This is a genomic window from Pantoea sp. Taur (assembly GCF_009830025.1).
Classification (GTDB): domain Bacteria; phylum Pseudomonadota; class Gammaproteobacteria; order Enterobacterales; family Enterobacteriaceae; genus Pantoea; species Pantoea communis.
This window is the reverse complement of record NZ_SZZZ01000004.1, coordinates 1-57,671: the sequence shown is the minus strand read 5'-3', so window position 1 is coordinate 57,671 and position 57,671 is coordinate 1. Positions and strand designations below refer to the sequence as shown.

General features: G+C 55.9%; 51 protein-coding genes and 1 riboswitch (1 of these 52 running past the window's edge). Of the genes, 34 read left to right on the top strand and 17 right to left on the bottom strand.

Features of this window, described 5'->3' with window-relative positions; translation table 11 throughout:
* The 3 genes in view from modA to modC are tightly spaced (each overlapping or abutting the next) and all read left to right on the top strand, a layout consistent with a single transcriptional unit that may run on beyond the window.
* A protein-coding gene (modA, locus tag FD744_RS07010; RefSeq protein ID WP_160867846.1) for a molybdate ABC transporter substrate-binding protein crosses the window boundary here: on the top strand, positions 1–463 show its 3' portion. Its footprint begins 311 nt before the window's first position; only the last 463 of its 774 coding nucleotides appear in the window; its start codon lies beyond the left edge, outside the window; the stop codon is at positions 461–463.
* A complete protein-coding gene (modB, locus tag FD744_RS07005; protein ID WP_097117397.1) occupies positions 460–1,152 on the top strand; it encodes a molybdate ABC transporter permease subunit in 693 nt (230 codons plus the stop codon). Before modA ends, modB begins: the two co-directional genes overlap by 4 nt.
* Complete coding sequence (gene modC, locus FD744_RS07000; protein ID WP_160867845.1) at positions 1,152–2,210, top strand: molybdenum ABC transporter ATP-binding protein ModC; 1,059 nt, start codon at positions 1,152–1,154, stop codon at positions 2,208–2,210. Before modB ends, modC begins: the two co-directional genes overlap by 1 nt.
* A 154-nt stretch (positions 2,211–2,364) precedes the next feature.
* On the opposite strand, the gene FD744_RS06995 is transcribed toward modC, so the two are convergent.
* The gene (locus tag FD744_RS06995; protein ID WP_160867844.1) at positions 2,365–3,183 is read right to left on the bottom strand and encodes a pyridoxal phosphatase; all 819 of its coding nucleotides are present in this window, start codon (positions 3,181–3,183) and stop codon (positions 2,365–2,367) included.
* A gap of 149 nt (positions 3,184–3,332) precedes the next feature.
* On the opposite strand from FD744_RS06995, the gene pgl reads away from it, so the two are divergent.
* A complete protein-coding gene (gene pgl, locus FD744_RS06990; RefSeq protein WP_160832576.1) occupies positions 3,333–4,328 on the top strand; it encodes a 6-phosphogluconolactonase in 996 nt (331 codons plus the stop codon).
* A gap of 34 nt (positions 4,329–4,362) precedes the next feature.
* On the opposite strand, the gene FD744_RS06985 is transcribed toward pgl, so the two are convergent.
* Positions 4,363–4,839, bottom strand: coding sequence for a kinase inhibitor (locus FD744_RS06985; RefSeq protein WP_160867843.1), 477 nt, complete (start codon positions 4,837–4,839; stop codon positions 4,363–4,365).
* Between the two features lie 70 nt (positions 4,840–4,909).
* On the bottom strand, positions 4,910–6,202 hold the full coding sequence (bioA, locus tag FD744_RS06980; RefSeq protein WP_160867842.1) for an adenosylmethionine--8-amino-7-oxononanoate transaminase: 1,293 nt from the start codon (positions 6,200–6,202) through the stop codon (positions 4,910–4,912).
* A gap of 87 nt (positions 6,203–6,289) precedes the next feature.
* Between bioA and bioB the strand changes: the two genes are divergently transcribed.
* From bioB to bioD, 4 genes are read left to right on the top strand one after another with little or no spacing between them, the layout of a single operon-like run.
* Positions 6,290–7,321: a biotin synthase BioB gene (bioB, locus tag FD744_RS06975; RefSeq protein WP_034821141.1), complete on the top strand. Its 1,032-nt coding sequence runs from the start codon at positions 6,290–6,292 to the stop codon at positions 7,319–7,321.
* A complete protein-coding gene (gene bioF / locus FD744_RS06970) occupies positions 7,321–8,472 on the top strand; it encodes an 8-amino-7-oxononanoate synthase (protein WP_160867841.1) in 1,152 nt (383 codons plus the stop codon). The genes bioB and bioF overlap by 1 nt, the downstream gene beginning before the upstream one ends.
* The gene (gene bioC / locus FD744_RS06965; protein ID WP_160867840.1) at positions 8,456–9,211 is read left to right on the top strand and encodes a malonyl-ACP O-methyltransferase BioC; all 756 of its coding nucleotides are present in this window, start codon (positions 8,456–8,458) and stop codon (positions 9,209–9,211) included. The genes bioF and bioC overlap by 17 nt, the downstream gene beginning before the upstream one ends.
* Positions 9,208–9,882, top strand: coding sequence for a dethiobiotin synthase (gene bioD, locus FD744_RS06960; protein WP_160867839.1), 675 nt, complete (start codon positions 9,208–9,210; stop codon positions 9,880–9,882). Before bioC ends, bioD begins: the two co-directional genes overlap by 4 nt.
* A gap of 197 nt (positions 9,883–10,079) precedes the next feature.
* On the opposite strand, the gene FD744_RS06955 is transcribed toward bioD, so the two are convergent.
* The gene (locus FD744_RS06955; RefSeq protein WP_034821129.1) at positions 10,080–10,796 is read right to left on the bottom strand and encodes an ABC transporter ATP-binding protein; all 717 of its coding nucleotides are present in this window, start codon (positions 10,794–10,796) and stop codon (positions 10,080–10,082) included.
* Positions 10,797–11,704: 908 nt separating this feature from the next.
* Between FD744_RS06955 and uvrB the strand changes: the two genes are divergently transcribed.
* Positions 11,705–13,726, top strand: a complete 2,022-nt coding sequence (gene uvrB, locus FD744_RS06950) for an excinuclease ABC subunit UvrB (protein WP_034821123.1) — start codon at positions 11,705–11,707, stop codon at positions 13,724–13,726.
* A 143-nt stretch (positions 13,727–13,869) separates the two neighbouring features.
* On the opposite strand, the gene yvcK is transcribed toward uvrB, so the two are convergent.
* Positions 13,870–14,769, bottom strand: coding sequence for a uridine diphosphate-N-acetylglucosamine-binding protein YvcK (yvcK, locus tag FD744_RS06945; RefSeq protein WP_034821119.1), 900 nt, complete (start codon positions 14,767–14,769; stop codon positions 13,870–13,872).
* 194 nt (positions 14,770–14,963) lie between these two features.
* Positions 14,964–15,098, top strand: a riboswitch (molybdenum cofactor riboswitch).
* Between yvcK and moaA the strand changes: the two genes are divergently transcribed.
* From moaA to FD744_RS06910, 7 genes are all read left to right on the top strand, one after another.
* Positions 15,087–16,073 carry a GTP 3',8-cyclase MoaA gene (moaA, locus tag FD744_RS06940; protein ID WP_160867838.1) on the top strand — a complete coding sequence of 329 codons (987 nt, stop codon included), beginning with the start codon at positions 15,087–15,089 and terminating at the stop codon, positions 16,071–16,073. Its footprint overlaps the riboswitch before it by 12 nt.
* Positions 16,074–16,090: 17 nt before the next feature.
* Positions 16,091–16,606 (top strand): molybdenum cofactor biosynthesis protein B, encoded by a 516-nt coding sequence (moaB, locus tag FD744_RS06935; RefSeq protein WP_034821116.1) that lies wholly within the window; start codon positions 16,091–16,093, stop codon positions 16,604–16,606.
* Between the two features lie 2 nt (positions 16,607–16,608).
* Positions 16,609–17,094 (top strand): cyclic pyranopterin monophosphate synthase MoaC, encoded by a 486-nt coding sequence (gene moaC, locus FD744_RS06930; protein ID WP_038648103.1) that lies wholly within the window; start codon positions 16,609–16,611, stop codon positions 17,092–17,094.
* The gene (gene moaD, locus FD744_RS06925; protein ID WP_058961608.1) at positions 17,087–17,332 is read left to right on the top strand and encodes a molybdopterin synthase sulfur carrier subunit; all 246 of its coding nucleotides are present in this window, start codon (positions 17,087–17,089) and stop codon (positions 17,330–17,332) included. The genes moaC and moaD overlap by 8 nt, the downstream gene beginning before the upstream one ends.
* A gap of 2 nt (positions 17,333–17,334) precedes the next feature.
* A complete protein-coding gene (moaE, locus tag FD744_RS06920) occupies positions 17,335–17,787 on the top strand; it encodes a molybdopterin synthase catalytic subunit MoaE (RefSeq protein WP_160867837.1) in 453 nt (150 codons plus the stop codon).
* Positions 17,788–17,869: 82 nt separating this feature from the next.
* Positions 17,870–18,964 (top strand): DUF1615 domain-containing protein, encoded by a 1,095-nt coding sequence (locus FD744_RS06915; protein ID WP_160867836.1) that lies wholly within the window; start codon positions 17,870–17,872, stop codon positions 18,962–18,964.
* A gap of 57 nt (positions 18,965–19,021) precedes the next feature.
* On the top strand, positions 19,022–19,729 hold the full coding sequence (locus FD744_RS06910; RefSeq protein WP_034821101.1) for a Bax inhibitor-1/YccA family protein: 708 nt from the start codon (positions 19,022–19,024) through the stop codon (positions 19,727–19,729).
* Positions 19,730–19,908: 179 nt separating this feature from the next.
* On the opposite strand, the gene FD744_RS06905 is transcribed toward FD744_RS06910, so the two are convergent.
* Genes FD744_RS06905 through FD744_RS06895 form a run of 3 tightly spaced genes read right to left on the bottom strand, consistent with a single transcriptional unit; the run spans position 19,909 to position 22,885 of the window.
* Positions 19,909–20,883: a lysylphosphatidylglycerol synthase domain-containing protein gene (locus FD744_RS06905; RefSeq protein ID WP_160867835.1), complete on the bottom strand. Its 975-nt coding sequence runs from the start codon at positions 20,881–20,883 to the stop codon at positions 19,909–19,911.
* Positions 20,883–22,127, bottom strand: a complete 1,245-nt coding sequence (clsB, locus tag FD744_RS06900; protein ID WP_160867834.1) for a cardiolipin synthase ClsB — start codon at positions 22,125–22,127, stop codon at positions 20,883–20,885. Before clsB ends, FD744_RS06905 begins: the two co-directional genes overlap by 1 nt.
* The gene (locus FD744_RS06895; protein WP_160867833.1) at positions 22,124–22,885 is read right to left on the bottom strand and encodes an endonuclease/exonuclease/phosphatase family protein; all 762 of its coding nucleotides are present in this window, start codon (positions 22,883–22,885) and stop codon (positions 22,124–22,126) included. The genes clsB and FD744_RS06895 overlap by 4 nt, the downstream gene beginning before the upstream one ends.
* A gap of 176 nt (positions 22,886–23,061) precedes the next feature.
* Here FD744_RS06895 and FD744_RS06890 point away from each other — a divergent pair, with 176 nt between their 5' ends.
* The 3 genes from FD744_RS06890 (at position 23,062) to dusC (ending at position 26,120) form a co-directional block, all read left to right on the top strand.
* Positions 23,062–23,454, top strand: a complete 393-nt coding sequence (locus tag FD744_RS06890; RefSeq protein ID WP_034821088.1) for a YbhQ family protein — start codon at positions 23,062–23,064, stop codon at positions 23,452–23,454.
* Between the two features lie 298 nt (positions 23,455–23,752).
* Positions 23,753–25,159, top strand: coding sequence for an ATP-dependent RNA helicase RhlE (gene rhlE / locus FD744_RS06885; protein ID WP_034821085.1), 1,407 nt, complete (start codon positions 23,753–23,755; stop codon positions 25,157–25,159).
* A 4-nt stretch (positions 25,160–25,163) separates the two neighbouring features.
* Positions 25,164–26,120, top strand: coding sequence for a tRNA dihydrouridine(16) synthase DusC (gene dusC, locus FD744_RS06880; RefSeq protein ID WP_034821082.1), 957 nt, complete (start codon positions 25,164–25,166; stop codon positions 26,118–26,120).
* A gap of 7 nt (positions 26,121–26,127) precedes the next feature.
* Here the strand turns inward: dusC and FD744_RS06875 are convergent, their stop codons facing one another.
* A complete protein-coding gene (locus FD744_RS06875; protein ID WP_160867832.1) occupies positions 26,128–27,306 on the bottom strand; it encodes a glycosyltransferase family 4 protein in 1,179 nt (392 codons plus the stop codon).
* Between the two features lie 493 nt (positions 27,307–27,799).
* Here FD744_RS06875 and FD744_RS06870 point away from each other — a divergent pair, with 493 nt between their 5' ends.
* Positions 27,800–29,005 (top strand): MFS transporter, encoded by a 1,206-nt coding sequence (locus tag FD744_RS06870; RefSeq protein ID WP_160867831.1) that lies wholly within the window; start codon positions 27,800–27,802, stop codon positions 29,003–29,005.
* On the opposite strand, the gene ppk2 is transcribed toward FD744_RS06870, so the two are convergent.
* Both ppk2 and FD744_RS06860 read right to left on the bottom strand, forming a co-directional pair.
* A complete protein-coding gene (gene ppk2, locus FD744_RS06865) occupies positions 29,002–29,922 on the bottom strand; it encodes a polyphosphate kinase 2 (protein WP_034821073.1) in 921 nt (306 codons plus the stop codon). The genes FD744_RS06870 and ppk2 overlap by 4 nt on opposite strands.
* Before the next feature lie 12 nt (positions 29,923–29,934).
* Entirely contained in the window at positions 29,935–31,551 is a 1,617-nt protein-coding gene (locus FD744_RS06860; RefSeq protein ID WP_034821070.1) for an inorganic phosphate transporter, read from the bottom strand.
* 165 nt (positions 31,552–31,716) lie between these two features.
* Between FD744_RS06860 and FD744_RS06855 the strand changes: the two genes are divergently transcribed.
* The gene (locus FD744_RS06855) at positions 31,717–32,742 is read left to right on the top strand and encodes a transporter (RefSeq protein ID WP_034821067.1); all 1,026 of its coding nucleotides are present in this window, start codon (positions 31,717–31,719) and stop codon (positions 32,740–32,742) included.
* Between the two features lie 170 nt (positions 32,743–32,912).
* On the opposite strand, the gene FD744_RS06850 is transcribed toward FD744_RS06855, so the two are convergent.
* Both FD744_RS06850 and FD744_RS06845 read right to left on the bottom strand, forming a co-directional pair.
* The gene (locus FD744_RS06850; protein ID WP_160867830.1) at positions 32,913–33,995 is read right to left on the bottom strand and encodes a L,D-transpeptidase family protein; all 1,083 of its coding nucleotides are present in this window, start codon (positions 33,993–33,995) and stop codon (positions 32,913–32,915) included.
* 198 nt (positions 33,996–34,193) lie between these two features.
* Positions 34,194–36,008 carry a glycoside hydrolase family 15 protein gene (locus FD744_RS06845; RefSeq protein WP_058961596.1) on the bottom strand — a complete coding sequence of 605 codons (1,815 nt, stop codon included), beginning with the start codon at positions 36,006–36,008 and terminating at the stop codon, positions 34,194–34,196.
* Between the two features lie 118 nt (positions 36,009–36,126).
* On the opposite strand from FD744_RS06845, the gene FD744_RS06840 reads away from it, so the two are divergent.
* Positions 36,127–36,906: an SDR family oxidoreductase gene (locus tag FD744_RS06840; protein ID WP_160867829.1), complete on the top strand. Its 780-nt coding sequence runs from the start codon at positions 36,127–36,129 to the stop codon at positions 36,904–36,906.
* On the opposite strand, the gene FD744_RS06835 is transcribed toward FD744_RS06840, so the two are convergent.
* On the bottom strand, positions 36,903–37,478 hold the full coding sequence (locus tag FD744_RS06835) for a DedA family protein (RefSeq protein ID WP_160867828.1): 576 nt from the start codon (positions 37,476–37,478) through the stop codon (positions 36,903–36,905). The genes FD744_RS06840 and FD744_RS06835 overlap by 4 nt on opposite strands.
* Positions 37,479–37,646: 168 nt before the next feature.
* Here FD744_RS06835 and FD744_RS06830 point away from each other — a divergent pair, with 168 nt between their 5' ends.
* The 3 genes from FD744_RS06830 to FD744_RS06820 all read left to right on the top strand — a co-directional run bounded on the left by FD744_RS06830 (position 37,647) and on the right by FD744_RS06820 (position 42,025).
* Positions 37,647–38,234 carry a Yip1 family protein gene (locus tag FD744_RS06830; protein ID WP_034821054.1) on the top strand — a complete coding sequence of 196 codons (588 nt, stop codon included), beginning with the start codon at positions 37,647–37,649 and terminating at the stop codon, positions 38,232–38,234.
* A 190-nt stretch (positions 38,235–38,424) separates the two neighbouring features.
* On the top strand, positions 38,425–39,354 hold the full coding sequence (gene pbpG / locus FD744_RS06825; RefSeq protein WP_034821245.1) for a D-alanyl-D-alanine endopeptidase: 930 nt from the start codon (positions 38,425–38,427) through the stop codon (positions 39,352–39,354).
* A 226-nt stretch (positions 39,355–39,580) separates the two neighbouring features.
* Positions 39,581–42,025: a DUF3772 domain-containing protein gene (locus FD744_RS06820; protein WP_160867827.1), complete on the top strand. Its 2,445-nt coding sequence runs from the start codon at positions 39,581–39,583 to the stop codon at positions 42,023–42,025.
* A gap of 35 nt (positions 42,026–42,060) precedes the next feature.
* On the opposite strand, the gene dld is transcribed toward FD744_RS06820, so the two are convergent.
* Positions 42,061–43,770 (bottom strand): D-lactate dehydrogenase, encoded by a 1,710-nt coding sequence (gene dld, locus FD744_RS06815; protein WP_160867826.1) that lies wholly within the window; start codon positions 43,768–43,770, stop codon positions 42,061–42,063.
* Between the two features lie 155 nt (positions 43,771–43,925).
* On the opposite strand from dld, the gene bglX reads away from it, so the two are divergent.
* Complete coding sequence (gene bglX, locus FD744_RS06810) at positions 43,926–46,223, top strand: beta-glucosidase BglX (RefSeq protein ID WP_160867825.1); 2,298 nt, start codon at positions 43,926–43,928, stop codon at positions 46,221–46,223.
* 220 nt (positions 46,224–46,443) lie between these two features.
* Positions 46,444–47,307 carry an oxygenase MpaB family protein gene (locus tag FD744_RS06805; protein WP_034821042.1) on the top strand — a complete coding sequence of 288 codons (864 nt, stop codon included), beginning with the start codon at positions 46,444–46,446 and terminating at the stop codon, positions 47,305–47,307.
* Positions 47,308–47,309: 2 nt separating this feature from the next.
* Here FD744_RS06805 and FD744_RS06800 read toward each other — a convergent pair whose 3' ends face one another.
* The gene (locus FD744_RS06800) at positions 47,310–47,603 is read right to left on the bottom strand and encodes a hypothetical protein (RefSeq protein ID WP_045833566.1); all 294 of its coding nucleotides are present in this window, start codon (positions 47,601–47,603) and stop codon (positions 47,310–47,312) included.
* A 225-nt stretch (positions 47,604–47,828) separates the two neighbouring features.
* Between FD744_RS06800 and FD744_RS06795 the strand changes: the two genes are divergently transcribed.
* Both FD744_RS06795 and FD744_RS06790 read left to right on the top strand, forming a co-directional pair.
* Positions 47,829–48,938, top strand: coding sequence for a suppressor of fused domain protein (locus FD744_RS06795; protein WP_160867824.1), 1,110 nt, complete (start codon positions 47,829–47,831; stop codon positions 48,936–48,938).
* A gap of 175 nt (positions 48,939–49,113) precedes the next feature.
* A complete protein-coding gene (locus FD744_RS06790; RefSeq protein ID WP_160867823.1) occupies positions 49,114–51,009 on the top strand; it encodes a methyl-accepting chemotaxis protein in 1,896 nt (631 codons plus the stop codon).
* Between the two features lie 385 nt (positions 51,010–51,394).
* Here the strand turns inward: FD744_RS06790 and FD744_RS06785 are convergent, their stop codons facing one another.
* Positions 51,395–52,462, bottom strand: coding sequence for a LacI family DNA-binding transcriptional regulator (locus FD744_RS06785; protein ID WP_034821032.1), 1,068 nt, complete (start codon positions 52,460–52,462; stop codon positions 51,395–51,397).
* Between the two features lie 196 nt (positions 52,463–52,658).
* Here FD744_RS06785 and FD744_RS06780 point away from each other — a divergent pair, with 196 nt between their 5' ends.
* From FD744_RS06780 to FD744_RS25555, 5 genes are all read left to right on the top strand, one after another.
* Positions 52,659–53,828: a Gfo/Idh/MocA family protein gene (locus FD744_RS06780; protein WP_160867822.1), complete on the top strand. Its 1,170-nt coding sequence runs from the start codon at positions 52,659–52,661 to the stop codon at positions 53,826–53,828.
* Between the two features lie 10 nt (positions 53,829–53,838).
* Positions 53,839–54,903, top strand: coding sequence for a Gfo/Idh/MocA family protein (locus FD744_RS06775; protein WP_160867821.1), 1,065 nt, complete (start codon positions 53,839–53,841; stop codon positions 54,901–54,903).
* Between the two features lie 104 nt (positions 54,904–55,007).
* Positions 55,008–56,570 carry an MFS transporter gene (locus FD744_RS06770; protein ID WP_160867820.1) on the top strand — a complete coding sequence of 521 codons (1,563 nt, stop codon included), beginning with the start codon at positions 55,008–55,010 and terminating at the stop codon, positions 56,568–56,570.
* A 345-nt stretch (positions 56,571–56,915) separates the two neighbouring features.
* On the top strand, positions 56,916–57,449 hold the full coding sequence (idi, locus tag FD744_RS06765; RefSeq protein WP_097117336.1) for an isopentenyl-diphosphate Delta-isomerase: 534 nt from the start codon (positions 56,916–56,918) through the stop codon (positions 57,447–57,449).
* 102 nt (positions 57,450–57,551) lie between these two features.
* Positions 57,552–57,671, top strand: a 120-nt coding sequence (locus tag FD744_RS25555) for a hypothetical protein (protein ID WP_237449367.1), incomplete at its 3' end; no start/stop codon positions are given.

The window sequence follows — 57,671 nt, the reverse complement described above, 5'->3', positions numbered from 1 at the left end:
GGGCAATGATTTAGTATTAGTGGCACCGAAAAGCGACAGCGCAAAAGCGGTCACTATCAATGCAAAAACTGACTGGAAAAGTTTGCTGAAAGGCGAACGTCTGGCGGTGGGCGATCCGGATCATGTCCCGGCCGGGATTTATGCCAAAGAAGCGCTGCAAAAGCTGGGCGCGTGGGATACGGTGTCGCCGCAGCTTGCACCGGCTAACAACGTCCGTGCCGCATTGGCGCTGGTCGAACGCAATGAATCACCGTATGGCATCGTGTACGGTTCTGATGCGGTTGCCAGTGACAAAGTGCAGGTAGTAGGACGCTTCCCGGACGATAGCCACAAGCCAGTGGAATATCCGATGGCGGTGGTAAAAGATCATCAGAACGCAACGGTTGAAGCCTTCTATAAATATTTGCAGGGGCCGGACGCCGCTGCTGTGTTTAAACAGTATGGATTTGCGCCGAAGAAATGATACTCAGTGATCCCGAATGGCAGGCCGTTTTTCTCAGCTTAAAAGTCTCCAGCGTAGCGGTGCTGTTTAGCTTGCCGTTTGGCATCATGATGGCCTGGATTCTGGCACGTTGCCGGTTTCCAGGTAAAACCTTACTCGACAGTCTTATCCATTTACCGCTGGTATTGCCACCGGTGGTGGTGGGATATCTGTTGCTGATTGCACTGGGCCGACGTGGATTCATCGGCGAGTGGCTTTACGACTGGTTCGGTTTCACCCTGGCCTTTAGCTGGCGTGGGGCGGTACTGGCTTCGGCCGTGATGGCTTTTCCGCTGATGGTGCGGGCGATTCGTCTGGCACTGGAAGCGGTGGATACCAAACTGGAACAGGCAGCACGCACGCTCGGTGCCGGTCGCTGGCGCGTGTTCTTCACTATCACCTTGCCGCTCACGCTCCCGGGCATCATTGTCGGCACCGTTCTCGCTTTCGCCCGTTCACTGGGTGAGTTTGGCGCCACCATCACCTTCGTTTCCAATATCCCCGGCGAGACGCGCACCATTCCCTCGGCGATGTTCACCCTGATTGAAACCCCCGGCGCAGAAGGCACTGCCGCACGCTTGTGTGCGGTGGCCATTGCGCTGGCGCTGTTATCGCTGGTGGCCTCTGAGCTGTTGGCACGTTGGGGCCGTAAGCGGCTGGGGGCAGCCTGATGCTTAATCTTAATATTTCCCAGTTGCTGGGCGATCACCAACTGGACGTCAACGTGCAGGTTCCCGGCAGCGGCATTACGGCTGTTTTTGGTGTATCCGGTGCGGGCAAAACGTCGCTGATCAACGCGATTGGCGGTTTGACACAGCCACAAAGCGGCCAGATTCAGCTCAACGATCGTCTGCTGTTTGATTCGGCGACGCAGGTCAATCTGCCGCCGGAAAAACGCCGCGTTGGCTATGTGTTCCAGGACGCTCGGCTGTTTCCGCACTATCGGGTGCGCGGCAATTTGCAATATGGCATGGCTGCTGCCATGAAGCCGCAGTTTAACGCGCTGGTGGCATTACTGGGCCTTGAGCCTCTGCTGAGCCGTTTTCCGGCCTCGTTGTCAGGCGGCGAGAAACAACGTGTGGCGATTGGCCGCGCGCTGCTCACCGCGCCAGATATTTTGTTGATGGATGAGCCGCTGGCGTCGCTGGATTTACCACGCAAGCGCGAATTGATGCCGTATTTGCAAAAGCTGGCGATACAGGTCGATATTCCGATTCTCTACGTCTCGCACAGCCTGGATGAAATTCTGCAACTGGCGGACAACGTGCTGGTGCTCGACAACGGCAAAGTCAAAGCCTTTGGCTCGCTGGAGAAGGTGTGGAGCAGTGCAGCCATGCGCCCGTGGCTGCCGATAGCCGATCGCAGCAGCGTGCTCAGAGTGCAGGTTCTGGAACAGCATCCCGATTACCCGATGACGGCACTCTCTTTGGGGGATCAGCATATCTGGGTAAGCCGTGTTAACCAGCCGCTGAAAACGGCACTTCGTATTCGTATCGCGTCCGGTGATGTGTCACTGGCCTTACAGCCGCCACAAAACACCTCGGTGCGCAATATCCTGCCAGCTCAGGTGGTCGAGTTATTGGAGATTGACGATCAGGTGGAAGTGAAGTTGCGCATTGGCATTAGCGAGCTGTGGGCGCGAATTTCCCCCTGGGCGCGCGACGAGTTGGGAATCCGGCCCGATCAATGGCTGTATGCGCAAATTAAGAGTGTGGCGATCACGGCTTGACCTTAGGGTCATCAAGGGCGATCAGACAAAATGTGTGCGATGTGCGGATGAAAGCACCCGGTGTGACCCTCATTATTAACGCTGAGATGCAGCAGCGGCCGCACCTTAAACATTCGCAAGGTGCGCCGTGATGCGCACCGCGAACATCCTGTGTTTACAGGACTTCCTGATAAATCACTTCGGCAATACCTGGCTCCAGATTGGTGCCAATCACCTTTTTGCTGCGCGCTTTAATCGCCTCATCAGCATTGCCCATCGCCACGCCTAAACCGACCTGTTCCAGCATGCTGAGATCGTTGTAGTTATCGCCGAACGCCAGCACATCCTGCATGCTGAAGCCCTGGCTCTCTACCCACTGTGCCAGACGCTTGCCTTTGCTGTTGCCCGCCTGCGCGATATCCACCTGATCGTGCCACGACCATTCACACGCCAGGCCGAGTTCGGCTTCAGTGCGTTCAGCAAACTGCTGCAATGCACGGGTGTCAGGATGGGAAAGAGCGAACTTCCAGATGGATTGCGCATCCAGCGCCGCCTGCGCCAGGCTTGGCACCTGCAGGAACAGAGGACGCTGCGCTTCCGGCAGGGATTGTGCCCAGTTCAGGGTGCGGGTCACATGGCCTGTCGGCTCCTGATACAGCATCGCATCATCGACATACAGCAGGCCGTGAATGTTCTCCTGATCGAGCATCTCAATCACGCGGCTCGCCTGGCTTTTTTCCAGCGGATCGGAAGCCGATACTTTTTTCGCCTGATAATCGTACAAGTAGGTGCCGTTACAGCAGATTGCGGGTGTATCCAGCTGCAGCGCCTGATAAAAAGGATGAATGGCGCAGTGGTGACGACCGGTCACAATCAGCACTTTGACTCCCGCCTGTTGTGCGCGGGCTAAAGCTTCGATCGATTCAGGCAAAATGGTTTTAGTAGGGGTCAGCAGGGTGCCGTCGAGGTCAAGGGCGATTACGCGGTAGCTCATTACACTTTCCGTCCGGGAGTTAGCAAAGCATTGAGTCTACACCCGGCAGCGGCCCTGAGACAAAAAACAGGGCACAAATGAATCCAGCGCGGCAAAATGAAACGCGCTACAGTTATCCCTTTCATCAGGCAGCGAATAAGGAAAAACGCATGAAACAAGTCGTGTATACCGCCAGTCCAGAGAGCCAGCAGATTCACGCATGGCAGTTGCAGGAAGATGGCGCACTGACGTTATTGCAGGTCACGGACGTGGCCGGTCAGGTGCAGCCGATGGTGGTGAGCCCGAAGAAAGATTTCCTCTATGTCGGCGTTCGTCCGAATTTTCGCGTGTTAGCGTACCGCATTGCGGCCGATGGTTCCCTGAGTCTGGCGGGTGAAGCGCCACTGCCGGGCAGCCCAACGCACATTTCGACCGATCGCCAGGGTAAATTCCTGTTCTGCGGTTCTTACAATGATGCATGCGTTAGCATCAGCCCGATCGACAGCGACGGTTTACCGCAAGCCCCAAGCCAGGTGATTGGCGGCATGGATGGCTGCCACTCAGCCAATATCGATCTCAGCAACCAAACGCTGTTTGTACCGGCACTGAAGCAGGATCGTATCTGCCTGTTCCAGCTTAACGCCGATGGCACTCTGGCACCGCGTGAACAAGCACAGGTCACCACGGTTGAAGGTGCAGGCCCGCGTCATATGGCATTCCATCCAAATGGCGCGTACGGCTATGTGGTGAATGAACTTGATAGCACAGTGGATGTGTGGGCACTGAACAACGTGCATGGTCAGGTTGAGCGTGTGCAGAGTCTGGATATGATGCCAAAAGATTTCAGCGACACGCGCTGGGCGGCCGATATCCATATCACGCCAGACGGCCGTTTCCTCTACGCCTGTGATCGCACCAGCAGCACCCTTACTGCATTTAGCATCAGCGAAGATGGCTCAGTGCTGGCGATTGAAGGTTATCAGCCGACCGAAACTCAGCCGCGCGGCTTCAATATCGATAACAGCGGTCAGTATCTGGTGGCGGCAGGGCAGAAGTCGCACCATATCGAAGTCTACAAGATTGCCGATCGTGGTCTGTTGCAACCGCTGGCGCGTTACGCGGTGGGACAAGGCCCGATGTGGGTGGTGATTCACACCCTGGATTGATGATAAAACGGCGCCATTCGGCGCCGTTCTCATTTTAAGAATACAGAACTGTGATCGACGCGCTTGCCAGTGCATGGAAGTGCACATTAAAGCCGACCATGGCGCCGCTCGCGCCGGCGTCGACATCAATCTTATCGGTGTCCATCGCGTGCACAGTAAAGATATAGCGATGCGGATCACCCTGTGGTGGTGCTGCGCCACCGTAACCGGTTTGACCGAAGTCGGTACGGGTTTGAATCGCACCCTGCGGCACCTCGACCACGCCTGAACCAGAGCCTTGTGGCAGCTCGGCGACGTCAGCCGGAATATTTGCCACGACCCAGTGCCACCAGCCAGAACCGGTGGGTGCATCTGGATCGAAACAGGTCACGACAAAGCTCTTTGTCCCAGCAGGCACTTCATCCCACGCCAGATGGGGAGACAGATTGTCACCCTGACGTCCCATCCCATTGAAAACGTGACGTTCGGGCATTTTATCGCCGTCTTTAAAATCCTGGCTAACTACGCGCATGACTTCTCCTTTTTCCGTTGTGCAGTGTGCTCTCCATCATGGTGGAAAACGCGCGCCACTTCCAGTTCGCTTAGGCCAGGAAATGTGCCTCAACGTCCAATGCCGCGCGCACCGCCTGGGTTAACTGCGCCAACTCTGCGGCAGAAATCAGATAAGGTGGCATCAGATAGATCAGCTTGCCGAACGGCCTAATCCATACGCCACGCTCGACAAAGAATTGCTGCAGCGCCGCCATATTGACCGGTGAACGCGTTTCAATCACACCAATCGCGCCCAGCACGCGTGCATCCACCACCGCATGATGCTCACGCAACGGCAACAACTCACGACGCAGTTGCTGTTCAATCGCCGCCACCTGCGCAGGCCAGAGTCCCTCGTTGATCATTGTCAGGCTTTCAACAGCCACCGCACAGGCTAGCGGATTGCCCATAAAGGTCGGGCCATGCATAAAGCAGCCCGCCGCACTGCGGCTGATGGTGTCGGCCACTTCGCGCGTGGTCAACGTGGCGGAGAGCGTCATGGTGCCGCCGGTCAGCGCTTTACCGAGGCAGAGAATATCTGGCGTAATCCCGGCGTGTTCACAGGCAAACAGCTTGCCGCTGCGGCCAAAGCCGGTGGCGATTTCATCGGCAATCAGCAGGATACCGTAGCGGTCGCACAGCTCACGCACCTGTTGCAGGTAGCGCGGGTGATAGAAACGCATACCGCCTGCGCCTTGCACAATCGGTTCAAGGATCACCGCGGCAATGTCGCGATGGTGCGTCTCGGCTAACCGGGCGAAATCAGCGAAGTCCGTATCGTTCCACTCGTCATCAAAAGCGCACTGCGGCGCAGCGGCAAACAGATGCTCGGGCAGATAGCCGCGCCACAGACTGTGCATCGAATTTTCCGGATCGCACACCGACATCGCGGCAAAAGTATCGCCGTGGTAGCCACGTTTTAACGTCAGGAATTTTTGTCGCGTTTCACCGCGCCCCAGCCAGTACTGCAACGCCATTTTCATCGACACTTCGACGGCAATCGACCCCGAATCGGCAAGGAACACGCACTCCAGCGCTTCCGGGGTCATCTCGACCAGTTGGCGGCTTAACGCCACCGCCGCCGGATGAGTAATGCCACCAAACATCACGTGTGACATCTGCGCCATTTGCTGCGTCAGCGCCTTGTTGAGACGAGGATGGTTATAGCCATGAATCGCTGCCCACCACGACGACATACCGTCGACCAGTTCGCGTCCATCGGCCAGCTGGAGCTGGCAACCGTGCGCCGCGACCACTGGATAACAGGGCAGGGGATCGCGCATTGACGTGTAAGGATGCCAGATATGCTGGCGGTCAAAGTTGAGGTCGTCTTGGGTGAACATCGATCTTGTAAACCATTTTGAAAAGATTTAGTTTACAAGTATAACCACGTTAATCGTCGGGATGAACCCCTTTTTTTGGAGTAAGCAATGGCAAACCGCTGGACACTGACACAAGCCCAGGCTCTGTTCGATAAACCTTTCCTTGAGCTGATGTTCGAAGCGCAGCAAGTTCACCGTCAACATTTTGACCCGCGCCAGGTGCAGGTTAGTACGCTGCTGTCGATCAAAACCGGTGCCTGCCCGGAAGACTGTAAATATTGCCCGCAGAGTGCGCGCTACAAAACCGGGCTGGAGTCCGAACGGCTGATGGAAGTGGAAGCGGTGCTGGAATCGGCGCGTAAAGCCAAAGCGGCAGGATCGAGCCGCTTCTGTATGGGCGCTGCGTGGAAAAACCCGCACGAACGCGACATGCCGTATCTGGAGCAGATGGTGCAGGGCGTTAAAGCCATGGGCATGGAAACCTGCATGACGCTGGGCACGCTGGATAACACCCAGGCGGAGCGTTTGGCCAGCGCCGGGCTGGATTTCTACAACCACAACCTCGATACCTCGCCGGAATTCTACGGCAGCATCATCACCACCCGCAGCTATCAGGAACGCCTGGATACGCTGGATAAAGTGCGCGGCGCAGGTATCAAAGTCTGCTCTGGCGGCATCGTCGGCCTGGGTGAAACCGTGAAAGATCGTGCCGGCTTGCTGGTGCAGCTGGCGAACCTGCCGACCCCGCCAGAAAGCGTGCCGATCAACATGCTGGTGAAAGTCAAAGGCACGCCACTGGCCGATAACGATGACGTTGAGCCGTTCGACTTTATCCGCACTATCGCCGTGGCGCGTATCATGATGCCATCGTCACACGTCCGCCTGTCCGCGGGTCGTGAGCAGATGAGCGAACAGACGCAGGCAATGTGCTTTATGGCCGGTGCTAACTCGATTTTCTACGGCTGCAAGCTGCTGACCACGCCAAACCCGGAAGAGGACAAAGATCTGATCCTGTTCCGCAAGCTGGGCCTGAATCCAGAACATACCGCCACTACCGCCGGTGATAACGAACAGCAGTATCAGCTCAGTGAGCAGCTGGTGCACGCTGATACCGAGCAGTTCTACAACGCGGCGGTGTGATGGGCTGGTCATCTCGCATCGAACAGGCGCTGGCGGCGCGACGTGATGCCGATGGCTGGCGTCTGCGACGCCGGGTTGAACACAACAGCGTGCGCGAGATAACGCTGGAGGGGCGTTCATACCGTCACTTCTCCAGCAATGATTATCTCGGGCTGAGCCAGCATCCGGCGGTGATTGCGGCCTGGCAACAGGGCGCGGCAGAGGCGGGTGCGGGAGCGGGCGCATCGGGTCATGTGACGGGCTATAGCCGTCATCATGCGCAGTTAGAAGAGCAACTGGCTGACTGGCTGGGTTACAAGCGTGCGCTGCTGTTTATCTCTGGCTTTGCCGCCAACCAGGCGGTGATCCACCTGCTGGCTGAAAAGCAGGATCGCATCCTTGCCGATAAGCTGGCACATGCTTCGTTACTGGATGCCGCCAGCCACAGCCCGGCCACATTACGCCGCTTTGCACACAACCAGCCGGAGAGCCTGGCAAAACTGCTGGCTAGCCCGTCGGAAGGCGGTACGCTGGTGGTGACCGAAGGCGTATTCAGCATGGATGGCGACAGCGCACCGCTCGCTGCCCTTGCTGAAGAGACGCGCCGCGCCAACGGCTGGCTGCTGGTGGATGATGCGCACGGCATTGGCGTGCACGGTGAGCAGGGGCGCGGCAGTTGCTGGCAGCAGGGCGTGAAGCCGGAATTGCTGATTGTCACGTTTGGCAAGGGCTTTGGCGTCAGCGGTGCAGCGCTGCTGTGTGACGATGCCACAGCGGATTACGTCGAGCAGTTCTCTCGCCATCTGATCTACTCCACCGCGATGCCACCGGCACAGTGTTGTGCGCTGCTGGCGGCGCTGCACCAGATCCAGCAGGGCGATGAACTGCGTGAGCGGCTGAATAGTCATATTGCGCGATTCCGGGCGGGTGCCGCTGATTTGCCTTGGCAACTGATGTCATCAGCCAGTGCTATTCAGCCGTTGATCGTCGGGGAAAACAGCGCGGCGCTGGCGTTGTCACAACGACTGGCACAAGCGGGATGCTGGGTTAGCGCCATTCGGCCGCCAACGGTGCCGCCGGGCACGGCGCGGCTGCGCATTACGCTCACTGCTGCCCATCATAACGACGATATTGATCGTCTGCTGGAGGCGCTGTATGACGCTGCAGGTTAACAAGCAGGCGGTCGCCAAAGCGTTTGGCCGTGCCGCACAGCATTATGAGCAGCATGCCGAGCTGCAACGACAAAGCGGCGATGCGCTACTGGCGCTGGCACCCGCGGGGTTCGGGCCGCATCTGCTGGATGCGGGCTGTGGCACCGGTTGGTACAGCCGCTACTGGCGCGATCGTGGACGCGAACTGACGGCGCTGGATCTCTCCAGCGCGATGCTGGACGCCGCGCGCGAGCAGTGCTCGGCGCAGCACTATCTGCAAGGCGATATCGATCATCTGCCGCTGCCGGATGCGTGCGTCGATGGCGTGTGGAGCAATCTGGCGGTGCAGTGGAGCAGCGATCTGCGCCTGGCGTTGCAGCAGTTTTTGCGCGTCACACGGCCGGGTGGCAGCGTGCTGTTCTCAACCTTGCTCGATGGCTCCCTGCATGAAGTGCATGAAGCCTGGGCTCGGTTAGATGGCCGTCAGCACGCCAATCGTTTTCTCAGCGCAGCGCAGTTCTCTGCCGCTCTCACAGGCTTACCGGCGCAGTGCCAGCCGCAGACTATCACGTTGCATTTCCCCAGCGCGCTGAGTGCCATGCGTTCTTTGAAAGGCATTGGTGCTACGCATCTGCACGACGGCCGTGGCGCACAGCCGCTCACACGCTCGCAGCTCACGCAACTGGAGCAGCACTGGCCGCAGGATACGCAGGGTTATCGTCTTAGTTATCACTTGATGTACGGAGTTTTGAGCAAATGACACGCTGGTTTATTACCGGAACGGATACCGAAGTGGGCAAAACGGTCGCCAGTGGCGCACTGTTGCAGGCGGCAAGCGCAGCAGGTTTACGCACCGCAGGATACAAGCCCGTGGCATCGGGCTGCGAGATCACCCCAGAGGGCGTGCGTAACAGTGATGCGCTGGCGTTGCAGCGCTACAGCAGCCTGGCGCTCAGCTATGAGCAGGTGAATCCACTGGCATTTGTCGAGCCGACATCACCGCATATTGTCAGCGCGGAAGAGGGCAGGCCGATTGCGTTTTCTGCGCTGTCAGCCGGATTGCGCGCGCTGGAGCAGCAGGCCGAATGGGTATTGGTTGAAGGTGCGGGCGGCTGGTTTACGCCATTATCCGAGACGCAGACCTATGCTGACTGGGTCGAAGCGGAACAACTGCCGGTGATTCTGGTGGTGGGGGTGAAGCTGGGTTGTATTAACCACGCGATGCTGACAGCGGAAGCGGTGAAGGCGCGAGGGTTGCGGTTAGCCGGTTGGATTGCCAATGATATTCAGCCGCCAGGTAAACGACATGCCGAGTACATGGCCACGCTGCGTCAACGTATTGATGCACCGTTCCTCGGTGAAATTCCCTATCTGGACAGCGAAACACAACAGGCCGAGTGCGGTCAGTATTTAACGTTGCCGCAGTCATGAGCCTGTTTCAGATGCGCATTCATGCGCACTCTATTTCATACCGCCCGTAGGATCGTGATGGATGGCGATTCGATGTCAGGTACGCAACAGTGCGCACCTGACATCATTTCGTCCGTAGGGCCGCCATAGACCAGCACCTCAAATGTCAGATTGTGATGCAACATTTTGGCTGCAGTTCATCGATAGCGACCACATCATCAGGTCGCTGTCAGCCACTTATTCACCGTCACATCATCCAGCAAAGCGACTTTACCCTGCGCCACATTGCGACCACGGTGAAGCAGTAGGAAATAGTCTGCCACGCGGCGGATGAAGGAGACATGCTGCTCCAGCAGTAAAATGGTCAGGCCGTAATCGCGATTAAGACGGCGGATCAGGTTGCCCATCTCCTCTTCCAGCCACGGCGACATTCCTTCGGTCGGCTCATCCAGAATCAGCAGTTTAGGTTGCAGCACCAATGCTCGCGCCAGTGCCAGCTGCTGCTGTTGATCCATCGGCAATTCGCCACTGCGCTGATGACGCAAGGAATAGAGTGCCGGGAACAGATCAAACACCATTTCAGGAATGGCACGGCTGCGATCGTCCTGAGCGGCCATCAGCGCGATCATTAAATTATCTTCCACGCTCATCTGCGAAAAGATATGGCGACCTTGCGGCACATAGCCAATCCCCATGCGCGCACGCTGTTCGGCGGGCTGCAGCAACAAATTCTCGGGTGGCGAGCCATCTTCCTGCCAGATCATTGAGCCACTGTTAATGGGCAAGCGACCCATAATGCAGTTCACCAGCGTGGTTTTGCCCATGCCAGGACTGCCCAGCACACCCGTACAGGTGCCGGGCGGCAGATCGAGATCCACATCCCAAAGGATATGGTTGTGACCGTAAAACTGATTCACCGAACGTAAACTCAGCATCTGACATACTCCTTCCAGATTATTTGCCTGAATGCTCCCGCTCTGTGTCGTCTGGCATACAGTCGTGCACGATTAAGGTGGACACTGCTGTTGATGGCCTGCAAGGCAAGCCGTATGGACTCGTCACTCCATCGTTAAACTACTGCAATTACCAGGCCAGGTTAATGGAACGGGATATTCTGAGTCAGAATCCAGCGAAAGCGGGCTTAAAAGGTGAGAAATACTTAATAATCCCACTGAGTAATAACCTGACTGCACTTTGACGGTGCTGAATGCTTAACGTTTCTGGTGCATCTGTTCACTGATAAGGCAATCACTGAAGAAATAAGTGGTCTTAAGGCACGGTTTTTACGAGAACAATGGTGCTTGACTTGCCAAAAGGATAGTTAAAGCGGTTTAAGGCAGCCGGAAAAAAAAACGAAAAAAAAATATTTCGCACGCCAGGATAAGAGCGGGGAAAATTATACACAGCTGATGGGCTCGGGGCTGGATTCAGTTATCCACTATTCCTGTGGATAACCTTGTGCATTAGCGACTGAAAACCGCGTGGAAGCGAGGAAATACGCGGCCTGCATACATTATGCTGCGAAACTGGACTTTAGAGCCATTACCAATAAAATCAGCAGGTTAATTAAAAGCAAGCCTGAGATTTTTCTGCCTTGTCATCGGACTGCAATTTAATGACGCTCTCTTGACAAATGTTAAAAGCGTCACGGCTCTGGGGATAACCTTGCGCAACAAGCTTTTGCCTTTTGCCGCTTAAATTGCACTGAAGCGAGACAGGTGCTTTCCCCGTTATCGTGCAAGATATCTGTAAATATATCCAGTATTTTTTTCTGGCAAATTCGTCATAGCAGAGTAGAATTATCAGCCTGCTCGCTGACATCTTCTGCAGGAACCGCAAAACCATGAGTAAAGCCTTCAAACTCAACTCTGATTTCAAACCTTCAGGCGATCAGCCTGAGGCCATTCGTCGTCTTGAAGAGGGGCTGGAGGATGGTCTCGCACATCAAACCCTACTGGGGGTAACCGGATCGGGTAAAACCTTTACCATCGCCAACGTGATTGCCGATCTCAATCGCCCGACGATGGTGATGGCACCGAACAAAACGCTGGCGGCGCAGTTATACGGTGAGATGAAAGAGTTCTTCCCGGATAACGCCGTGGAGTTTTTTGTCTCTTATTACGATTACTACCAGCCTGAAGCCTATGTGCCGAGTTCCGACACCTTTATTGAGAAGGATGCGGCGGTCAACGAACACATTGAACAGATGCGTCTCTCAGCCACCAAAGCGATGCTGGAGCGCCGTGATGTGATTGTGGTGGCCTCGGTCTCGGCGATTTACGGCCTGGGCGATCCCGATCTCTATCTGAAAATGATGCTGCACCTTACGCGCGGCATGATTATCGACCAGCGCAGCATTCTGCGCCGTCTGGCGGAGCTGCAGTATACCCGCAACGATCAGGTGTTCCAGCGTGGCACCTTCCGCGTGCGTGGCGAAGTGATCGACATCTTCCCGGCTGAATCCGACGACATCGGCTTGCGTGTCGAACTGTTTGACGAGGAAGTTGAGCGTCTGTCGCTGTTCGATCCATTGACCGGGCAGATTGAGTCCGTGATCCCGCGTTTCACCATCTATCCGAAAACGCACTACGTGACGCCACGCGAACGTATTCTGCAGGCGATGGAAGAGATCAAAGTCGAGCTGGTGGATCGTCGCAAGGTGCTGCTGGAGAACAATAAACTGCTGGAAGAGCAGCGCATCAGCCAGCGTACCCAGTTCGATCTCGAAATGATGAACGAACTCGGCTACTGCTCTGGCATTGAAAACTACTCGCGCTATCTCTCGGGTCGCGGTCCGGGCGAGCCACCGCCGACCTTATTTGACTACCTGCCCGCCGATGGATTGCTGGTGGTGGACGAATCGCACGTTACCATCCCCCAGATTGGCGGCATGTATCGCGGCGACCGCGCACGTAAAGAGACGCTGGTAGAATATGGCTTCCGCTTGCCTTCGGCGCTGGATAACCGTCCGATGCGTTTTGAAGAGTTTGAAGCGCTGGCACCGCAAACCATCTATGTTTCGGCCACGCCGGGTAACTATGAGCTGGAAAAATCCGGTGACGAAGTGATTGATCAGGTGGTACGTCCCACCGGGCTACTGGATCCGATTCTGGAAGTGCGTCCGGTCGCCACTCAGGTGGATGACTTACTATCAGAAATTCGCAAACGCGTGGCGATCAATGAACGTGTGCTGGTCACTACGCTGACCAAACGCATGGCGGAAGATCTTACCGAATATCTGGTGGAGCACGGCGAGAAGGTGCGCTATCTGCACTCCGATATCGATACGGTTGAACGTATGGAGATCATTCGTGATTTGCGTCTCGGTGAGTTCGATGTGCTGGTGGGCATCAACTTACTGCGCGAAGGTCTCGACATGCCGGAAGTGTCGCTGGTGGCGATCCTCGATGCGGATAAAGAGGGCTTCCTGCGTTCCGAACGCTCACTGATTCAGACTATTGGCCGTGCGGCGCGTAACATCAACGGTAAGGCGATTCTGTACGCTGATAAGATCACCCCTTCGATGGAACGCGCGATGGGAGAAACCGAACGTCGTCGAGAGAAGCAGCAGCGTTACAACGAAGAGAATGGCATTGTGCCGCAGGGCCTCAACAAGAAAATCACCGATATTCTTGAGCTGGGCAAAAACGTGGTGAAAACGCGCGGTAAGGGCAAAACCGCCTCACGTGTGGCGGCAGAAGAGGAGGCCAACTATCTGGCGCTGACGCCACAAGCCATGCAGAAGAAAATTCACGAACTGGAAGTGCAGATGCAGCAGCACGCGCAGAATCTGGAGTTCGAAGAGGCCGCCAGTGTGCGCGACCAGTTGCACCAGCTGCGCGAGTTGTTTATCGCCGCCTCCTGATAGAAGCGAGAGGGTTTTGGCCGTCATCAAATGACGGCCCGACGAAAGCTTTCGTTATGTCCTGTGAATAGCGCCCCCTACGCTGGCAGCGTTCTATACCTCTCTGCGTAGAGAGCGCAATCACGCGCACCACTTTCGCAAGGTCACACCGCCTGAATCGCATGTTCCAATGCAATCCGCAGCAGCTGGCGGTCGTGACGATACTTAATATCGGCGGCCTCCAGCGGTTCACGCACAATCAGGCGATCTTCCACGCCGCTCACGTCCGCGGACGGACTGACCACCACGGCATCAATCACTCGCCTGCCAATGGCTTTCTCCATCATCGCCAGTTTATCGGCCACCGTCAGGCTGGCGGCCGGGCTTAACTCACGTCCAAGATTGCCAATAAACACCATGGTGGCGGGCGTACGGCGCAGCGCGCGTGCCATCTCCTCCATCAGCAGAATTGGCATCAGGCTGGTGTAAAAACTGCCTGGGCCAATCAGGATCAAATCCGCTTCCGCAATCGCATCCAGTGCTTCTTTAGTGGGAGTGACATTGGGATGCAGCATCAACTCTTGCGGCGGTAGCTTCATTTCATCAATTGCCGTTTCGCCATACACCATATTGCCTTCGCAATCCTGCGCCACCAGGTCTACCGGTTGCTCCGACATCGGAATCAAGAAGGCATCGACTTTGAGCAGATTGCGAATGATGTTGATGGCTTCCAGCGGCCGCACGCTAAGGTGATCGAGCGCTTTGAGCATCAGATTACCGAGGTTGTGACCGGCCAGCTCGCCGTTACCGGCAAAACGGTATTCAAACATTGCCGAGGCTACGCTCGGTTCCATGATCAACTGGTTCAGGCAATTACGCATATCTCCCCAGGCAATACCGCCTTCCGAACGACGAATGCGTCCGGTGGATCCGCCGTTATCGGTGGTGGTCACGATGCCGGTCAGGCGTGAGCCCAGCGGTGCCAGCGCCGACATCACACGACCCAGGCCGTGCCCGCCGCCCAGTGCTACCACGCGATCCAAATCTGCCAGGGTACGATTCATGCTGTTCCTTTTAACGGACAACTGCAGGTTGTCGTGCAGTTGAAGTGATGTGTATCAATATCTGTCGCGCATTTTACCGTATCCTGCGGCGAAAATGCGGTGAAAAAACGTTATGTATCAATATATATAGCGAAATTCACTGATGGATGCGAGGGAGAAATCGCGCTACCATTCGAATTAACCGTGTTGTCCATAATGACAACAGACTCCCAAGCCTTGCATGCCTAAGTCATAACGATATGGATGCCTGGCCGCAGCATCGCTGCCAGGGTGCAGAAAGAAATGACTGCATCTCCCGTATTTGGAAAGGTGTTCAGGTGCCACAATTTACAGATGCCTATGCGCGCAGCTTCTACTACTTGCGCCTGTCGGTCACGGATGTGTGTAACTTCCGTTGTACCTACTGTTTACCCGATGGCTATAAACCGAACGGTAATCACAACAAAAGTTTCCTCTCGCTGGACGAGATTCGTCGCGTGACGCGTGCCTTTGCGGCGGCGGGCACGGAAAAAGTGCGCCTGACCGGCGGCGAACCCTCTATGCGCCGTGACTTCACCGATATCATCGCCGCAGTGCGTGAAAACGCCGCCATTCGCCAGATCGCCGTGACCACTAACGGCTATCGCCTGGCGCGTGATGTGCGTGCGTGGCGTGACGCGGGACTCACCAACATCAACGTCAGCGTCGATAGCCTCGATGCACGCCAGTTCCACGCCATCACCGGCCAGGACAAATTTGCGGAAGTGATGGCCGGAATTGATGCTGCGTTTGACGCCGGTTTCGAGAAGGTCAAAATCAATAGCGTGCTGATGCGCGATCTCAACAGCCACAGCCTGGCGACTTTCCTTGACTGGATCCGCACCCGCCCGATTCAGCTGCGTTTTATTGAGCTGATGGAAACCGGTGAGGGCGGCGATCTGTTCCGTCGTCATCACATCTCGGGCGAAGTGATTCGCGACCAGTTGATCCTGCAGGGTTGGCAGCTTCAGCCGCGTGGACGCAGTGACGGTCCGGCGCAGGTGTTCCGCCATCCTGACTATCAGGGCGAAGTCGGTTTGATCATGCCTTACGAAAAAGATTTCTGCGCCAGTTGCAACCGTCTGCGCGTGTCAGCCATGGGCAATCTTCATCTGTGCCTGTTCGGCGACGGCGGCGTCTCGCTGCGCGATTTACTGGCATCCGACGATCAGCAGGGCGAGCTACAGGCCCGCATCGCCCACAGTCTCGGGCAGAAAAAGCAGACGCATTTCCTGCATCAGGGCAACACCGGCATGACACAAAACCTCTCTTTCATTGGCGGCTAAACACAGGAGTTACAGCCATGGGTAAACCTACCGGCGAGTTTGTCGCCTTGAATGTGGCGGTGATGACCGTCTCGGACAGCCGTGATGCCAGCAATGATAGCTCGGGCGACTACTTGCGTGAGGCACTGACAGAAGCCGGGCACCAGGTGGTGGATCGCGCGATTGTGCCTGATAACCGTTACCGCATTCGCGCCACCGTGTCGCGCTGGATTGCCAGTGATGATGTGCAGGTGGTGATCGTCAATGGCGGCACCGGATTTAATAGCAAAAACAGTACGCCGGAAGCGCTGCTGCCGTTGTTCGACCGTGAAATTGACGGCTTTGGCGAACTGTTCCGCATGATCTCATACGAAGAGATTGGCAGTTCCACGCTGCAATCACGCGCGGTGGCCGGGCTGGCGAACCAGACGCTGATTTTTGCCGTGCCGGGATCGACCAACGCCTGCCGCAGCGGCTGGGAACGTATCATTGAAGAACAGCTGGATGCACGCACGCGCCCTTGTAATTTTGTCTCTCATTTGAAGAAGTTGTAAGCATGTCATCATTAACTCATATCAATGCTGCCGGCGAAGCCCACATGGTGGATGTCTCCGGTAAAAACGAAACAGTGCGTGAAGCCCAGGCTGAAGCGCTGGTGCTGATGAGCGCGGAAACGCTGCAGATGATCATCGACGGCAGCCATCATAAAGGCGACGTGTTCGCCACGGCGCGCATTGCCGGGATCCAGGCCGCGAAACGCACCTGGGAGTTGATCCCGCTGTGCCATCCGCTGATGTTGAGCAAGGTGGAAGTGACGCTGGTGGCCGAGCCTGAGCACAACCGCGTGCGCGTCACCTCTCGTTGCCGCCTGACCGGGAAAACCGGCGTCGAGATGGAAGCGCTGACCGCCGCATCGGTGGCCGCGCTGACCATTTACGACATGTGCAAAGCGGTGCAGAAAGATATCGTGATCGATCAGTTGCGTTTGCTCAGCAAAAGCGGCGGCAAATCCGGCGATTTTCAGGCGGTGGCACATGATTAAGGTGCTGTTTTTTGCCCAGGTGCGTGAATTGACCGGCACCAGCGCGTTAGAGCTGAAACCGGAATATCAGGATGTAGCAACCTTGCGTGCAGCGCTGGCGGAGAGGAACGATCGCTGGGCGCTGGCGCTGGAATCCGGCAAATTGCTGGCAGCGGTCAATCAGACGCTGGTGCCGATGAGCCATCCGCTGCGTGCGGGCGATGAAGTGGCGTTCTTCCCACCGGTCACCGGAGGATGAGCATGAGCACACGCATTCGCGTCGGCGTTGACCCTTTTGATGTCGGCGAAGAGTATCGTCAACTTGCGGCGCATGACAGTGACGGCGCGGTGGTCACCTTCACCGGCAAAGTGCGCAATCACAATCTCGGTGACAGCGTGGCCGCTTTAACCCTGGAACACTATCCGGGTATGACGGAAAAAGCGCTGGCGGAAATAGTCGAAGAGGCGCGTCAGCGCTGGGCGTTGCAGCAGGTGACGGTGATCCATCGCGTGGGCGAACTGTTCCCTGGTGATGAAATTGTGTTTGTGGGCGTCAGCAGCGCCCATCGCAGTAGCGCATTTGCTGCTACCGAGTTCATCATGGATTACCTCAAAACCCGCGCACCGTTCTGGAAGCGTGAAGCCACCGAACAGGGCGATCGTTGGGTCGATGCGCGCGACAGCGACCATCAAGCCGCCGAACGCTGGAAGTAGCGCGTAAAACCGACCTGCTCTGATAGCCGTAGCGAGTTGAAAACGTTAAGGTACGGGTTTTGCTGGCCTGTCAGGGAACAAGATGAATACCACTAAAATGCTCAAAGGCGCGGCGCTGCTCACCGCGCTGGTACTGGCCGGATGTAGTACCAAAAAAGAACCGCAGGCCCCCGCGCGGCAACCTGCCGACGTCAAATCTCAGATTCAAAAGTTACTGCCGAGCGATGTCAGCCAAAAAAGCGCCTGGGCAGACGACATCTACACCGCGTTTCGCGTCCAGCAGATCGATCCCAGCGCCAGTAACGTCTGTGCGGTGATCGCGGTCACCGATCAGGAGTCCAATTTCAGTGCCGATGCGCCTGTGCCCGGTTTGCCCAAAATCGCCTGGGGTGAAATTGACCGCCGCGCCGCGAAAGTGCACGTTCCCGCCTTCTTAGTGCGCACCGCCTTACTGATTAAATCGCCCACCGGGGAAAGCTACGCCGCGCGACTGGATAAGGTGCGCAGTGAGAAAGAGCTGAGCGCAATTTTCGATGATTTCATCGATATGGTGCCGATGGGGCAGAAGCTGTTTGGCAATCTCAATCCGATTCACACCGGCGGCCCGATGCAGGTCAGCATTGAATTTGCCGAAGCGCATGCCAAAGGTTATCCGTATTCAATTGATGGCTCGATTCGCCGTGAAGTCTTCACGCGTCGTGGCGGCATCTATTTCGGTACGCTGCATTTGCTCGGCTATCCGGCGGATTACAGCCAGATGCTGTACCGTTTTGCCGATTTCAATGCCGGTTGGTACGCCAGCCGCAACGCCGCTTTTCAGGCAGCCGTAACGCGCGCCAGCGGCATTAAACTGGCGCTGGATGGTGATCTGATTATGTACGGCAGCGAGCAAGCGGGTTCCACCGAATTAGCGGTGCGCACGCTGAGCAAGCAACTGGATATGAGCAATCGGGAAATTCGTCGCGACCTGGAGAAGGGCGATACGGAAAGCTTCAGCAGCAGCACGCTCTGGAAGCAGACGTTTATTCTGGCTGATAAAATGGCCGGTAAACGCCTGCCGCGCGAGATGCTGCCGGGCATTAAACTGGAGAGTCCGAAAATCACCCGCAATCTGACTACCGCCTGGTTTGCCCAGCGCGTAAATGGCCGATATCAGCAGTGCTTGACGCGTCGTTGACGCAATGCGGTGTAGACTCCACACTTAGAGCGTTTGTCTAACTTAAAGAGGTGCATCATGGACCGATATCCACGTAATGATTCAATCGTGCAGCAGGCGTCAACCGGGCTGCAGACATATATGGCGCAGGTCTATGGCTGGATGACCTGCGGCTTGCTGCTGACCGCGTTTGTCTCCTGGTTTGCAGCGCGCACGCCGGCGGTGATGGAGCTGGTGTTTGCAAATCGCATCACCTTCTTCGGGCTGATCATTGTGCAGCTGGCGGTAGTCTTTGTGCTGTCGGGCATGGTGCATCGTCTGAGCAGTACCTTAGCCACCGGGCTGTTTATGCTCTATTCAGCGTTAACGGGCCTGACGCTGGCGAGTATTTTCCTCGTCTACACCTATTCCTCTATCGCCAGCACCTTCTTCGTGACAGCGGGCATGTTCGGTGCCATGAGCTTCTACGGTTACACCACCAAGCGCGATCTCAGCCGCTTTGGCAGCCTGCTGTTTATGGCGCTGATTGGTATTGTGCTGGCGTCACTGGTGAACTTCTGGCTGAAAAGCCCGGCGCTGATGTGGGCGATCACCTATATCGGCGTAGTTGTGTTTGTCGGTCTGACCGCTTATGACACCCAGAAACTGAAATCGATTGGCGAAACCATCAACGTTAATGACAAAGAGAATCTGCGTCGCTACTCAATCATGGGTGCATTGACGCTGTATCTCGACTTCATCAACCTGTTCCTGATGTTGCTGCGTATTTTCGGCAACCGCCGTTAACTCTGCAGCACCGCTTCTGGCTGGTATCAATGCGCCTCCTGCAACATCCGAACAGGATGCTTGTAGGGGGCACAATGGATTTTGGTCCGCGCGCCACAACGTAGATCCTTTCAATCTGTACAGAATTTTGTTGGGGCGCCATTGAGGGCGCCCACCGCGCGTGAGTAATTTCTCCCCGATTATCCCGCGTCCGATTTGGCCATCTTCTGTTCATTCTTCTGCCGCAGATGTTTTGCGCGACTCTCCAGCATCAGATACAACACCAGCGCCAGCAGCAGCGGCAAAATAAAGTACAGCACGCGATAGGCCAGCAGGGCGGCAATGATGGTGCCGTGCGAAACATGCTCGCCAGCCAGCAGCGCCAGAAATACCGCTTCAAGCACCCCGATGCCCGCCGGAATATGAATGATCACCCCCGCAATACTGCTGATCAGTAACACCCCCAGTACCTGCGGATAATCCACCTGACGCGCCAGCAGCAGCCAGATAATGGTGCCCATCACCAGCCAGTTCGCGCTGGAGACGGCAAACTGAATCAGCGCCATGCGCAGCGAGGGCAGCTGTAAATGTTGCCCCTTTATCGTCCAGCGACGTTTTTTCGCAAAGGCGCAGGCCCACAAATAAATCGCCACCAGCACTAACAGCACGGCACCAATAATGCGCAAAGTGTTTTCGCCAATAAACCAGCGCGGCGGAATCGGCACCATGCCGGCGACAAACACCACGCCCGCCAACAGGAGATAGCCCAGCCAGTTGGTGGCAATACTCATGGAAAAGATGCGTGTGATGGTGCCCCCGGGCAGGCCAAGCCGTGAATAGAGGCGATAGCGCATCGCCACGCCGCCGACCCAGGTGCTGAGCGTCAGGTTAAAGGCGTAGCAGATAAACGACACCAGCATCACCTGACGCTTCGCCAGCTTGTGTCCACAGTAGGCGCGACCGATTAAGTCATACACGCCATAGGTGAGATAGCTGACCACCACCAGCGCCGCTGCGCCCAGCACCACATAGCGGTTGTAGCCGACGATCACCTGATACACGTCCTGCCAGTTCACTTTGCGCGCGTAGATCACCAGCAGTACGATCACCGCAATAAAGAACAGCCAGGTGAGGATTTTCTTGGCGCACTGCCAGCGCGAATGTTTTTTGCTCATCAGGGTTTCGCTCCTTCATTGCCGGTTTCGACCCGATCCTGGGTTTCCATTTCCGGTTGCACCGGGGGATCAACCTGCGCCAGCAGTGGCGTGTGCGCGGGCAACCAACCGGCAATGGCCGGGAAGTGGCGCAGGAAATGGAACACAATCACACTTTTGGTGAGATGCCACCAGGTGCGCGGCGGCAATTTGTCATCCTGCACACGCACACAATCGTGCTGAAGCAGGGTTTCCAGATTGTCACGCAGCGTCTGATTGAAAGTGCGATCGTGCACGATGAGATTGGCTTCCAGATTGAGCGATAAACTCAGTGGGTCGAGATTGCTGGAGCCTACCGTGGCCCAGTGCTGATCCTGCACCGCAATCTTGCCGTGCAACGGGCGGCGGCAATATTCGTAGACCTCAACCCCGGCATCCACCAGATAGTTGTAAAGCAGCTCGGCGCCCACTTTGACAATCGGCATATCCGGTTCACCCTGCACGATCAGCCGTACACGCACGCCACGCTGTGCGGCACTGCGCATTTCACGTAACAGGCGATAGCCAGGGAAGAAATAGGCATTAGCGATGATGACGTCCTGTTTGGCCTTGCGCAGCATATCGAGATAGTGCTGCTCAATGTCGTCGCGATGGTCGTCATTGTCGCGATAAACAAACAACACCTGCGCCTCACCGGGCATCGCATTAACCGCCAACCGCTGTGAACGTCCTCCCCACCAGCGTCGCGTGGTCTGCTTGCTACCGATGGCCTGCTGTACATAGCGAGCAATATCCAGCACCACCGGCCCCGTCACCTCGACCGCATAATCCTGCTTCGCCTCCGGGCCGTAATCGGTATTGTGCTCTGCAGAGAAGTTGATGCCGCCCACAAAGGCGAGGGCATCATCGACCACCACGATTTTACGATGCAGACGACGGAACACGTTGGTGCGCATGCCCAGCACCAGCGGGCGCGGATCGTAATAGAGAAAACGCACCCCGGCTTCCGTCAGCGTGTTCACAAAGGCGTCGGAGAGATCGTGTGAACCATAGCCATCCACCATCACTTCGACTTTCACGCCACGCTGCGCCGCCGCCAGCAGATCGCTATGCAGCGCGTTGCCGACGTCGTCTTCAAACAGAATAAACGTCTCCAGCAGCAGCGAACGCTCGGCACGCTGAATCGCTGCTGAAACGCAGGGGAAGAACTGCTCGCCGTTCTCCAGCAACCGCAACTGATTGCCCTCACGCCAGCTGAAATTCATAGGAAGATCTCCACGGCCAGGGGGGCGTGATCGGAAAGGTGTGACCAGGGTTTGACCGGCAGCGCCCAGGGCTGGCTCACGGTGGCGTTGCGGATATAAATACGATCGAGTCGCAGTAGCGGAAAACGTGCCGGGAAGGTACGTGCCGGGCGGCCGTTTTTCATGCTAAACACTTCCTGCAATCCCGCGCTGCGCTTCAGGAAGCGATTGGCGTGCACTTGCCAGTCGTTGAAATCTCCGGCCACCACCAGCGGCGCATCATGCGGCAGGGCATTGATGCGATCGCTCATCATCTTCATCTGCGCATGGCGATGCTGTGCTTTAAGCCCTAAATGCACACAGATGACATGCAGCGGATCGGGGCGATCCGGCAGGCGAATCTGGCAGTGCAACATGCCGCGCTTTTCACTTCCCGCCACAGAAATATCGAGATTTTCATATTCAATAATGGGGAAACGTGACAATATCGCGTTCCCGTGATGTCCCTCGGGATAAACTGCGTTACGGCCATAGGCAAAATCATGCCACATGGTATCGGCCAGATACTCGTAATGAGAGTTTTCCGGCCAGTTCTCAATGTGCAGTGAATGGATAGCGTGGGTGCCCATCACCTCTTGCAGGAAGACAATATCCGCCGAGGTGGCGCGGACTGCGTCACGCAATTCCGGCAGGATAAAGCGACGGTTAAAGCTGGTGAACCCCTTGTGGGTATTGATCGTCAGGACTTTAAATGAAAATCCTTGCGTGTTTTGTGGCATACTTCGACGCGCTCCTTTTCATCATCAACAGCACAAAGTGTAGTCTTTGTCACAAATGGGTGGTGAAGGGCGCAGAAAATTAGGGCGTTATCCGAAATTTGCTTTACATTGAGGAAATCCGTCTGGCCGCAGCCAGATACACTTGGGCGACCTGTTGGGTCTGCCAGGAGAAGAGAATGAAATGGTCTAATCGTGTTCAGATCGTTACCGGTCAAACCTGTTTGCATATTGCGATGCACCTGCTGGTGATCGCCGCGCTGGTTTGGGGCTGGAAACACAAGGCGCTGGTTGAAGTGAGCAGTACCCTGGTAGCAGCTTATGCGGTGGTGTTTATCGCCATGCTGGCTCTGCAGCGTAGTGCCCGTTTGCGTCGCATGGGTGACGCGCTGGAAGAAGTCACAACAACGTACTACTTCGGCGCAGCGATGCTGACGCTGTTCCTGATCTCCCGCTTCATCCACAACAATCTGTTGATCGGTTGCCTGGGCGTGGTGATGTTGGTGGGTCCGGCGCTGGTATCCTTGCTGGCGAAAGAACCCGCGCATCGCGTGGAGAAAAAGCGCAGCTAAGCGAAAGCTCAGTTGCGAACTGAAAGGAGCCGCATGCGGCTCCTTTTTTATGCGCAGCGCAATTACGGGCGCAGAGAGCAACGGCGCGACTCGTGCCACGACGGGAAGACTACCAACATCATGTTACAGCGCCGTGACTATTGTCAGTCGCGGTGGCAGCGGAAACCTGCTAAACTCCCGCCCTTACGCATGGTAGTTTGTGCCCTTTTCACACGTGAGCCCACCAGGCTTGCGTCATATACCCCCTGAAAACTACATCGCTGACGGCGAACAGGGCGGTTCGGAGTAATACACCTGCATGTCATTTGACTCTCTCGGCTTAAGTGCCGATATTTTGCGTGCGGTAGCGGAACAAGGCTACCAGGAACCGACGCCAATTCAGCGTCAGGCCATTCCCGTGGTGCTGGCGGGCCGTGACCTGCTGGCGAGCGCCCAAACCGGTACCGGTAAAACCGCCGGTTTCACGCTGCCACTGTTGCAGCGTCTTTCTGCCAATCCGAGCACGGCGCGTGGTCGCCGTCCGGTGCGTGCACTCATCCTCACCCCAACCCGTGAACTGGCGGCGCAGGTGGGCGAGAACGTTCGTGAATACAGTCAGTATCTTAATATCCGCTCACTGGTGGTCTTCGGTGGCGTGAGCATCAACCCGCAGATGATGAAACTGCGCGGGGGTGTGGATGTGCTGGTGGCGACGCCAGGCCGTCTGCTGGATCTGGCACATCAAAATGCGGTTGATCTGTCACAGGTTGAAATTCTGGTGCTGGATGAAGCGGATCGCATGCTCGATATGGGCTTCATCCACGACATTCGCCGTGTACTGGCGCGTCTGCCGGCAAAACGTCAGAACCTGCTGTTCTCTGCCACCTTCTCTGATGAGATCAAAACCCTGGCGGAAAAACTGCTGACCAACCCAGAGCAGGTTGAAGTGGCGCGTCGTAACACCGCCTCTGAGCAAGTTTCACAGCAAGTACACTTCGTTGATAAGAAGCGTAAGCGGGAACTGCTGTCGCTGATGATTGGTCGCGATAACTGGCAGCAAGTGCTGGTGTTCACCCGTACCAAACACGGCGCCAACCATCTGGCTGAACAGCTGAACAAAGATGGCATCACCGCAGCGGCAATCCACGGTAACAAAAGCCAGGGCGCGCGTACCCGTGCGTTAGCTGACTTTAAATCCGGTGGCATTCGTGTGCTGGTGGCAACGGATATCGCCGCGCGTGGTCTGGACATCGAAGAATTACCACACGTGGTGAACTACGAGCTGCCAAACGTGGCGGAAGATTATGTGCACCGTATTGGTCGTACCGGCCGTGCTGCGGCAACCGGCGCCGCGCTGTCACTGGTGTGTGTCGATGAACACAAACTGCTGCGTGATATTGAGCGTTTGCTGAAGCGTGAAATTCCGCGCATTGAGCTGGAAGGTTTCGAAGTGGACCCTAGCATCAAAGCGGAACCGATCCAGAACGGTCGCCAGCAGCAGGGTCGCGGCCAGGGCCGTGGTCAGGGTGGCCAGGGACGTGGGCAGGGCGGTAACGTCTCTCGTCCGCACAGCGGCAACGGTCAGCGTCCACAGGGTGGCAATGGCGCACGTCCACAAGGCGAAGCGCGTCCTGCACGTCGTCAGGGCAGCAGTGCCGCTCAAAACGCGCCAGCCGCCAACAGCGGTCGTCGTCGTCCGGCAGCGAAAAAGAGCGGGAACATCTAACGCGATGAGGGTATTACTGGCGCCGATGGAGGGCGTGCTGGATTCGCTGGTACGCGAACTGCTCTCCGGGGTAAATGATTATGATCTGTGCGTTACTGAGTTTTTACGCGTGGTCGATCAGCTGCTGCCAGTAAAATCCTTCTACCGTTTGTGTCCCGAGCTGCACAACAGCAGCCGAACGGCTTCCGGTACGCGCGTGCGTATGCAGCTACTCGGGCAATATCCTGAGTGGCTGGCAGAAAACGCCGCGCGTGCAGTAGAACTCGGCTCCTGGGGCGTCGATCTCAACTGCGGCTGTCCATCAAAACTGGTGAATGGCAGCGGCGGCGGCGCCACTTTACTCAAAGATCCTGAGCTGATTTATCGCGGCGCGAAAGCGATGCGCGAAGCCGTGCCCGATCACCTTCCCGTCACGGTGAAAGTGCGTCTGGGATGGGATTCGGGTGAGCGTCGCTTTGAAATTGCCGACGCAGTGCAGCAGGCCGGGGCCAGCGAACTGGTGGTGCACGGCCGTACCAAAGAAGATGGCTACCGCGCTGAGAGCATCAACTGGCAGGCGATTGGTGAAATTCGCCAGCGTTTGTCGATTCCGGTGATCGCCAACGGTGAGATCTGGAGCTGGCAGGATGCGCAAGACTGTCTGCGCATCACCGGTTGCGACGCGGTGATGCTGGGGCGCGGTGCGCTCAACATCCCGAACCTCGGCCGTGTGGTGAAATACAACGAAGCGCCGATGCCGTGGCCGCAAGTGGTCGAACTGCTGCTCAAATACACGCAGTTAGAGAAGCAGGGCGATACCGGCATGTATCACGTCGCCCGCATCAAACAGTGGCTCGGTTATCTGCGTAAAGCCTATAACGAAGCCGATGGGCTGTTCAGTGAGATCCGCACTCTGCGCGTATCTGCTGAGATTGCCACGGCAATTGAACGCCACGCCCTTCAGTTAACCGCACCGGTTTAACCCTTCCTCATTTAAACGCCGTTGTGTAGTGCATCTGCTTGCTGGCTGAATAGAAGTGGGCAAGTTGCTCGCTGAATTTCCCCGGATCGTGCTGCTCAGCAATTCGCTTCAGTGATTGCGCAGAGTATTGCGTGATCACGCCCGGATTACGCAAAATATCAATGATATGCGCCTTAAGCTGTTGCACGATTTGCCGGCGTATCTGCAGTTTGCTCTCCTGCGAATCCACCACAAACTCATATTCGTCATTGACCGGCTGCTGAATCAGCCACCCTGTACCGGGTGGATTGATCTCCGGCAAGGCGCGAATGTTGGTGGTGATCACCGGACAGCCACTGGCTTGCATCTCCAGCACCGAGAAGCCGTAAGTATCCTGCCAGCTGGGCAGCAATCCCACGTGCGAATGCTGCAGCAAGGTCAGCACCTGATTGTTGGGCAGGGTGGTGAAATGCTGAATGTGCGGCGAGATTTTGATGAGGTGTTCAATGCGCGAGTAGAACGCCTCATCATCCTGAAAATGTCGGTGGGCGATATTATGCCGTTGCGTGATGTCACCGATTAGCGTCACCTGAATCTGACCGCGAGTGAACACATCCTCTTCAGTTAATTGGGAGATAGCCAGCACCACTTCCGCGCCGCCTTTGCGATAGAACTCATTGCCGATAAAGATGAAACGAATTTCTCCCGGCGAGATCAGACGCGGTTTGACGCACAGCAGCGGCTGCGGCGGATGCAGGACGTTAAGCTTGTGTCTAACGGCGGCTTTGATCGCGGGAAAGGCGTCGAGCAGCTTCAGCTGGATGTTAAGCGTTGCTTGCGAGATGGCAATCAACGTCAGGCATTCCGTTCTGGCGATTAATTGCAGTTGCGACTTCAGTTGAGGATTGTCGAACTTCGCCACTCCAGGCACCGGCAGTACGCGCGGGATTTCGGTTTCAAAAGTGGCGATCCAGTTCCTTTTGGTGTCGGCCACTTCGTTGAAGAGGTGAATGACATCCGCATCATGTGGCAGCAAGCCGGGAAGCGGGAGAAAAATAAATTGTTTATTTTTATGTAAGATTCTTGCTCTGACGGCATTTAAATAGAAGTAGATATTCTTTTTGCGACAATCAATATATTTATTGTGTGGGTTGGTGATGATATTTCTTTTTTCAGGATATCCGCTTCCACTGGTGATTATCTTCATAATCTCTCCTGGTCGGTAGGGAACAGAATGAACAGAGGTTAGAGATGGGTTTAATCGGGTGCGCGGGTTCCACGTCATCAAGTGGATTACGCACCGAAAGTAACGATCAAAGTTTGATTGAATAATCTGTAACCTAAAGGCAATCAGGGGCGGGATCTATGTCTTAATGTGAATGATTGCGCGCGCCTCTCTCTGCACTCATTCGACCTGAAGGGATTAACAGTTGGTTTTGCTGCTCTTTTAATGGAATGTTTTTGGTTAATCGTTTTCCGATTGTTGTTTTTTTTCAGATTTGTCAGAACAATGCATAAATGAAATTGAATTAAGTTTGATTATTAATGGAAAGTGAAATTACCGGGGCGATATTTCAATAAAAGCGATAATAGAAATATACAGAATTAAGCCATGACACAGTTCCAGGTAAAGTCAGGTTCAAGCTCAACGCTAATTGCGCTATAGTAGCGTTTCACATTCATTTGTAATGCCATCACTTATGTCTGACGCCGCTGTACTGAGTCATGCTCAGTTAAATAAACGCATCATTTCCGTTATTGTCTTCACCTTCTTCTGCTATCTCTCAGTAGGGCTGCCGCTCGCGGTGCTGCCGGGATTTGTGCATAACCAGCTGGGTTTCAGCTCGTTCATCGCCGGGTTGATCATCAGCCTGCAGTACTTCGCCACGCTGCTCAGTCGTCCGCATTCGGGCCGCCTGGCCGATCGCTATGGCCCGAAACGCGTGGTGATGATGGGATTGGTGTGCTGCGGTATGAGCGGCGTGCTCTCTCTTCTCGCCGCGTTGTTTACCGCAACACCCATGCTGAGTCTGGTGCTTTTAGCGGTGGGTAGGCTGTTTTTGGGCGTGGGAGAAAGCTTTAGCAGCACGGGTTCGACACTGTGGGGGATGAACCTTGTCGGACCGCTGCAGACGGCGCGTGTGATCTCCTGGAATGGCGTTGCCACCTACTTTGCGATGGCGATAGGCGCACCGCTCGGAGTGCTGCTCAATCAAATGTTCGGCATCAGCGGGTTTGCCGGACTCGTGGCGTTGATGGGCGTGATCGGTTTCTGCATGGCGAGTCGTAAGGCGGCGGTCAGCGTCACTGCGGGCGTGCGTATTCCTTTTCATCGCGTGGTCAGCCGCGTCTGGCTGTTCGGGCTGGCACTGGGCTTCGGCACCATCGGCTTTGGCGTCATCTCGACGTTTATCACGCTCTATTTTGCCAGCCGCGACTGGAGCGGCGCCGCCTTTGCCCTGACCTTGTTCAGCCTGGGCTTTGTACTGGTGCGACTGGCCGGTGGCCGCTACATCACCCGTTTCGGCGGCTTGAAAGTGTCGCTGGTGTCGTTTGTGCTGGAGTGTGCCGGTCTGCTGTTAATCTGGCAGGCCGACAGCAGCTGGCTGGTGGATATCGGCGCGTTCCTGACCGGCGGTGGTTTCTCACTGGTGTTCCCGGCGCTGGGCGTGGAAGCGGTTAAACGCGTGCAGCAGCAGGATCAGGGATCGGCGTTGGGGACGTATTCGGCGTTTCTCGATTTAGGGCTGGGATTGACGGGTCCGGTGGCGGGGTTGCTAATTGGTCATTGGGGGATGCAGTCAGTGTATCTGGCGGCGGCCCTGATGGTGCTGGGCGCATTTGCCATTACGTTGCGTCTGCAACAGCAGCACGGCCGCCAGGCAGCCGTGCAAACTGTTCATTAATATTTCTCAGGTACCACCATGTTTTCTGGCACTGGCGCGCGGCGATAATCTTCATGACGTTCGCGCGTCGGTAACATAATGGTTTTGCTCTCACTCTCTTCGTAGGGTACCTGTTGCAGCAGATGGCTGATGCAGTTCAGACGCGCACGCTTCTTATCCACACCTTGTACCACCCACCATGGCGCTTCAGGAATATGGGTGCGCTCCAGCATCTCTTCTTTCGCTTCGGTGTAATCTTCCCAGCGGCGACGGCTTTCGAGGTCCATCGGGCTCAATTTCCACTGTTTCAGCGGATCGTGGATGCGGCTCAGGAAGCGCAGCTCCTGCTCTTCATCGGTAATCGAGAACCAGTATTTGATGATCTGAATGCCGCTGCGAGTCAGCATTTTTTCAAATTCCGGCACGCTGCGGTAAAACTCTTCCACTTCGGCTTCGTTACAGAAGCCCATCACGCGCTCAACGCCTGCGCGGTTGTACCAGCTGCGGTCAAACAACACCATTTCACCGGCTGCAGGCAAGTGAGCAATGTAGCGCTGGAAATACCACTGTGTTTTCTCACGATCGTTCGGTGCGGGCAGAGCGGCGACGCGACAGGTGCGCGGGTTTAAACGCTGGGTGATACGCTTGATCACCCCGCCTTTCCCGGCGGCATCACGGCCTTCAAACAAAATCACCACGCGATGTCCGGTACGCATTACCCAATCCTGCAACTTCACCAGCTCGCCCTGCAGATGCAGCAGCTCACGGAAGTAGCGGCGGCGGAAAGCCTTATCGCCTTCCTGCTGCGGTTCGCCATTATCATTGAAGCGCAGATCGTCCAGCTCCATTTCCAGCTCTTCGTCGTAGCTGTCGTAAAACTCCTGCAGCAGACGCGCATTAAATGTCTCGCTGTGGAAGCTATTGTCGTGTGTCGCCATGACTTTTCCCCGTTACAGATGAATAAACAGAGCGTAAAGCAGCCCTGAAAGTAAGACCGAGACCGGCAGCGTCAGTACCCACGCCAGCGCGAGGTTACGAATCGTTGAGAGCTGCAGACCAGATTTGTTGGCGGCCATTGAACCCGCTACGCCTGATGACAGCACGTGCGTAGTGGAGACCGGCAAGCCGAAGACATCCGCTGCGCCGATGGTCGCCATCGCCACCAGCTCCGCACTGGCACCCTGTGCGTAGGTCAGATGGGTTTTGCCGATGCGCTCACCGACGGTGACCACAATGCGGCGCCAGCCCACCATGGTGCCGAGGCCAAGGGCAATTGCGACCACCACTTTCACCCACATCGGGATAAAGCGCGTGGCGGCATCCAGCTCTTTCTTCACCGCAGTAAGATTGCTGGCAATCTCTTCCGGCAGCGCGACTTTGGCCGATTGCAGATGTTTGATGGTTTCGGAGGCAAGATACATATCGTTACGGGTGTTGGTCACTGCCTGGGCAGGGATATTTTCCACCGCACCATAACGGCGGATCTGATCGCCGATATCGCCCAGCATCATGCCAAGGGCAGGGAGTACCTGAGGGCGGTTCTGGCTGGTGCGCACAAACTCGGTCAGTACTTCACGCGGTGCGGGCATTGCAGCCGGTGCCGGTTGCAGCGTTAGCAGTTGCTGTTCAGTGACCTGAGTTAACGCGGCCACGCGCGGGATTTGATCCGGCGGCAGTGAACGGTTCAGGGCGTAGGCAATCGGCATGGTGCCGACCAGAATCAGCATGATGAGGCCCATGCCTTTCTGGCCGTCGTTTGAGCCGTGAGCGAAAGAGACGCCGGTACAAGTCAGGATCAGCAGGCCGCGAATCCATGCCGGTGGAGGCTGATTGCCCTTTGGTGCTTCATACAGCTGGCGGTTGCGGATAAAGGCCTTCATCGCCAGCAGCAGGAGCGCCGCACAGATAAAGCCGACAATCGGCGACAGCAGCAGGGCGTAACCCACTTTGATCGCCTGATCCCAATCCACACCGCTGGTACCACTACGACCGTGCAGCAGGGCATTCGCCACGCCCACGCCGATGATCGAACCGATCAGCGTATGCGAAGAGGAGGCTGGCAGGCCGAAATACCAGGTGCCGAGGTTCCAGATGATGGCCGAGAACAGCAGCGCATACACCATGGCGAAGCCGTTGCCGCTGCCTGCCTGCAGAATCAGCTCCACCGGCAGCAGCGAGATAATGCCAAACGCCACCACGCCGCTGGAGAGCAACACGCCGAGGAAGTTGCAGAAGCCAGACCACACCACGGCCACACCCGGCGACAGCGAATGGGTATAAATCACGGTGGCGACAGCATTGGCGGTATCGTGGAAGCCGTTAACAAACTCAAAGCCGAGCGCAATCACTAAAGCCACGCCCAGCAGCAGGAACGGCGTATAGCTGGTGACAGGCGCGCCGGTCTCCTCCACGTCATTAAACAGGTTGATGGCGGTGAACAGCAGGCCGCCGCACAGCAGGATCAGGAAGATGATGCGTGAGATTTTTCCGTTGCCCTGGTTAAGATTCGGGCGTCCGTTTTGGGACGATGATGTTGATGTAGATGCAGGTAAACTGTTTTCAGCCATAACACACCCCGGTGTGGATTGACGATGCTCGATTGGCATCCGTTACCCGCAGTGTGATACGTGGTTTGTATGACAGAATGATGATCGCGATCACGCTCTGTCATCTTGCTGTAACACGGCTGTCGCAGTCTGTGGATCTGACCGCTTCGGGATCCTCACGCTGCCATGCTCCAGCCTGTCTTGCCGCTTGCCTCATTGCCGGACTTCAATAATGAAGTGGCCGGACTCATCCATGGGTATCTGTTCACGCCGGAAGCACCGCCACAGCGGCTCAACGCGCGTGAAGCTTCGCAGCTCGCGCAGCAAAATTTGCCGGAATCCTATTTTCTTTGGCTACACATCAACCTGAACCATGCCCGTGCCGAGCGCTGGGTTCAGGACCACTTTAGTGTAGACGATGATTTTTTCGATGAGATCCATTCTGCTTCACCGCGCACACGTTTGGCCCATCAAAACGATGCGCTGCTGGCGGTGCTTAATGATGTGACGTTCAGCAAAGAAGAGCGCAGCACACAGAACGCGACGTTGTGGATTTGGTGCTGTGCGCACACCATTGTCACCGCGCGTTACCGCCCGGTGGGAATGATTGAACGCATGCATCAGCAAATTGATCGTCTCCCGTTCGCCGAGCCGGATGCGATGCTGTTGTGGTTGCTGGGTGAGCAGGAAGCGCAATTGGAGCAAGTGGTGCGTCGCTCCAGTCAGGCGGTGGATGCCATTGAAGAGCGTTTGCTCAGTGCAGCGATTAAAACCAACCGCAGTGAGTTGGGCCATTTGCGCCGTATGCTACTGCGTGTGCAGCGTTTGCTGGCACCGGAACCCGCCGCGCTATTTCGTTTGTTAAATCGGCCACCAAAGTGGCTTAAGCGCGAACCGCTCAGTGAATTGCGCATCTTTACGGAAGAGTTCAGCGTGGCATTGAATGACCTGGCGGGACTGATGGAACGCATTCGCTTGTTGCAGGAAGAGATTGCCGCGAGTTTGATGGAGCAGAGTAACCGCACGCTGTTTTTACTGACGGTGATCACCGTGCTGGCGCTGCCGATTAACATCATTGCCGGCTTTTTCGGTATGAACGTGGGCGGGATTCCGCTGGCAAATAATCCGCACGGTTTCTTACTGTTGGTGATTGTGGTGTTGGTGTTTACCCTGGTGGCGGGCTGGCTGGCGCTGAGACGGCGGCGGGAATGATGCCCAGGCATCCAGGCGCGCATCAAGGGACTACCGGGCACACAGGTAATAGATCAGAACGACCACATAAGTCACCATTTTGTGGTCAGTCGAGTCGGGTAATAGGTTTTTGCGCCCATAAAAAAACCAGCCGCAATGGGCTGGCTTTTTACTGCATGGCGAGTCAGCGATTACAGGCTGTTGCCGGTCGCTGGTGCAGGCTGAGCAGCCGGAGGCACATCACTCTGCGGTGCAACGGCACTGGCACCTTGCGGAGTCATCGGCTCTTCTTTCGGCGTGGCGTCAGAAGATTCCTGTACCGGCACCGGCGCAGGCATCACTTCACCCTGCGGGCCATTGATCTTAACTGGCATACCGTTACGCGCCTGGATAGCGTTGTTCACTGCATCCTGGTTAGTGCTGCCATCGGCAATCACTTTGGTTACCGCAGCGGTCAGCGTAATCGGCACCACTTCACGTGAGTTGAACTGCTCTTCGGTAGTAGAAAGTGGGTTGTGCACTTCTACATAGCGAGAACCATCTGGCTCAACGGTGGCTTTCACCGGCTGATCGATAAACTGTACGCGAGTACCAACCGGCACGTTGTCGAACAGCCATTTGATGTCGTCAGCACGCAGACGCACACAGCCGTGGCTCACGCGTAAACCGATACCGAAGTTGGCGTTAGTACCGTGAACTGCGTACAGGCGGCCGATATACAGCGCATACAGGCCCATCGGGTTATCCGGACCTGCCGGGAATACCGCTGGAATGCTTTCGCCACGTGATGCGTATTCTGCGTGCATCGCTTTGGTCGGCGTCCAGGTTGGACCGGCTTTTTTACGCTGAACCGTCGTGGTCCAGTTCACTGGCGTGTCTTTGCCCAGTTCGCCGATACCGATTGGCAGCACAACCACGGTCTTGGTGCCTTTCGGGTAGTAGTAAAGACGCATTTCCGCGCTGTTGATCACGATGCCTTCACGCGGGGCGTCAGGCAGAATCAGCTGCTGAGGGATCACCATTTTGGTGCCCGCTTTTGGCAGATAAACATCAACGCCCGGATTGGCTTCCAGCATGTTGCTGAGGCCCATCTGGTACTGAGCAGCGAAGGCTTCCAGCGGAAGTCGGCTGTCATCAGGCACGGTGATTTCAAGGTTTTCGCCGATCAAACGGCTGTTAGCCGCTGGCAGCGGATACACTACTGCGAATGCCGACTGGCTTAACGCCGCCAGTACTAAAGCAAGTGAAGCGAACGCGCGAATGCTCTTTTTCATGTTTTTCAAGTCGTTATAGCCGTGTTTCAGGCTTGTCAGTGTGTCGAATCCATCTTGGTCTCAATGACCCGGTGCGCATTATATGTGCATAGGCGCAGTGATGGGAATCAGGATTTTCAATGGCTGATGATACTTTACTTAATTAGTGGGCATTTCCCGACCCATCTCGTTGCCGTACCGCCCAAAATGTGAATTTTCTTAAGGCTGCCACAGCGTCACTTCATTACTCAATTTACGATTGAGGAAAAAAGCGGCACTGATTAACGCCAGATGCGACAGCGCCTGCGGCATATTCCCAAGCGCTTCGCCATGCGTAGTAAATTCCTCAGCGTACAATCCCAGGGGATTGGCATAGCTCAGCAGCTTTTCAAACTCAAAATGCGCCTCATGCACGCGCCCGGCCCGCGCCAGACACTCCACATACCAGAAGGAACAGGCGGCAAAGGAACCTTCACCCCCGGTTAAGGCATCGGCAGGCGTTTCGCTAATGTTATAGCGGCGCACTAAACCGTCGCTCACCAGGTGGGTTTTAATCGCGTCAAGGGTGGCGATCCAGTCAGGATCGGTGGAGCTGACAAAGCGCACCAGCGGCATCAACAGCATGGATGCGTCCAGGAACTTGCCGCCGCGTGTGGCAGTGAAATGACCCAGTTCCGGGTTCCAGAAGTTTTGCCAGATGTCGTCGCGAATTTCACTGCGCACACGATCCCAGCGCTCATACGGCATTGGCAACGAACGCTTCAGACCGAGACGCAGGGCGCGATCCAACGCCACCCAGCACATCAGGCGCGAATGCAGAAAGTGCTCCGGCTCACCGCGCATCTCCCAGATACCGGCATCGGGCTGGTTCCAGTTGCCGCAGACATAATCAATCATGTCGGACACATGCCGCCAGCCACGCTGTGAAATGGCTTCACCGTATTTATTGGCAAGGTAAATGGCATCCATCAGTTCGCCGTAAATATCCAGCTGGGTCTGCCGCCACGCATCATTGCCGATGCGCACCGGGCGCGAGTTGGCATAGCCGGAAAGATTGAGCAACTCGGTTTCATGCAGTTCGGTGCCGCTGTCCAGGCGATACATCACCTGCAGGTGTGGCGTGTCGTCATGACTGTGCTCGACGCAGCGCCCCACCCAATGGGTAAAGTCTCGCGCTTCTTCCACATAACCCAGCCGCATCAGCGCATACATGCTGAAGGAGGCATCGCGGATCCACGAGGCGCGATAATCCCAATTGCGCTCGCCGCCTAACTCTTCCGGCAAACCAAAGGTCGCTGCAGCCGCAATCGAACCGTGCTGTTTCGAGGTAAGTAGTTTGAGTGCCAGTGCGGATCGCGTCACCATTTCCTGCCAGCGTCCGCGATACGTACTGTGGCTGCTCCAGCGCCGCCAGTAGGCCAGTGTGTCACTGAAGCACTGTTCAGTGGCAATCTCCGCCACGAAGGGATCGTCATCGCTGCCAAATACAAACTCAGCAGATTCCCCGGCTTTGAGGGTAAATTCGGCAACTGCACTGTGGTTTTCACGGGTCATCACCACCGTAGCACTCAGCCGTAACGCGGGCTGGCCTTCGGCAAGAAAGGCCACGCCACCGGGGCGCAGTTCGGTATGGGTTTCAGCACGGGCATAATCATGGCGCGGGGCGCACAGCAAATTGAAGGTGGCCGAGCCGCGCACCATTTTGACCCGACGTACCAGTCGCGGCACTTTATTGGGCTGGTCGCAGATCGGCATGTAATCGGTGATCTCCGCCACGCCCGCATCGCCTAACCAGCGCGTCTGTAAAATATTGGTGTCCGGCAGATAGAGCTGCTGCTGGCGCGCATTTTTCCAGTCGGGTGCCAGTGAGAACAGACCGGCATCATCGCCATCCAGCAACGCAGCAAACACGGATGGGCTGTCTAACTCGGGCCAGCAGAGATAATCAATGGTGCCCTCATTGGCGATCAATGCACAGGTCCGTAAATCCCCAATCACGCCGTGATCATCAATTCTGCGTTTAATTTTGCTCATCCTGCCTCCTTGACTGCATCTGATTGTTAACTATAGACGAAAGGGTTTTTTCGGCTGACCCGAGGCACAGATCGATAACTTCTATACTGTGAGGACACCCATCACGCAGGAGAATGTTATGGCACTGGGCAAACAGAAAGTGGCCGTGGTTACCGCATCCGATTCCGGCATTGGCCGCAGCTGTGCCGTCATGCTGGCCGAAGCGGGCTACACGTTAGGGATCACCTGGCGCTCAGATGAAGCGGGGGCGCAGGAAACAGCGCGACTGGTCGAAAGCAAAGGGCAAACCGCACAGGTGCGACAGCTGGATCTCTCCGATCCGCAAGAAGGGGGCAAGCAACTGGCGCAGCTCATCAATTCACTGGGTCGCATTGACGTATTGGTCAACAATGCGGGCGTGATGATGAAAGCCGATTTTCTCGACGTCACCTTTGAAGATTGGCGCAAAACGTTCAGCGTCGATGTGGATGGTTCATTTATCTGCGGACAGATCGCCGCCCGCCATATGGTCGATCAGGGCGATGGCGGGCGCATCATTAACATCACTTCAGTGCATGAACACACTCCGTTGCCGGATGCCACCGCTTACACCGCGGCGAAACATGCGCTCGGCGGTCTGACCAAATCGATGGCGCTGAGTTTGTTGCCCCATCGCATTCTGGTGAATGCGGTTGCACCGGGCGCGATTGCTACTGCGATGAACCATCTGACTGACGATCAGGCGCGCAGCACACGTATGCCGGAAATTCCGATTGGACGGCCCGGCGATACGCGTGAAGTGGCAAGTTTAGTCGCGTGGTTGTGTTCGGAATGGGCGACCTATACCACCGGACAATCGTTTATTGTTGACGGTGGCTTTATGTTGGCCAACCCGCAGTTTAAAGGTTATCACCACTAATCCGCCCGGCGGCGGTTCCAGCGGCGAATCACGTAACGCAGCGCGATGCCGAACACAATCGCCGCCACCAGCCACAGCAAATGTTTAAGATGCTGGTCGAGTTTATGCAGCCACGGAGTAATGATCTCCCCGGCGAAGTAACCCAGGGTGACAAAGATCAGCGACCAGAGCGCGGCGCCTATCACGTTGAGCACAAAGAAGCGCAGCGGTTTTAACCGGCTGGTACCGATGATGATCGGGCCAATAATGCGGAAGCCGTACATAAAGCGCACGCCAATCACAAACAGACTCGGGCGCTTCTGAATCAGGCGATTGGCTTTACGAATGGTATCTTCATGTTTACGGAAACGGCGCAGAATGCGCGTACCGTAGCGACGGCCCAGCCAGAACAGCAGCTGATCGCCGATAATTCCTCCCACCATCGCGGCCAGCACCACGCCGGTGAAGTGCAGCAGGCTTTCATGCGCCGCCACGCCGCCCAGCAGGGTAAAAGTTTCCCCTTCCGCGATACAGCCAATCAGCAACGCCAGATAGCCGTACTGCGTAATTAATCCATTGATATCGAGATGCAAATTTTCCTCCCTGTCGCGAGTGATTCAGGTAACAGTTTATACGCCAGCGGCTTTTTTTGTGCCGCTGTCCGCAAAAACAGCCGCGCCGATTATACTTGAAGGGAAGCTGCCTGAGTGAGACAGCCTGATCGCTGAAGTGGCAGCCCGTCGCATCAGAGGAGTGATTTTATGAATCATGTCTGGGGTCTTCTGGCGCATCCTAACCAGGAAATGCGCGATATCAAGCAAGAAAACGAGAGCGTTTCGCACCACTACACCCACCATGTTTTGATGATGGCAGCGATCCCGGTGATCTGTGCCTTTATCGGTACCACACAACTGGGCTGGAATCTGGGCGAAGGGCAGTTCGTGCAACTCAACCTGCTGACCGGCATCGGTCTCGGCATTCTTTTCTATCTGATTATCTTAGGCGGCGTGGCGGTGATGGGCCGCGTCATTCATTGGATGGCGCGCGATTATCCGCAGCGTCCCAGCATTCAGCGCTGTACCGTGTTTGCTGGCTATGTCGCTACCCCGTTATTTATTAGTGGGCTGGTGGCACTTTATCCGCTGGTGTGGCTGTGCGTGTTGGTCGGCGCAGTGGCGTTACTCTATACCGGTTATCTGCTTTACGTCGGCATTCCGGTGTTCCTCAATATTGATCGTGAAGAGAGCATGCGCTTCTCAGGATCGACACTGGCGATTGGTGTGCTGGTGTTTGAAGTGCTGCTGGCACTGACCGTGGTGTTGTGGGGTTACGGACCACGATTGTTCTAACCTGCAACGACACCGTGAACGGGAGGCCATTAGGTCTCCCGTTTTTTTAACGCTCAGAAACAATCTACCTAAGAAATTTCGCAGATAAGCGCGTATTATGCTGCTGCCAGCCCGCATCCCGTCTGGTTTGATGCGCGCGGCCTGTGTCTTAAACACGGCGCAAAACTCCTTACCGGATTTTTTTGACACGATGTCTGTAAAAATGCGTATTTCCTTGCTGTCGCTGGCGCTATTTGTCGCCGCACCGGCAGCTGTCACTCCGGCACTGGCCGCGCCTGCTGCGCTGTCTAATCTGGCGCCGATTGCCCAACCGCAAATCGCCTCCGGCAGTGCCATGATTGTCGATCTTGAAACCAATAAAGTGCTGTTCTCCAGCCATCCGGATCGTGTGCGGCCTATCGCGTCACTCACCAAGCTGATGACTGCAATGGTGGTGCTGGATGCGAAACTGCCGATGGACGAGATGCTGTCGGTGGATATCAGCCACACGCCAGAGATGCGCGGTGTGTTCTCGCGCGTCAAATTGAACAGTGAAATCAGCCGCCGCAATATGCTGCTGCTGGCGCTGATGTCATCGGAAAACCGTGCTGCCGCCAGCCTGGCGCATCACTATCCAGGTGGCTATGACGCCTTTATCCGCGCGATGAATGCCAAAGCGCGTGCGCTGGGCATGACGCATACCCACTATGTTGAACCGACAGGTTTGTCGATTCACAACGTCTCCAATGCGGAAGACTTGATCAAGCTGGCAAAAGCCACGCGTCAATATCCGTTGATTGGTGAACTGAGCACCACCAAAGAGGATACGGCGGTGTTCAAGCATCCGAACTATGCGCTGCCGTTCCGTAACACCAATCACCTGGTGTACAAAAACGACTGGCGTATCGCATTGACTAAAACCGGTTATACCGATGAAGCCGGCCACTGCCTCGTGATGCGCACGGTGATCAATAACCGTCCGGTGGCGCTGGTGGTACTGGATGCGTTTGGCAAGTACACCCACTTTGCCGATGCCAACCGTCTGCGCGACTGGCTGGAAACCGGCAAAGCGGCACCGGTTCCGGCAGCGGCGCTGGCCTACAAGAAGCAGAAATCGTCGCAAACGGCCAGCAACGAGTAATTACGACGTCTGTTTCCCTTCACAGATGCACAATGGATTGTGCGTCTGTGAGTGCTTCCGATTGGCGGGATAAGTACTCCCGAATGACCAAAAAAATCCCTAATCGTCAGCACCAATGTTTTCGAGCTTCATTCCTATAGTTTCCGCTTCGGCTACGCTCTACACTGGCCGCCATCTAAAGTTAACTGGCATTTATCGGCTGTCATTGCGCTGGAATCTCACTCATATGTACAAGCTTCGTTCGCTATTTACCCCATTTATACTGCTGCTGGTGCTGTTAAGCCCGGCACTGAGCTACGCGGATGACAACACTGCCGCCGCGGCTCAGCAAGAGGACGCCGCACCAAAGGTCAATCCTGCGGTTGAGCTGCCGAAAATGCAGAAAATCCTCGACAAGATTAAAGGCCAGGTGTCAGGCGATACCAATGAGAGTCAGCTCAACCAGCTCAATGAGATGGCGCTGGAGCTATCCGGTAACGCAGAAACTTTAGGCCAGGCGCTGATCCCGCAGCGTCAGCAACTGGATGCGCAGCTAGCGGTACTGGGTCCGGCACCGAAACCGGACAGTGGCGTGAAAGAAACGCCGGAAGTGACGCGCAAACGCGCCTCGCTGGAGAGCCAGAAAAGTAAACTGGACGATCAAATCAAGCAGGCCGATGGCATTAAAAATGGCGCGCTGGTGCTTTCCTCCCAGATCGTCAACCTGCGCCGTGATCAGTTGAAGAGCCAGCTGGCGCTGAACTCTGGTAGCATCCTGGGGCCGCGCTTTTGGGCGCCCATGGTCAGCCGTCAGGATTTAGATGGCGAGAAAATCAGCGACTTTATCGCTGAATTGCAGGACACCGCTGCACTCTCCTGGGAGCCTGGCTGGCGCTTTGGCACTATCGGCTGGTTGATTGCGGCCATGCTGGTGATGACGCTGGGGCGTCGTTACAGCGAAGAGTTTCTCGCCTGGGTGAGCATCCACAAAATGCCGGAAGGGCGTTTGCGCCGTAGTTTCCTGGCGGCAGCGATTGCGCTGACCACCTTGGCCGCGGTGGTGCTGACCTTTAACTTTATCGCGCTGGCGTTTACCCGCCGTGATGAAGTCTCGACTGACGTGCAGGATTTTGTTGAGCGTCTGGTACAACTCAGCGTTTATTGCGGTTTGATCGCCGGCTTGGGCCGTGCTTTCCTGTCGACGCGCCGTCCGAGCTGGCGATTGCCAAGCATCTCCAATGAAGTCGCGCAGGCGCTGAAGCCGTTCCCGCCGATTACCGCTGCGCTGGTGTTTATTTTCCAGACCGCAGAGTCCTTTAACTACAGCGTCGGCACCAGCCTGAACACCACCATCTTCGCCAACGGCCTGACGGCGCTGTTGATCGGTACCACCGGCCTGGCGATTAGCATGCGTACCAACCGCGTGCGCCGTCGCCTGGCGCAAGAGGGGAATCCACCGGAAGCGCGTCCCACTATCGTTGGGCTGGTTCAGCTGGCGTTGACCCTGACCGCGCTGGCGATTCTGATTTCGTTGATCATCGGTTATGTCACGCTGGCCCGCTTCCTCGGTTATGAGGTGATTTGGTGCGGCATTCTGTTTGGCTCGTTCTACTTCCTCAGTCATTTGATCAATGACGGCTGTGAAAGCCTGTTTTCTACTAACAACGCCACCGGCAAACGTCTGCAGACCTCGTTAAACATTGATGAACGCCATCTGCAGCAGGCGGCTACGCTGCTGGGCGCAGTTGGTAAAACCGCACTGATCGGTATTGTGGTGCTGGCGCTGCTAAACGGCACCTTCGCCTCTTCAACGCCGATCGAGCTGATTCAGAAAGTGATTGAGTTCTGGGGCGGCAAAGGGCTGGAGTCGTTGAACATCGTGCCGGCGCATATGGTGAATGCCATTTTGTGTCTGGTGGTGGGCATCTATGTGCTACGTTCGGTGCGTCGCTGGCTGGATAAAGATTTCCTGCCAAAAACCACCATGGACGTGGGCATGCGTGTGTCGCTGGTGACGCTGTTCAGCAATATCGGCTATGTGCTGATCATTCTGCTGACGCTGTCGATCATGGGCCTGCAGTGGAACAAACTGGCGTGGATCGTCAGTGCCTTGTCGGTCGGTATCGGTTTCGGCTTACAAGAGATCGTGAAGAACTTTATCTCCGGTTTGATTCTGTTAACCGAGCGCCCGGTAAAAGTGGGCGATCTGGTGAGTATCAGCGGCATTGAAGGGGATATTCGCCGTATCAATGTGCGTGCCACCGAGATTCAGCTGAGTGATAAATCCACGGTGATTGTGCCGAACTCACAGTTCATCTCACAGAACGTGCGTAACGCCACCATGGGCAATGCACAGGGTGTTGTGACCATTATGTTGACCTTCCCGCTGGATATTGATCCGGTGCGCGTGCGTGAGATTCTGCTGGAGGTTTACCAGGAGAACGAGCGCATTCTGGAAACGCCTGAGCCATCCGTCTCATTCAAGGATTTGACCTCTGCGGGCATCGTGTTGAGCGTCACCGGCAACGTGGCGGGCCAGCGTCAGATCTCCAGCGCTAAGAGTGACCTGCTATTCGATATTCTGACGCGCCTGCGCAAAGAGGGCATTGTGCTGTCCACACCGCAGACGATGATCATTGAACGTCGAGCCGTGCCAGCGGCCACGCAGGAAGAGGGCGAGCAACTGCCATAATCCATTGGGCGGCTCTCGGGCCGCCCATTAATTTATCAAGCCTTAACCGCCCAACCTTTCTGTTTGCTGGTTTTGCCGATCCCCGGATTAAAAGTATTGGTCGGATCCAGCTGACGATAAAACGCCTGCAACTGCGGTTTTGCCTGATACAGATGCCCGACGTTGTGCTCAGCCGGATATTCGGCACCGCGTTCGCTGAGGATCGCCAGCATCTTCTCCTTCAACGCATGCGCATCCACGCCTTTCTTCACAATGTAATCCTGGTGGAAGACATGACAGAAGAAGTGGCCGTAATAAAGGCGATGACTAAGATCGTTATCAAACTCCGCCGGTAAGCGCTCAAACCAATCCTGATCGTTACGACGCAGCGCGATATCCAGCGCCAGAATATCTTCCACTTCATCCGCATGCACCGCGTGGTAGCGCACTGCGGCACCGGCAGCGGCGAAGCGATGCAGGAAAGCATGTGCGCCTTCCTTGCCGTCACAGGCAAAGAACTCGCCACCGCCTTCGCGGAAGTATTCGTGCAAATACTCCTGCGCTTCCGCTACGCCTTCACCGGACATTTTCAGCATTAGGTGATGCTCAAACTTATCGCGATACTGCTTCATACGTTTCGGCAGATGGGCAGGTAACCAACCGCTGATGCGCTGCAATACGCGATCGGTGAAGTGCGGTTTAACAAAACTCAGCTTATCCAGCCAGGCATCCACCCGACCTTTCAGCGTGAAGAACAGTGGCATTTTGTCGGTGCCGAGCTTATCGATCATCACAAAAGTGTCTTTGCCGTACACTTCGGCGATATCGAAAATGTCGCGGTGCATGTATTCGCCCGCTACCGGTAAGTTTTTAAACTCGGCCAGAATATAGCGGCGCAGATCGCCCAATACCGCCGGATCGTTAGTACCGATATAAAACACCTGTTGCTTCGGTTCGCTGGGGAAGGTATCAAGACGCACGGCGAATACCGCCAGTTTGCCCGCGCAACCCGAAGCCTCGAACAGGCGGCGCTCATCGGCGTTGAAGCGAGCGGGTGTATCCGCATGGATATCGCGCACGCGTTCTGCATATTCATGATCTGAAGCATGACGTTCATCCCAGCGCACATCGCTCTGCTGCCAGCGATCGTCATCCAGTCGACCGAGCATCTCTTCCGGCGAGTGGCCGAGATCCATGCCGAGATGATTGACCAGCTTCAGTTTGCCGTCGGCATCTATCTGCGCATATAGCGCCATTTCGCTGTAGGCCGGGCCGCGTTTGATCAGTGAACCGCCGGAGTTATTACAAATCCCGCCCATGACCGACGCGCCGATACAAGAGGAACCGATCACCGAGTGTGGTTCACGTCCCAGCGGCTTAAGGGCTTTTTCCAGCTGATAAAGGGTGCTGCCAGGGAAGGCCAGAATCTGATTGCCGCCATCAATCAGCTGCAATTTATCGAGGCGCAAAGTACTGATGATCACCACCGGGCGATCGTAATCATTGCCGTTAGGCGTGGAGCCTTCGGTCAGGCCGGTGTTGGCGGCCTGCATCAAAATCACCGCATCGGCCTGCACCAGCGCCTGCAATATCCGCCACAGTTCCAGCAAGGAACCGGGGAACACCACCGCCAGCGCATCGCCTTCACCGGAGCGGAAACCCTTACGATAGCGTGCGGTTTGTTCCGCCTCAGTTAACAGGTGTGAAGGGCCGACGAGGCGGCGCAGTTCAGCCAGCAGTGTAGGGTGTGAGGTGTTGTTATTCATGAACCTGTCCTTGTCGTTAACGTTGCGCATCTACTTTAGCACGCGTCAACGGCATGGTCGCGGTGTGACATCGGTGGCTACCTGCTATCCTGAACTTGTGGCACACTGGCCCGGTTATTTCGATATTGCGCAGTCACTTAAGAGAACCCGACCTGATGAAATGGATTTGCTCTGTTAGCCTCGCTGTTTCCCTTGCCATGCAGCCTGCCTTCGCAGATGACCTGTTTGGCCCCCATCCGATGACTGAACAGGCGCGTGACGCCTTTGTTAACCAGCTGCTCGGCAAAATGACCCTTGATGAAAAAATCGGGCAGATGCGCTTGATCAGCGTGGGGCCAGACACGCCGAAGGAGGCAGTGCGCGACATGATCCAGCACGGTCAGGTTGGCGCAATCTTCAATACCGTCACGCGTCCGGATATTCGCGCGATGCAGGATCAGGTGATGCAACTCAGCCGCCTGAAAATTCCATTGTTCTTCGCTTACGACGTAGTGCACGGTCAGCGTACTATTTTCCCGATACCGCTCGGCCTCGCGGCCAGCTGGGATCTGGATGCGATCGGTGAAGTCGGCCGCATCTCCGCTTATGAAGCCGCCGACGATGGTCTCAATATGACCTGGGCGCCGATGGTGGATGTCACGCGCGAGCCGCGCTGGGGACGCGTGTCTGAAGGCTTCGGAGAAGACACTTTCCTGTCCTCGCAAATGGGCAGCGCGATGGTGAAATCCATGCAGGGCAAAAGCGCCGCCGACCGTTATTCGATCATGACCAGCGTGAAGCACTTCGCTGCCTATGGCGCAGTGGAAGGCGGGCGTGATTACAACACCGTCGATATGAGTCCGCAGCGTCTGTTCCAGGATTATCTGCCACCGTACAAAGCTTCGCTGGATGCGGGGAGTGGCGGCGTGATGGTAGCGCTCAACTCCCTCAACGGCACGCCAGCGACGGCGGATGGCTGGTTGCTGAAAGACCTGCTGCGCGGTGAGTGGAAATTCAAAGGCATCACTATCAGCGATCATGGCGCGATCAAAGAGTTGCTGAAGCACGGCGTGGCTAGCGATCCGCAGGATGCGGTGCGTATTGCGCTGAAGTCCGGCATCGATATGAGTATGAGCGATGAGTACTACAGCAAATACTTGCCTGGGCTGGTAAAGAGTGGCGCCGTTACCATGGCGGAGATCGACGATGCCGCGCGTCACGTGCTGAACGTCAAATATGATATGGGCTTGTTTAACGATCCCTATAGCCATTTAGGGCCGAAAGGCAGCGATCCGCAGGACACCAATGCCGAGAGCCGTCTGCATCGTGCCGAAGCGCGTGACGTGGCGCGTAAGAGCATCGTGCTGCTGAAAAACTGGCATGAAACCTTACCGCTGAAAAAAGACGCCACCGTGGCGCTTGTGGGGCCATTGGCTGACAGCCAGCGTGACATTATGGGCAGCTGGTCAGCCGCGGGCGTGGCGAAACAGTCGATTCCGCTGCTGCAGGGTGTACGCAATGCGATGGCGGGCAAAGGCACCGTGCTGTATGCCAAAGGGGCCAACATCACCGATAACAAAGGTATTCAGGACTTCCTCAACCTTTACGAACAGGCGGTTAGCGTGGATAAACGCTCGCCGCAGGAATTGATTGATGAAGCCGTTGCCCAGGCGAAGAAAGCGGATGTCGTAGTCGCCGCTGTGGGTGAAGCGCAGGGGATGGCGCATGAGGCCTCCAGCCGCAGTGACCTGGTGATTCCGCCAAGCCAGCAAAAACTGCTGGCGGCGCTGAAAGCCACCGGTAAGCCGCTGGTGATTGTGTTGATGAACGGTCGTCCGCTGACAGTGGTCAACGAAGATCACATGGCTGATGCGATGCTGGAAACCTGGTTCAGCGGCACGGAAGGCGGCAACGCCATTGCTGACGTGCTGTTTGGCGACTACAACCCATCGGGCAAACTGCCGATGTCCTTCCCGCGTTCTGTAGGCCAGCTGCCGATCTACTACAACCACTTGCCAACCGGGCGTCCGTATAACTTCGCGAAGCCGAACAAGTACACCTCGCATTACTACGATGCGGTGAATGGCCCGCTGTATCCGTTTGGTTACGGTCTGAGCTACACCACTTTCACCGTTTCGCCGGTGAAAATGTCCGCCAAAACCATGCCGCGCAATGGATCCGTTGAAGCGAGTGTCACCGTTACCAACACCGGCAAACGTGATGGTGCCACGGTGGTACAGATGTATCTCAACGATCCGGTGGCCAGCATCAGCCGCCCAGTACAGGAGCTGCGTGGCTTCAAACGCATCATGCTGAAAGCGGGCGAGTCACAGACCGTAAGCTTTAAGATTGATGTGGATGCACTGAAATTCTGGAATCAAAAAATGCAGCATGTCGCCGAGCCGGGCAAATTCAACGTGATGATTGGCCTCGATTCGGTACGCACCCAAGACGGGCAGTTTGATTATCTGTAAACGTTAGTGCGATTTGGCACAGGGTCAGCAGGAATGCTGTCCCTGTAATGCTATGCTGGCGGGGTGTTGTCAGGTTGATCTAAAAACCGATCTGACAACGTCATGCTTGCCAGGTTTTCAGGATTGGCCTGAGTGCTGATCCTGCAATGCTTTGCTTGCCAGATTTTTACAGGGTTGGCATTTATGCCTGCTACGTCAATCAGCTCATCATCCAGACACCATGAATCTTCGTAACCGCATCCAGCAGCAAGTCTTTCGCCTGAATGGCCTCGCACTGAACGAATTCGATATTTCGCAGCCGCTGGGCGATCCGGGTTTGTTTGGCCCTGACCATGTGATCTGGCGCGTGCACGGCGACTTTCCTTCGATGTTATGTGGTGGCATCAGCGCCTTGATGCTGCAAATGCTGCATCCGGCCGCGCTGGCAGGCGTATGGGATCACTCCAACTTTCGTCAGGACATGCTGGGCCGTCTGCGGCGCACCAGCCAGTTTATCGCCGTCACCACTTTTGGTAACACGGTGGACGCCAATATCCTGATTGAACGCGTTAAACGCATCCATCTGCGCGTCACCGGTATTGATAACGCCGGGCAACCCTATGCTGCCAGCGATCCGCATCTGCTCACCTGGGTACACGTCGCCGAAACCAGCCGCTTCCTCGCCGCGCATCTGCGCTATAAAAATCCGCAGCTCTCACTGGCCGAGCAGGATCGCTATTACGATGAAGCGGCGCTCATCGCCGAAGCACTGGGCGCGGAAAAGGTGCCGAAAACGGTGCAGGCGGTGGAGGCTTATCTGCAGGCCATGCGCCCGGAACTGATTTGCGATGAACGCACGCTGGAAGTGATGCAGCTATTAATCAATGCACCGGCCCCAAGCTGGCAGGCGAAACCGGCGATGCGGGTGATGCTAAAAGCCGGGATGGGGTTGTTACCGGACTGGGCGCAACAGCAAATTCAGCAGCCGATTAGCCCGTTGACACAGTGGCGCGTGGATAAAGAGATCGCGGTGATTGCCGGTTTGCTGCGCTGGTCGATTCAGCGCGGGGCTTATTCCCGCGCCATGCAACGTATGGGACGCTAACGCTACAAATGCAGCTCGTCCTGCTTTTTGGTGTAGGTGCGCGGTGTGCGGGCTTCACGTTTAAGGGTGAGCTGGCGCTGCTGATAATGATGAAGCAGCATCCCTAATCCCACTCCCAGCAGCGCTAATGGCAGCAAGCTGTAGTAAATGTCGATGGGTAACAACACCAATAGCACCGCACCACCGAGCATAAACGTGAGCGCTGACATCACCCATGTATAGCGAAGAAACAGCCACACTAAAATCGCGAAAATCACGACATCGCGCAGGTTCAAATCGAGGTTTTGCAGCACCATGTTGAGCAGCTCCGCAAGGAGGAATGTGCAGACAATAGCATGCGAAGCGGCAAATGAATCGCGAATTAATTTGAAGTTTGTCAGGGCGTTGTGCTGGCATTCATCAACACCATTCACCTGTCATGTCTGCACTTTGAGAGTTTTACCCTTGTATCACGTGGTGCGAGTGCCGATCCTGCTCTATTCTCAGGGAAAATGGATCCCTCAAGGCTTTGTCGAGGCGTTATGACACACCAACCTCTGATTGCTGAGGTGCCCAATCAGCAAAACACACTCACCGCCATCGTCGAACAGGATGCGCGCACGGCCTACTTTTACATCTGGCCGAACGATTTGTTTCGTAGCCAGTACGCGGTACGTGGCTGCTGGCTGCGCAATCTATTGCCTGCACCGGCGCGCGAAGATCGCGAAGCGATGGAGCAGGGTATTGCGCCACTGCTCAGCGCAGAGTATTGCCGCACTTTAGAAGCCGAGCCGATGCTCGATCCGGCCGGTTTACAGATTTTGTGGGAGCCGAGCGATGACGGTGCCGCACTGTGGTATTACGGTCAGCTGTTGGCGGTGATCCCCGGCTGGAGTCTGTATCAGGATAAGCAAGTGAGTTTCTCTGCTGGTTGCATCAAAGAGAATCGCCTGACCGCACCGCTCGGATCCGCTTCCACCAATGATTACTACGCGCGCGCCGAGCAGCAGCGCCACTTCTGGCGAGACTGGCATGACGGCCATCTGTGGGATGTCGTGCAGCATGAGCTGATGCAGTGCTATCAGGCACAATTTGGTGAGTCAGTGAAGTATTACGCCATCGATCAAGGTAACTGGCCGCCGATGGCCATTTCCCAGCACTGGCATAATGGCGTGTGGGTTTTTCTCACCCTCGGCATGGGGATTCGACCTATGCCACAGGTGGATTATCTGTTTGATGAGCTGGCTCCGCAGTATCGCCGTGTTGAGCTGGCGATGGCGGTGGACGGTGAAGTGATGACCGAAGCCAACGCGGTGCAGATGGCCAGTGCGCTGGCCGAGTTCGCGCACCTGCCGTGGGCGCGTCTGACGTGGATTGGCGAAGGGCACACGCTGGCCTCCGAAGTGGCGCCGGTGGGTTTCGAGAGTTTCCTGCTGGCCAATGGCCTGGCACCGGAAACGGCACAATTTCGTTTACCTAAACGCGATGGCGAACGACCGAATCTGCTGTGGGCGACACCGATCACCGAAGCGGAACGTCAGTTTGCTCAGGCCGACGATCGCGGTGGACAACAGCTGCTGCAGCGTTTGCAGGCAGAAGGTAATGACCATATATTTCGGCCACGTCAGGAAGTGGTGGATCCGCCGCAATAGCCCTCTCTGCGGGCGGTTGCCCGCACCCTGATGAGTAAGCGCAACGTTAGTCACCCTCCTAATGATCACCTAAATCAACTATTTGCATTTTTGTGATCTTGCTCACCTCAAGTTCCTCTGTAACACGCCGTTAACCTCGATCAGGCAACTCGCCAACCAGGGTAAGGGCACACTGATGTTAAAAACTACACAATCTCGTTTTACCGCGACGTTGGTCGCATTTTTCGTGGTGCTGATGCTGGTTACTGTGGTGGTGATCAATCAGTTTGTGGCACCGCAGTTGAGTCAAAACGAAAGCCGATTAGTGCGCTATGAGGTGGATGGCCTGGCGGGACGTATTGTTGAACAGATGAACCGCGTGCAGGCGCAGCAACGTGCCATTACCGAAGCCGCAGGCGTGATGGATAGCGCGGCCATCGACAACTTGCTGCCTGCGCTGGTGAACCAGTATCAGGACAGCAACGTGTTTGGCGGCGGTATCTGGCCGCTGCCTAATCGCCGCGATCCGGCGAAGGAAAAAGACAGTTCGTTCTTCGCCCGTAACGCCAGCAACCAGTTACAGGTCAACACTTACTGGAACTCCGACGCAGCGGACAAATACTGGGAGCAGCCGTGGTACAAAGACGGTATGGCCGCGGCCAAAGGGCAATGTGCCTGGGCTAAAGCCTATCAGGATGCGGCCAGCCCGCAGCCGCGTACCAACTGTGCGATGGCGATTTATCGTGATGGCACGGTGTGGGGGGTATCAACCATCGACGTAACGCTCGGTTTCTTCAACCAACTGGCGAAACAGATGGGCGACGCCATTCACGGACGTGTGTTGATCGTTGAAGCGGATGGCAAAGTGGTGGGCAACGCCGCACTGCTGGAAGGTGCACCGAAGCTGGAAAATCTCGCGGATACGCAGCTGCCGATGGCGGGTGCGCTGAAAGGTTTGCTGAGCCAGGCGGGTAATCAACCAATGCAAACCACCTTCAAAGGTGAAGACGGCGAGCACACGCTGTTCCTGCAGGCGATTGCCGGTAGCCCGTGGTATCTTGCCAGCGATGTGCCATCCAGCCTGTTGGATGCACAGACTCACAGCATGCTGACCCGACTCGGCCTGGTGCAGATCCCGCTGGCGGTGATCCTGCTGCTGGTGCTGCTCGGCTTCGTGCGCGCCATGATGAAACGTCTTAGCCTGCTGAACCGCAATATCGAAGCGCTGTCGACTGGCGGCGCGGATTTAACTCAGCGTCTGCCTGCCAGCAACAGCCCGGAATTTAACGCGGTGGCGCAGAGCTTTAACCAGTTTATTGAGTATTTGCAGGGGCTGATGCGTCAGGTAGGCGACAGCGCACTGGCGATTACCTCTGCCTCGCGTGAAATTGCCAGCGGCAATGCCGATCTGTCTGCGCGTACTGAATCGCAGGCCAGTTCGATTGTCGAAACCGCCGCGTCAATGGAAGAGCTGACCGGCACGGTACGTCAGAACGCCGACAATGCTACCCACGCCAATCAGCTGGCGGACGGAGCCTCGCAGGTGGCGGCGCGCGGAACGGACGTGGTGCGTCAGGTGGTCACCACCATGGGTGCGATTAATCACTCATCCCGTAAGGTGGTGGATATCATCAGCGTGATTGACAGCATCGCCTTCCAGACCAATATCCTCGCACTTAACGCGGCGGTGGAAGCGGCCCGAGCGGGTGAGCAGGGGCGTGGATTTGCTGTGGTGGCGTCAGAAGTGCGTAATCTGGCGCAGCGCTCCGCTAACTCGGCGCGTGAGATCAAGAAGCTGATTGAGGAGTCGGTGGCCAATATCGATACCGGCAGCCAGCTGGTGGAACAAGCCGGTCAAACCATGGATGAGCTGATGCAGGGCGTGAGCAGCGTGACCACTTTGATGAGCGAAATCATGTCTGCTAGTCGTGAGCAGAGTATGGGCATTGAGCAGGTTAACCTGGCAATTACGCAGCTGGATGGCAGCACCCAGCAGAACGCCGCGCTGGTTGAGCAGGTTTCGGCTGCCGCGCGCGCCATGGAAGAGCAGAGCGTGCAGCTGGAGCTGGTGGTGCAGAGCTTCAAGTTGTAAGGCTGGGCGATAAACAACAGGTGATAACGCAGGATGGTGCCGCTCAGGGGCCGGCGGTCTTCGCGCCGCTGACGCGGTACCCTCACATCATTCGTCCGCCTTACGGACCGGCTGGGATGGAACATCCCTGTTCCAGCCCAGCCTTTCGACCGCATCCATGCGGTCTCTCCTGGCAGACTCACTCTGTTCGGCGCTGCGGATTGCCTGCCCCTGAGCGGCACCAGCCTGCTTTTTAGCTTTGGTGTGACTTTTAGAGAAGGCTATGTGTTTCAGGCTTGAAAGGATTGGTGACTCAAAGGGCTATTACCAGCGTTGAGGTTTTGATGTTGGGTTTGGATGTACAGGCACGATGCGCTGATGGCGTGCGTTTCTGCTTTGGGACATCTCATGGAAACGCGTTACGAATCTCTTCACGCGCGGCATGGCGAGTGGCATTCGCCACCGTGCCGCGATCCACCAGTTTGCCCTGCAACAACAGATTGTAAATCGACGACTGCGGACGATTGAGGCGGTTCTGGATCAGTTGGATCGCTTCATAACCCAGCTCGCGACAGGGCACCGCAAAGCCGGTGATGGGCATCTCTGGCGATCCTTCCAGCCGGCTGGCTAGATCCGTGGTCATCAGCGAAATGTCTTCGGGAATGCGCAAGCCGCGTGACAGCAGTGCATTCTGCACGCCGGTAATAATGCCTTTACCGCCGGGCAAAATCACATCAGGCCACTGATCGCGTGGGTGCGTATCCAGCCAGTGATTCAGTGCGATCTCGGTGTCCTGCGAGGAGTAGGCTTCGATGACAATCAAATCCTGCTGCGCATTAAACGGCATATGAAAATGGCGATAGGCGTCTTTAATCCCTTCCAGACGCAAAAACAGCGTCTCACGTCGCAGACAGGTGACGGTTAACACCCGCCGGTGGCCTTGCTCGAACAGATGCTGCATGGCGCTGAAGCCAATTGCCCGATGATCGGGTGACACTGCATCCAGTCGCATATCTTTATCGCGAGAATTAATCAGCACACAAGGCTTACCGAGTGACGCCGCCAGGCTGAAGATCGCTTGATCGTCGGTGCCGATGATGATGATGGCGCTGATGTTTTTTGCTCCGGCTTTCTCCAGAAACAGCTTCACATCGGCGCGCTGTTCCTCCAGTGGGCAATAGCTGATATGCACATCATGCGACGCGCAGGCCTCGGCGATTCCGCGCGTCACCTCATGGTAAAAATGATCGCCACGCGGCGTGAAAGTGCGCCCTGGGGCAAACACCACAATCTCATTGATCAGCAGGCGACCACTCACCATTTCCTGCAATACACCTAGCCTGCGTGCGCAGTCGACTATCGCCTCACGCGCTTTTTCGCTGGTGTAGGATTTGCCGCTCAACACGCGTGAAACCGTACTCACCGAGTAGCCGGTGATTGCTGAAATTTCATCCATTCTGAGCTTGCCAGCCATAGTGTGATCCCCATCCCAATCAATTTTTGCAAATTTTTGCAGACGCAGTGGACTGATATTAAGGCGCTTTTACATTTGGTTCACAAACTCATGCCTTGCTCTGCGAGCATTCTCACAAAAACAGATTGTCCGACCCGCAGCGCTTTTTTATGTTCCTCGCAGACACCTCAACAGCGGTCATGAGCGGAGAATCACGATGTTAAAAATTGCGATAGTGGGCATGGGCAATATTGCCAATTCACATATCCAGGCGTTTCTGCAGTTTCCCGAGCGCGGCAAAATTGTCGCAGTAGCGGACGTGTATCCCGAAAAAGCGCGGGAGAAATTGCAGCGCTACGGTCTGCACGATGTGCGGGTTTACCAGGATCACCGCGCAATGCTGGCCGAGGGAGCGGACATCGACGTGGTTGACGTCTGTACGCCGCCTTATGTGCATGCGGAAAATACCATTGCGGCCCTGCAGGCGGGCAAGCATGTGTTGTGTGAGAAACCCATGGCGGCCTCGCTGGAAGAGTGCGATGCCATGATCGCCGCGCAAAAAGCCAGTGGCAAAATTCTGTCAGTGGTGGCGCAGAACCGCTTCACCGACGCGTTCTGGCAGTTGAAAGCGGCGGTGGATTCGGGCCTGGCGGGCAAAATTTGCCACGCGCAGATCGATTCATTCTGGTGGCGTGGCCATTCGTACTACGACCTGTGGTGGCGCGGCACCTGGGAAAAAGAGGGCGGCGGCTGCACGCTTAACCATGCGGTACACCACATCGATGCGATGCAGTGGATGCTCGGTGCGCCCAATGAAGTGGTGGCGATGATCGGCAACGTGGCACATGACAATGCCGAAGTGGAAGATCTCAGCGCCGCGATATTCCGCTATCCCAACGGCACGCTGGCGCAGTTGACCGCTTCCGTTGTGCATCACGGTGAAGATCAGAAAATCGTGCTGCAGGGAGAAAAAGCGCGTCTCTCGGCACCGTGGAAAGCGGTCGCCATGCAGGCGGCAGAGAATGGCTTCCCGGAAAAAGAGAACAATCTGGCGCTGGAGCAGGAGCTGGATCGCCTGCATGCCAGCACCGCACCCCTTACCTGGACGCTGCACTCCGGACAGGTCGATGACTTCTTCTCGGCGATTGAGCAACAGCGTGTACCGTTGATTGACGGCGAGCAGGGCAAACGCTCGCTGGAACTGATTACCGCCATCTACAAATCGGCTATCACTAAAAGCACCGTCTCGTTACCGATCCCCAAAGATGATGCCTTTTATCGCACTGGCGGGCTGATCGCCCATGCGCCGCACTTCTACGAAAAACAGGCTTCGGTCGATAACTTCGCCGATGTCGATGACATCCCACTGGGCAAAAACTTTGCGTGAGGAAACAACCATGAACAAACAGGATGGCATGAACTACGCGCCGAAAGGCAAACCGCAACCGGTGGTGCAACCGGGGGAATTTGTCATTGCGGCGGCAGGGCTGGATCACGGCCACATTTACGGCATGTGCAATGGCCTGACCGAAGCCGGAGCCACGCTGAAGTGGGTATACGATCCCGATGCCGCCAAAGTCGATAAGTTTGTGCAGCAGTTCCCGCAGGTGCAGATCGCGGACTCGCTGGAGACCATTCTGGCCGATACGCAGGTACAACTGGTGGCAGGCGCGGCGATTCCGTCGGAACGCTGTGCGCTGGGGCTGAAAGTGATGGCAGCGGGCAAGGATTACTTCACGGATAAAGCCCCGCTCACCAGCCTGGAACAGCTGGAAGACGCCAAAGCGATGTGCGCTAAAACCGGGCGCAAATATGCGGTGTATTACAGCGAACGTCTGCACGTGGAGAGCGCGGTGTTTGCCGGGCAATTGGTGGAAAAAGGGGCTATCGGCCAGGTGGTACAAACCCTTGGCACGGGTCCACATCGTGAAGGCACCGGACGGCCCGACTGGTTCTATCAGCGTCGCTATTTCGGCGGCATTTTGTGCGACATCGGCAGCCATCAAATCGAGCAATTCCTCTACTACACCGGCAACAGCGACGCCACGGTGGTGGCGAGCCAGGTGCGGAATTTCCGCCATCCACAGCACCCGCAATTTGAGGACTTTGGCGATGCGATGCTGGCGGGCGAGAACGGCGCCACTGGCTACTTCCGCTGCGACTGGTTTACGCCGGATGGCTTATCCACCTGGGGTGATGGGCGCATGACGCTGCTCGGTACCGACGGTTATATCGAGATCCGCAAATACACCGATCTCACACGTGGCGAGCAGGATGTGGTGTATCTGGTGAACAAAGAAGGAGAGTTCCGCTATGCCGTTTCCGGCGAAGTCGGCTTCCCGTTCTTTGGACAGCTCATCAATGACTGTCTCCATCGCACCGAGCATGCGATGACGCAAACGCATGCTTTCAAAGCGGCGGAACTATGCGTGAAGGCACAGATGCTCGCCAACGCCGGATAAAGCATTCGTTTATTCAGTTGATTTCCAATTCTGTTGATAACAACGGCGGCAGGGCATAGCACCTTGCCGCTATTACATACCCTACCAGAACAGGAATCGGATCGATGGTTAAACCTACAGAACGTCGCGTCGGTTATGGCGTCGCAATCGGCTACGGCCTGACGGATCTCTTTGGCGGCGGTGCCTTTGCGGTGATTGGCACCTGGTTGCTGTTTTTCTATACCACCTACTGCGGATTATCGGTGTTTGAAGCGGGCTCGATATTTGCCATCGCCCGCGTCATCGATGCGATATTGAGCCCGATCATGGGCTACATCACTGACAACTTCGGCAATACCTGGCTGGGTCGCAAATTTGGCCGCCGACGTTTCTTCCTGCTGATCTCCTCTCCCTTAATGCTGCTGTATGGTGCACTGTGGGTGACGGATATGAGCTACTGGTATTATCTCGGCACTTATCTCACCATCGAACTGCTGTCGGCAATGGTGCTGGTGCCGTGGGAAACCTTGTCCTCGGAGATGACCAATCGCTTTAGCGAGCGCACGCGTCTTTCGGGCGTGCGCCTGATGTTCTCAGCGCTTGGCAGTTTCCTTGCCGTCTCAGTGCCGGGCATCATCATGACCTATACCGGCAAAGACAACGCCATTACCTATACGTTGACCGGCGTCATCTTCTCGGTGATTTACTGCGTGGCGGTGTTTATTACCTGGTTGACCACCTGGGAAGCCAAAGATATTCAGCCGGAAGAGGATGTGGCGCAACATTCGGCGCGCCAGGGGAGCCTGAAGGCCCACCTAAAGTATCTGTTTGTCGATTTGGCATCGTCATTCAAAATCAAAGCCTTTCGCCAGCATCTGCTGATTTATATCTGCTCCTTCACCGCGATGGATGCCTTTTTGGCGGTGTTCACCTATTTCGTGATTTACGGCCTGAAGCAGGATGCCTCACTGGCTTCACTGCTGCTAAGTAACATGATGTTTATGTCGATTCCCGGCACTTTCATTTTCATGATGCTGCTTGGCCGCTTTAATATGACGCCCTCCAACGCGCTGCGGATGTCCTACCTGAGTATCGTCGCTATCTTTCTGTTCCTGTTTGCCGTGTATCTGTGGCAATGGCAGGTGCCCACGCTGCTGTTCAGTGCAGTCTTTCTGTTTTTGGGCATCGTGCGTGCCGGGCTGTTTTACATCCCGTGGAACATCTACAGCTTCATTCCCGATATTGATGAGATGGTCACCTGTAAACGGCGTGAAGGGATTTTTGCCGGGGTGATGGTGTTGACGCGCAAAAGCTCGGTGGCCATCGCTATTTTCATGATTGGCATCGTGCTGCAGGAGAGTGGTTTTGTGAAAGGCAACGGCGCGCAACCGGAGAGCGCCATCCATGCGATTGTCGGGTTGATGGTGTTTGTCACCACGGCACTGCTGGCGGCGAGCTTCTGGCTGACCTTTAAATTCAAACTGACGCAGCGTAGCCATAAGTTGCTAATCAAAGAGGTGGCGCGCCGCAAACTGGGTGGCACGGCAAGAGGTTGCGATGCTGAAACGCGTGTGGTGATTAAAGATCTCACTGGCTATGAATATGATGAAGTGTGGGGCGCAAGCCGGCATACAACTGCCCGCGATACGACAATCGAATCCGAGCTAAAACTGAAGGGGCGGCTTTAAGCGCGAATGCCTGTCAGGTAATCACTCAGTCAAATCAGGCTGCCCTTTAAGAGAGGGCAGCCTTATCTGTGCGCATAGGCGGAATTGAGCGTTTCAGGGCGTGGCGACGACAGACTCAAGGCGGCCCGGGACTGTGCACGCCTCCGCATCCTGGCTGATAACGATGAAGACTTTATAGCGCCCATGGTTGGCCGATTTGAATTCTACATCCTGAGTCGTTACCGCTTTGTCTGATGACTGCTAAGCTTAAATTTCTCTACTTAAGCGCACGGAATGTGCGCGATTTCCTCAGTTTCAGTCTTTGAGGTTGTGTACAATAGCTGAGAATTATCTGAAGGAGTTGTCATGCCCGCCATTGAAGTTATTCTCGTCGACCACCTCGATCGTCCCACCGGCAAGATGGAAAAGCTGGAAGTACATGAGAAAGGATTGCTGCATCGTGCGGTGACGGTCTACGTGTTCAATTCGCGCCATGAACTGCTGCTGCAACGTCGTGCAAACGGTAAATATCATTGTGGCGGCTTGTGGAGCAACACCTGCTGCGGCCACCCTTATCCGCAGGAATCGACCCGGGATGCCGCTGAACGTCGCTTGCGTGAAGAGATGGGGATGCAAGTAGCGCTGACGCCAGTGTTCGAACTGAGCTACAACCTGCCATTAAGCAACGGTCTGACCGAGCACGAGTATGGCCATGTATTCTTCGCCACCAGTGATATTGAACCCAACCTGAATCCGGAAGAAGCGGATGCCTGGTGTTATCGCTCGATTGAGCAGATTCAGCAGGAGATGCTGGATCAACCCGAACAATTTACGCCCTGGTTCCTGCACACCTTCCCGCGCATTCCCCATACCTTTGGCGATTTCCGCCTGACCGCATAAAAAACGCCCCTTAACGGGGTAATGCCGATCAGTTAAGGATCAGTTGAACGATCCAGTGGCTGTGTAAGAATCCGGAAACGCTTCGTTTCCGGATTTTTTTTTATGCAGCTCAGTCAGGCCCTTGATATCGTCTCTCGTTACGATTCTCTTCGTAATCCTCTGAATACGCTCGCGGATGTTCTTGACCCTGCGCTCATCAGCCGCTGCCTTGAGGAAGCTGGC

What these genes read in the sequence shown, in the direction of transcription:
- FD744_RS06805 (WP_034821042.1), top strand. Translation starts at nt 46,444, where the DNA reads ATGAATCTTCGTAACCGCATCCAGCAGCAAGTCTTTCGCCTGAATGGC.
- bioB (WP_034821141.1), top strand. Translation starts at nt 6,290, where the DNA reads ATGGCAAACCGCTGGACACTGACACAAGCCCAGGCTCTGTTCGATAAA.
- FD744_RS06855 (WP_034821067.1), top strand. Translation starts at nt 31,717, where the DNA reads ATGCTCCAGCCTGTCTTGCCGCTTGCCTCATTGCCGGACTTCAATAAT.
- dld (WP_160867826.1), bottom strand. Translation starts at nt 43,770, where the DNA reads ATGAATAACAACACCTCACACCCTACACTGCTGGCTGAACTGCGCCGC.
- FD744_RS06845 (WP_058961596.1), bottom strand. Translation starts at nt 36,008, where the DNA reads ATGAGCAAAATTAAACGCAGAATTGATGATCACGGCGTGATTGGGGAT.
- bioA (WP_160867842.1), bottom strand. Translation starts at nt 6,202, where the DNA reads ATGTTCACCCAAGACGACCTCAACTTTGACCGCCAGCATATCTGGCAT.
- FD744_RS06800 (WP_045833566.1), bottom strand. Translation starts at nt 47,603, where the DNA reads ATGGTGCTGCAAAACCTCGATTTGAACCTGCGCGATGTCGTGATTTTC.
- FD744_RS06995 (WP_160867844.1), bottom strand. Translation starts at nt 3,183, where the DNA reads ATGAGCTACCGCGTAATCGCCCTTGACCTCGACGGCACCCTGCTGACC.
- modB (WP_097117397.1), top strand. Translation starts at nt 460, where the DNA reads ATGATACTCAGTGATCCCGAATGGCAGGCCGTTTTTCTCAGCTTAAAA.
- FD744_RS06985 (WP_160867843.1), bottom strand. Translation starts at nt 4,839, where the DNA reads ATGCGCGTAGTTAGCCAGGATTTTAAAGACGGCGATAAAATGCCCGAA.
- moaB (WP_034821116.1), top strand. Translation starts at nt 16,091, where the DNA reads ATGGGTAAACCTACCGGCGAGTTTGTCGCCTTGAATGTGGCGGTGATG.
- clsB (WP_160867834.1), bottom strand. Translation starts at nt 22,127, where the DNA reads ATGAATTTCAGCTGGCGTGAGGGCAATCAGTTGCGGTTGCTGGAGAAC.
- bioC (WP_160867840.1), top strand. Translation starts at nt 8,456, where the DNA reads ATGACGCTGCAGGTTAACAAGCAGGCGGTCGCCAAAGCGTTTGGCCGT.
- pbpG (WP_034821245.1), top strand. Translation starts at nt 38,425, where the DNA reads ATGTCTGTAAAAATGCGTATTTCCTTGCTGTCGCTGGCGCTATTTGTC.
- rhlE (WP_034821085.1), top strand. Translation starts at nt 23,753, where the DNA reads ATGTCATTTGACTCTCTCGGCTTAAGTGCCGATATTTTGCGTGCGGTA.
- FD744_RS06905 (WP_160867835.1), bottom strand. Translation starts at nt 20,883, where the DNA reads ATGAGCAAAAAACATTCGCGCTGGCAGTGCGCCAAGAAAATCCTCACC.
- FD744_RS06785 (WP_034821032.1), bottom strand. Translation starts at nt 52,462, where the DNA reads ATGGCTGGCAAGCTCAGAATGGATGAAATTTCAGCAATCACCGGCTAC.
- ppk2 (WP_034821073.1), bottom strand. Translation starts at nt 29,922, where the DNA reads ATGGCGACACACGACAATAGCTTCCACAGCGAGACATTTAATGCGCGT.
- bioF (WP_160867841.1), top strand. Translation starts at nt 7,321, where the DNA reads ATGGGCTGGTCATCTCGCATCGAACAGGCGCTGGCGGCGCGACGTGAT.
- FD744_RS06840 (WP_160867829.1), top strand. Translation starts at nt 36,127, where the DNA reads ATGGCACTGGGCAAACAGAAAGTGGCCGTGGTTACCGCATCCGATTCC.
- FD744_RS06780 (WP_160867822.1), top strand. Translation starts at nt 52,659, where the DNA reads ATGTTAAAAATTGCGATAGTGGGCATGGGCAATATTGCCAATTCACAT.
- FD744_RS06775 (WP_160867821.1), top strand. Translation starts at nt 53,839, where the DNA reads ATGAACAAACAGGATGGCATGAACTACGCGCCGAAAGGCAAACCGCAA.
- FD744_RS06795 (WP_160867824.1), top strand. Translation starts at nt 47,829, where the DNA reads ATGACACACCAACCTCTGATTGCTGAGGTGCCCAATCAGCAAAACACA.
- FD744_RS06890 (WP_034821088.1), top strand. Translation starts at nt 23,062, where the DNA reads ATGAAATGGTCTAATCGTGTTCAGATCGTTACCGGTCAAACCTGTTTG.
- FD744_RS06820 (WP_160867827.1), top strand. Translation starts at nt 39,581, where the DNA reads ATGTACAAGCTTCGTTCGCTATTTACCCCATTTATACTGCTGCTGGTG.
- FD744_RS06850 (WP_160867830.1), bottom strand. Translation starts at nt 33,995, where the DNA reads ATGAAAAAGAGCATTCGCGCGTTCGCTTCACTTGCTTTAGTACTGGCG.
- FD744_RS06910 (WP_034821101.1), top strand. Translation starts at nt 19,022, where the DNA reads ATGGACCGATATCCACGTAATGATTCAATCGTGCAGCAGGCGTCAACC.
- idi (WP_097117336.1), top strand. Translation starts at nt 56,916, where the DNA reads ATGCCCGCCATTGAAGTTATTCTCGTCGACCACCTCGATCGTCCCACC.
- yvcK (WP_034821119.1), bottom strand. Translation starts at nt 14,769, where the DNA reads ATGAATCGTACCCTGGCAGATTTGGATCGCGTGGTAGCACTGGGCGGC.
- moaD (WP_058961608.1), top strand. Translation starts at nt 17,087, where the DNA reads ATGATTAAGGTGCTGTTTTTTGCCCAGGTGCGTGAATTGACCGGCACC.
- FD744_RS06875 (WP_160867832.1), bottom strand. Translation starts at nt 27,306, where the DNA reads ATGAAGATAATCACCAGTGGAAGCGGATATCCTGAAAAAAGAAATATC.
- FD744_RS06955 (WP_034821129.1), bottom strand. Translation starts at nt 10,796, where the DNA reads ATGCTGAGTTTACGTTCGGTGAATCAGTTTTACGGTCACAACCATATC.
- FD744_RS06915 (WP_160867836.1), top strand. Translation starts at nt 17,870, where the DNA reads ATGAATACCACTAAAATGCTCAAAGGCGCGGCGCTGCTCACCGCGCTG.
- FD744_RS06895 (WP_160867833.1), bottom strand. Translation starts at nt 22,885, where the DNA reads ATGCCACAAAACACGCAAGGATTTTCATTTAAAGTCCTGACGATCAAT.
- FD744_RS06860 (WP_034821070.1), bottom strand. Translation starts at nt 31,551, where the DNA reads ATGGCTGAAAACAGTTTACCTGCATCTACATCAACATCATCGTCCCAA.
- pgl (WP_160832576.1), top strand. Translation starts at nt 3,333, where the DNA reads ATGAAACAAGTCGTGTATACCGCCAGTCCAGAGAGCCAGCAGATTCAC.
- FD744_RS06790 (WP_160867823.1), top strand. Translation starts at nt 49,114, where the DNA reads ATGTTAAAAACTACACAATCTCGTTTTACCGCGACGTTGGTCGCATTT.
- bioD (WP_160867839.1), top strand. Translation starts at nt 9,208, where the DNA reads ATGACACGCTGGTTTATTACCGGAACGGATACCGAAGTGGGCAAAACG.
- uvrB (WP_034821123.1), top strand. Translation starts at nt 11,705, where the DNA reads ATGAGTAAAGCCTTCAAACTCAACTCTGATTTCAAACCTTCAGGCGAT.
- moaC (WP_038648103.1), top strand. Translation starts at nt 16,609, where the DNA reads ATGTCATCATTAACTCATATCAATGCTGCCGGCGAAGCCCACATGGTG.
- FD744_RS06870 (WP_160867831.1), top strand. Translation starts at nt 27,800, where the DNA reads ATGTCTGACGCCGCTGTACTGAGTCATGCTCAGTTAAATAAACGCATC.
- FD744_RS06770 (WP_160867820.1), top strand. Translation starts at nt 55,008, where the DNA reads ATGGTTAAACCTACAGAACGTCGCGTCGGTTATGGCGTCGCAATCGGC.
- bglX (WP_160867825.1), top strand. Translation starts at nt 43,926, where the DNA reads ATGAAATGGATTTGCTCTGTTAGCCTCGCTGTTTCCCTTGCCATGCAG.
- FD744_RS06830 (WP_034821054.1), top strand. Translation starts at nt 37,647, where the DNA reads ATGAATCATGTCTGGGGTCTTCTGGCGCATCCTAACCAGGAAATGCGC.
- dusC (WP_034821082.1), top strand. Translation starts at nt 25,164, where the DNA reads ATGAGGGTATTACTGGCGCCGATGGAGGGCGTGCTGGATTCGCTGGTA.
- moaE (WP_160867837.1), top strand. Translation starts at nt 17,335, where the DNA reads ATGAGCACACGCATTCGCGTCGGCGTTGACCCTTTTGATGTCGGCGAA.
- modC (WP_160867845.1), top strand. Translation starts at nt 1,152, where the DNA reads ATGCTTAATCTTAATATTTCCCAGTTGCTGGGCGATCACCAACTGGAC.